This is a genomic window from Alkalibacterium psychrotolerans, assembly GCF_054784355.1.
The window spans coordinates 1-52,581 of the sequence record NZ_BAAGPH010000016.1; the positions used below are offsets into that span (position 1 = coordinate 1).

Here is a 52,581-nt window from a genome sequence, read left to right on the forward strand (position 1 = left end):
CCTCCTGGAGTACGTGTCTTAGTCGACAACCTAATTGTACCATATGGGGGGGTTCCTTTTTTCTATGTTTTAAAAAAGTTGATTTATCAGGTGTTAAACACGACAAATAATTATGAAATTGGCTCAAGTAGGCAAATTATAGCGACCCAAACACACAACTTTCACAAAAACGCCGTAATATACAGTAATATTTTAACAAGGACGGAGTATGCAGGTCAAACTATACGCTTAGTACGGCTTTTTTCATGAAAACTATTTGTTGTTTTCATAAATGTAAGAATTTCATGTTATAATTGACACGATTTCGTAACTTCTAATCTAATTCTTAGAAAGCTTTCTGTATAGGTTTCGTAAACGATAACATTTCACAACCTCTTTTGCTGTAAAGGTAAATTATTTTACACTATAACCTTTATTTGGTACATTTAAAGGGTGAAGAGATACAAATAACAACTGTTTTCAACCAGTCAAACATTAACATATTTTAATTAAGGAGGGGCTTTTATTGACTACAAAAGTAGAAATAAAAAATCTAACAAAGATTTTTGGTAAAAAAGAACGTCAGGCTTTAGAACTAGTTAAAGAAGGACAGTCTAAAGAAGAAATTCTTAAGAAAACCGACGCGACAGTCGGTGTCAACAAAGCAAGCTTTAAAGTGGAACAAGGCGAAATATTCGTAATAATGGGGCTTTCCGGAAGTGGTAAGTCCACATTGGTTCGTATGCTGAACCGTTTAATCGAACCGACTGAAGGTAACATCCTCATCGACGGTGAAGATATTTCAACCATGGATAAAGACGCACTGCGAAAAGTTAGACGAGAAAAAGTCTCAATGGTATTCCAGAATTTCGGACTGTTTCCTCACCGAACAATCTTAGAAAATACTGAATACGGTCTGGAAGTACAAGGCGTTGATAAGTCTGAACGCCAGAAAAAAGCCGAAAAGGCATTAGATAATGCCGGACTTCTTCCATATAAAGACCAATATCCAAATCAGCTGTCAGGTGGTATGCAGCAGCGTGTCGGTCTGGCACGAGCGCTCGCCAACGATCCTGAAATTCTTCTGATGGACGAAGCCTTTTCAGCTTTGGACCCATTAATTAGAAAAGACATGCAGGATGAATTGCTCGAAATGCAAGAAACGATGCATAAAACAATTATTTTCATTACTCACGACTTAAACGAATCTCTGCGTATTGGTGACCGTATCGCCATTATGAAAGACGGAGAAGTTGTTCAAGTCGGTACAGGAGAAGAAATACTGACAAATCCTGCCGATGATTATGTTGAGCGTTTCGTGGAAGATGTGGACCGTTCACGCGTTCTTACAGCGGAAAACATTATGGACAAACCTCAGACGCTTCGTCTGAAACAAAGCGGACCACGAGTGGCTATGCAACGCATGAAGGCTGAGAATTTGAGCAATATGCTGGTTATTGATAAAAATAACGTTTTACGAGGATATGTGACAGATGAAGATGTTCTTGAAGCTGTCAAAGCGGGTGCACAAGATCTTCAGTCTATTCTCAGAACGGACATTCCTAAAGTTTCAAGAGAAACTTTAGTCAACGAACTTTATCACATTATTCATGACAGTTCGACTCCAGTAGCTGTTGTCGATAAAGATGACAAACTGCTCGGTGTCGTTGTAAGAAGTCTGGTACTTGGTGCGCTAGTCAAGGATCAGGACCGAGAGGAGGAAATAGTTAATGAATAATAGTTTATTATTAGACCAGATACCTCAGCTGCCTGTTTCACAATGGATGGGCGATTTGATTGACTGGTTGACACAGAACTTATCTTGGCTCTTCGGAGCAATCCGGGATAGCGGATCGTGGTTAATGGACGGTTTAACTGATTTACTTCTAGTTATCCCGCCGGAACTCTTTATTATCTTGCTCGTTGCTCTTGCTTTCTTTGCTAACGGCAAGAAACTCGGTTTACCGGTATTCACACTGATTGGCTTGATTTATATCTACAACCAGGCTTTATGGGAGCCGTTAATGTACACCATTACACTTGTTCTCGTAGCCAGTCTCTTGTCCATTGTTATCGGTGTTCCGGTGGGAATCTGGATGGCTAAAAGTAAAACCGCCAACTGGATTATCACCCCTATACTCGATTTCATGCAGACTATGCCGGCTTTTGTTTACCTGATTCCAGCCGTTGCATTCTTCGGAATCGGTATGGTACCTGGTGTGTTCTCCGCTATTATATTCGCGCTTCCACCAACCGTTCGTTTCACTAACTTGGGTATTCGCCAGGTTAACGATGAAATGATTGAAGCTGCGGAAGCATTTGGTAGTACGGGCTCACAGCGTTTATTCAAAGTTGAACTGCCTTTGGCTAAACCAACAATTATGGCTGGAATTAACCAGACCGTGTTGCTTGCCCTATCAATGGTTGTTATAGCCTCAATGATTGGAGCACCAGGACTCGGAGAACGCGTAATCAATGCCTTACAGCGTGCTCAAGTTGGACCAGGGTTCGTAGCTGGATTCGCCTTAGTTGTACTGGCAATCATCTTGGACCGTGTCATGCAAGGGTTTAACAAAGCTAAAAACGAATAATTAGACAAATCAACTATATCTACACACACTTAAGGAGAGATTTATGATGAATACGACTTGGAAAAAATTAGGATTGACCGCAGCATCTGCTTCAGCACTATTTTTAGCAGCCTGTGAAGATAATGGTGATACAGCCGATAACGGTGAAGAAATCGAATCAGTTGTTGATGGAGACGAAATCACTTTAGCTTATGTCAGCTGGGATTCAGAAATTGCTTCAACCAACGTTGTTGGAACTGTTCTTGAAGATTTAGGTTATGACGTAACAATGACAGCACTAGATAACGCAATTGTTTGGGAATCTATTGCTACTGGTGATGCCGACGGAATGGTTTCCGCTTGGTTACCACAAACTCACGGTCCTCAACTTGAGCAACACGAAGACAACATTGTAAGCTTAGGGGTTAACCTTGAAGGTGCAGTTGTTGGATTAGTCGTTCCTGAATACATGGACGTTGATTCTATTGCTGACTTATCAGACGAAGCTGGTCAAACCATTACAGGTATTGAAGCCGGTGCTGGTGTTGTCGCTGGAGCTGAAGAAGCACTTGAAGTTTACGATAACCTTGAAGGCTGGAGCGTACAAACTTCTTCATCTGGAGCAATGGTGACTGAATTAAACTCTGCTTACCAGAACGAAGAAGAAATCATCGTAACAGGTTGGTCTCCACACTGGAAGTTTTCTTCATATGACTTGAAATACCTTGAAGATCCAGAAGGCGTATTCGGAGATGCAGAAGTTATTGAAACATTCGTCCGTCAAGGTCTAGAAGACGACATGCCGGAAGCATACCAAGTACTGGACAACTTCTACTGGGAAACAGAGGACATGGAAGAAGTTATGCTTGAGATTGAAGAAGGTGCCGATCCTGCAGATGCAGCACGTAACTGGGTTGACAACAACCAGGATATCGTTTCTGAATGGACAGAAGGTTTAGGCGAATAATCTTTGAATAGATTATCCTAATTTAATAAATTTAAAAAATCACCTAATGAGCGTTTACCGTTCATTAGGTGATTTTTTGTTAGTCTTTCAAATAGTCCAGCGCATAGCGGACATGCAGCTCGGTGGCATAAACCAGGCCTTCTTCCGCAATATCAAATTTCTCATGATGATGACCATACCATGTGTCTGAATCATCCAAATCACGGGTACCTACCCGTGCGTACACTCCCGGTGCTTTAGAAAGGAAATCGGCAAAATCATCTGCCCCCAGACTTTTGGGCTGACTTCTAATGACATTGTCTTCTCCAACGATTTCCTCGGCAATACGCGCTGCGCGGTTTGACGGTTCCTCTGCATTGATTAAAGGAGCTGCTGCATCGTAATTTTCAAACTCTACTGTCGCTCTGTGTGACTCGGCAACACTTTCTGCTACACGCTTTACAGCTGCCAGCACATGTTCTCTCGTCTCATGGCTGAAGGTTCGGACTGTTCCTTCCAGAACTGCCTGATTGGCCACGATATTATAGCGTGTGCCTGCATTCAACACACCAACGGCCACAACCACATTGTCCAGCGGGCTGACTTCCCTGCCAACTATACTTTGCAGTTCGACTGTAATCGCAGCAGCGGCCAGCAGGGCGTCGATTCCTTTATCCGGCTGAGCAGCATGAGCACTTTTGCCATGAACCTTAATTTTAAATATATCGCATGAGGCGTTGGTGGCTCCTGGGACGGAAACGATTTTGCCGACCGGTACACTTGAATCGAGATGAAGGCCAAAAACCTGATCCACTCCCTCAACAAAGCCTCCTTTTACAAATTGCCTTGCGCCGGCACCTATTTCCTCTGCCTGCTGAAAGGCCAGTTTAATTGTGCCGGTAAACTGGTCTTCCTGCCTCTTCAGTATTTTTGCAGCACCCAGCAGAGCCGCTGTGTGCCCATCATGTCCACATGCATGATGTAGACCCGGATTCCTTGATTTATAGGGTTTGTCTTTCGCGTCTTCCAGCTCCAGTGCATCGATATCTGCACGGAGTAGGACTGTTTTTCCCGGACCTTTTTTTCCTTTAATCGTACCGATTGCTCCTGTTTCCCCAACTGATTCATAGGGAATAGCTAGTTTATCCAGTTCTTGTTTGATGCGTTTGATTGTCTCGTATTCTTTCAGGCTAGCTTCAGGATACTGGTGAAAGTATCGTCTTAAGCCAATAACTTCTTCTGCCCCCTCAAGAACTTGGGCTTTTATTGATGAACCGGTTAGTGTTGTGCTCATTACACTCATTCCTTCCGCATACTAGTCGTTTAGTTTTGATAAGGTTTAGCTGTGTTATTAGTCCCAGGCGGGAATGGATGATCCGGCTGACGACTCTTCTATTACTTCTTTGGTATCTTCTGACTGATAGGCATCAACAATTGCCTGGTATACCTCATTTTCCGTATCGTCTTCTCTGGCAACAATAATATTGACGTAAGGTTCCGACTGATCGTTGACCGGTTCAAGAAAGATGGAATCTTCTGACGGTACGAATCCTGCATCCACAGCCATGCCTGAGTTGATTATGGAGACAGCCACATCCTGAAGTGCTCTGGCGGTTTGCGCCGCATCCAGTTCCTGAATATCCAGATTCAGTGGGTTGTCTGTGATATCATTTACTGTTGGTGTGACTCCTGCTTCTTCATCCACCGATAGCAAACCGGCTGTCTGCAGAAGTAAAAGGGCACGTCCGCCATTGGTGACGTCATTAGGAATGGCCACCGAGTCATTTTCTTCCAGTTCATCGATATCAGTCAGACTGTCCGAATAAATTCCCAGTGGAGCAATGACTGTATCGCCGATTGGCACGAGCTGTGTGCCGCTGTCTTCATTAAATGATTCAAGGAAGAGCTTGTGCTGAAAGGCGTTCAAATCAATGTCCCCCTGTGCTAATGCATTATTCGGCTGAGAATAATCAGTAAAGCGAACAAGTTCAACTTCAATGCCTTCTTCTCTTTCCAGCTTTTCTATCACAAAATCCCAGACATCATTATCTTCCCCTACAACACCGAGTGTCACTGTTTCATCACTTCCGGCTGCCGCACCGCACGCCGCTAATATCACTGTTAGTAAGCTTAATCCTAATGTCACTGCCCATTTTTTAATGTTTTTCATCTTTAATTTCCCCTTTTTGTTTTAATTTTAATGACTTGTTTTTCTTACTAGATAATTGCCGATAACCTGACTGATCATAACGATAATTAAAATAGCGATTGTGGCAACGAGTGTCACGTCATCCTGGAATCGATTGTAGCCTCTGGCAATCGCCAGGTTTCCCAGCCCACCTGCGCCGACTGCTCCTGCCATGGCGGTGAGTCCAATTAGATTAATAATGGTGACCGAAGATACGCGAATTATAGAGGGCAGGCCTTCTTTTAAGTAAACTCGAACTATAATTTCAAAAGGAGAAGATCCCATTGCCTCTGCCGCTTCGACCACTCCCTGATCCACTTCCAGCAGGGCATTTTGTACCTGCCTTGAATAAAAGGGAACCGTGCCCACCACTAAAGGTACAATTGCTGCTGTCGTACCGATAGATGTTCCAACAATCAGACGGGTGATTGGTGCAATCAAGGCCAGCATGATGATAAAGGGTACTGAACGAAAGGCGTTGACTCCTTTTTCAAGTAAATCATACAGCTTCTGATTTTCCAAAATGCCGTGTCTTTCGGTAACGACTAGTGTGATACCTAGGATAACACCCAAAATTCCAGCTATCACTGCTGTCACTCCTACCATATACAAGGTTTCCCAGATACTGTTGAGTATTTCCGGTTGAATACGTAACGCGTTTTCGAACGTTGTTTCAAACCAATTGACCATAGTAATTCCTCCTTACCCAATTTTCTTTCTGTTTAACGGTATGACTCTTTGTTCGTAGTCTAGCTGATTGACTTTAACGTGATTTGATTCAAGGAAAGCTATAGACTTTTCTCTCTGTTTCTTCTCACCGGACAATACGACAATCAGATTGCCCACAGGTGTCTGCTGCAGTATTTCCACATTTCCGTATAAGATATTCGTCGTGACCCCAAACTGGGCATACAGGCTGGCTATCAGCGGTGTACTCGTACTTTCGCCCACATAGGTGATACTGGCGAGCACGTCTTCCTCTGTCAGCTCAAGCAGCGTCGGGTGCTTCCTGATTTTTTCAAGAGCCTTGTCAATATGAGTCGCCGTATCAATAAATTCATGCGTCAAGGCTTCTTTCGGCTCCGTAAACAGTGACACCAAATCCCCTTTTTCAACGACTTTCCCATCGTCCATCACCGCTACTTTATTGCAGATTTCTTTTACTACCTGCATTTCGTGTGTGATGATGACAATGGTCAAAGACAATTTTTTATTGAGTTTCTTCAGCAGTTCCAGAATTGATGACGTCGTTTTAGGGTCCAGTGCGCTCGTTGCTTCGTCGCATAATAGGACTTCCGGATCATTGGCCAGTGCCCGAGCAATGGCCACACGCTGCTTCTGACCTCCTGACAACTGGGAGGGATAGGTGTGTTTTTTATCTGAAAGTCCCACCAGTTCAAGCAGTTCATCTATTTTTTTATCCATCTCTTTTTTAGACAAGCCCGAATGTTTCAGTGGGTAAGCAATATTTCCGGCGACTGTCCGGGCACGCATCAAGTTAAAGTGCTGGAATATCATACCAATCTTCTTACGTGCCGTCCGCAGTGACTTGGGTGGCAAAGCTGACAAGTCTTCTCCGTCTACGATTACCTGACCAGCCGTGGGCCTTTGAAGAAGGTTAATGGTGCGTACCAACGTACTCTTACCCGCTCCGCTGTAGCCCACAATGCCATAAATGTCTCCCTTATCTACTGAAAGCGTCACGTTTTGTACGGCATTGACTGTCTGCCTTTCATCTTCGAATGTTACATCTACCTTTTTCAATTCAATCATGTGAATCCCCCTATGACTCATTTCTTTTGTAAATAAAAAAGCCGTTCATCCTCTCAACCAGACCTGATCTGATTAAAAGGACGAACGACTAGTCCGTGTTACCACCTTTATTCGAACCGCCTAAGGCCGGTCCCTCAAAGAACACAGGAGTTGCCTCCTAAGTTCAGGCGCTGTAGTGGGCGCACCCATGATAATCTTATGCCAAAAGACACTCGGTATCCTGCTTCGAGCCCATTTTCCACTTACTCAAGCAAACCTGTTTTCACCAGTTCAGGCTCTCTGTCATTGCTGTCTTGTAAGTGTACTCTACTCTTCATAGCAGTGTGTACTATTCAAATTTATTCCAATAAAAAAACGTCCTTAAAAAATCTCCATCTTTCAGAAGATTTTCTAAGGACGACTTAACTGTATGTGTCGTGTTACCACCTTAATTTACAGCACCATCTCTAGTGCTGCCTCTGCCAGTGCACAGGATTGCTCCTGTAGACTGCGTCACTGTAACGGGTGAACCCGTAGTAGACTTAGCCTGAACGGTTTGCCTACTCCACTCCAAGATCATTTTCCATTTATTCACTCTTATCTGCTCTCACCTCACGCAGACTCTCTGAGAAGACTTCCTAAATGTACTTTTCTTTTCACATTGTTTTCACTGAATATTTTAATTTTTGAACTTGAGTATTACTATAAAGTCTCAGCAAGTATTTGTCAAACCTTTATTTAAACTTTTTTTGAAAAACATCTGGTTTAACAGGAAAACTATTTTTTAATGCTCCTAACTATCAGTTATTTCCAGGTTCTTAAAGATCGAGCTGGGTCAACAGTTTCGGCGCTGAAGCATAAATTGCAGCTGCTCCAAGCGGGGCTGTAACAATAATAGATAAGACGGCCAGCGCTAAAATCGTTGCACCCTGTTCTGCTCCCATTGCTAGAGGCATGGCTCCAATTGCTGCCTGAACCGTTGCTTTAGGTGTGTAGGCAATCATACAAAAGATTCTTTCTTTTGTATTTAAAGGTGTACCCATCGTCGCAATCCAGACGCCTAAACTTCTTCCCAGCAAACCGAGTATGATGATAAGAAGGCCAATTGACCCTGCTTCCAGTGCCACTTCGATGTTAACTTCTGCTCCGACCAATGCAAAGAGAAGAATCTGAAGAAAGACCCACAAGCCGGCTAAAGACTGATTGAAATGGTTGGTATGCTCGGGAATTTTTTCGAGCAGTAGAAAACCAATCGTCATCACACCAAGCAGGGCTGCTATCCCTACATGTTCGCCCCATTCGACAAAGAGGATGGAAACGGCAATCAGAAGCAGCAGCTTTTCTACGTATTTGTTTTTAATTTCCTTGAATACGAAAACGGCAGCATAAGCGATTGCCGCTCCACCCAGTACACCAACAATAATACTGAATGGAATAAAGGCCAGATCCAGTACAAGTGAGCTATCTCCTCCACTTGTTCCCAAGCCGAGGAAAAACGTAAACAACGTGATGGCAAAGACATCATCAATGGATGTCCCTGCCAGCAGAAGTGTGGGTACCTGTTTATCTTCACCAAAACGCTTTTCTTTCAAGTCGAGCATACTTGGTACCACGACAGCAGGGGATACGGCCGCAATAATAAACCCCAGCATCCCAGCTTCGGCAAAGGAGAAGTTCATCAAGTAATACGCCAGTGCTGTAATGGTCAAGCCTTCCAAAATACAGGGTAAGCTGCTGATTTTCAGCGCTATCGTTCCAACCTGTTTAATCTGATTTTTTTTAATGCCTAAGCCTGCCCTAAGTAAAATGATAATTAGAGCAAAGGTACGAATGCCTTGAGACACTAACAACAAATCGGCATCAAGCCAGTCGAGTACATAAGGGCCCAGCAGCACGCCTGCAAACAGCATACCGATTAAAGGGGGTAATTTCAGCCGGGAAACCAGCTTCCCTCCGATGTACCCCATTAGTAAAATTAAACCGATTCCCGTTAACATATTCCTGTGCTCCTTCTTTATGTAGACAGCTGGAGAAGCTCTTCTCCAGCTATTATATTTAGTGAATGGCGCCGCCTATTTCTTTAATGTCCTCTTTACCATGGTAAGCAACAATTGCTTCAATGCCAGCATGTAGACCCGTTTTAATATCTTCCAGATTCATTGACGGCTGATTCGGCTTGCTGACAACCTGTTCCGGAATAAAGGGAACATGGACAAAGCCGCCCGTTTTTCCCGGGAATTCATTTTCGATATGATAAAGCACCTGGTACATGATGTGGTTGCAGACAAAGGTTCCGGCCGAATTGGACACAGTTGAAGGAATCCCGGCGGACCGCATATTTTCTACCATCGCCTTGATGGGAAGCGAACTGAAGTATGCTTCTTTCCCATCTGCCTGAATTTTTTCGTCTATCGGCTGATTCTGTTCATTGTCCGGAATGCGGGCATCATCTATGTTGATGGCCACACGCTCGGGAGTCACACCAAACCGACCACCGGCCTGCCCGACACAGAGGATGACATCCGGATTGGTTTTTTCTATTTCTTTTTTAAGAACTGAAAAAGATATGTGAAACACGGTTGGTATTTCCAGTTTCACAATCTCAGCATCCGCTATCTTGTCACCCAAAAGCTTCACTGCTTCATAGGCCGGATTTACTTTTTCCCCGCCAAATGGATCAAAACCTGTAACTAAAATTTTCATTTCGTCTCATCCTTTCCTTTTTTTAAAATGCCCAAACGTACATTAAACCAATGTGGACAACAATCATAATTAGTGCATATGGAAGCTGTTCACGAATAACACCGTTTGGATTTTTCATTTCCAGCAGTGCAACTGGAAGGGCATTAAAGTTGGCTGCCATCGGAGTCATTAAGGTACCGCAATATCCCGCTGTCATGGCCAGTGCACCAGCAATAACAGGATCTGCTCCTTGAGCAATGACGAAAGGCACACCAATACCAGCTGTAATAACGGTAAACGCTGCAAAGGCATTTCCCATAATCATAGTAAACAGTACCATGCCAAGCACATATGCCACAACTCCGAGTAACTGATTGCCTTCAGGAACGACCGTTGAAATCATACCGGAAATGACTTCACCGACTCCGGCTGCTGTAAAGATAACCCCTAGTGCCGCAAGTAACTGAGGCAAAATACCGACAGTTCCAACTTGACGAACCATCCGGTCTCCTTCGTGAAGAGCCGTTTTGGATGACGACTTAGTTATCAGCATACCGATAATCAGCGAGAGTACAGCAGCCATACCAATACCGACTTGCCCTCCTAGAGGAGTGAACTGTGCTACCACAATAGCTATAAAAGCCAAGGAAACAACGGGAATGAATATTTTGTTTCCGATACGTTTGCTGCTAGCTTGAGCTTCTTCTTCAGTGGCCTCTTTTATCGGACCTATTTTCACTTTATTCATGAATGTCAACACACCCATGCCTACCACTATCAATCCGCTGATAAACGGCGGAATGAATCGTCCCAGAGAGAAAGTGATTGCCAGTAAAAACCAGAAGGCTGCTGTCGGTAACCGAGTGGGGTGCTGTTCGTCTGTAACGATTCTGAATCCAGTATACGCCATCAGCAGGCCTGTCAGTATGAAAAAGAACTCTAGCAAGTAATCTGAAATAAGCTCCATTATTTATCCTCTCCTTCCTTGCGTGTTGGCTCTTCACCTAAACGCTTATCAAATATAATATTAGATACAATGACTAGGATAAGAGCTATGAATGCTACCGGAAGTGATGCTTGGGCAATGCTTACTGCAGATACATCGTAACCTAAAGATTCCAATGTTCCTGCTATTAGAAGGACACCTGACGCAGCAATAAAAGTATTTTGGGCAAAGAAATTTCCCAAGTTTTCCATCGCTGCCGATTTTGCCTTAATTTTCTCCTGAGTCTTTTCATTATCCTTATCAAATTTCGTTTTAGCAGAAGCCTGAGCCATCGGTTCGATGAGCGGACGAACGAATTGAGTGTGTCCCTGTATACGAATAGAGAAGAAACCAGCCAATTCACGGATAGCCATGTATAGCGACAGGAAACGACCTGTTGTCAGCCCCTTTACTCCTTCTATCAGGCGTGTAGCCTGTTGCCTTAAACCAAATCGTTCTGTCAGCCCAATCATAGGTAATGTCAGAAAGAATAACGTTACAAGACGGTTAGATACAAATGCTTCTCCTAACAAGGTTAGAAACTCCATGATAGATAAACCCGATACTAGCGCAGTAGCCAGCCCAGCGACGATAACAACTGCTATTGTATCCACCTTCAAAATAAAACCTATAAGTATTATTAAAATACCTATTAAACGAATATATTCCATAAATTCTCCTCCTTATATCAGTCTAGTATAAAGTAAACTCTTCTATCCTTTCAATAGCCGTCAGTGACTATATAAGAACTCAAATTTTCCAGATTTAATCTTTACTTGTGAAAATCACAGACAATTTCTTGTACAAGTACTTTAATTTCAGCTGGAAATACTTGATAATTACTTTCTTCGGCAGACTCCGCAACAACATTTCACCGAGCATACCGAACTGGGCCTCACATCGGTCTGCTCGGCTTGTTTTTTTGCTCGAGTATACCGAAGTAGGCACCTCTTCGGCAATCTCGACTGATTTTTGATTTGGGTGTGCCAAAGTATTCTAAAGTTCGGCATGCTCAAAATTATTTTTTAAGCAGTTTACCCAGGCGACACTTTTTTCAGCATACTCAGCTCTGTCCTTACGCCCACTTTACCTAACCACCGGCAACTAGAGCATACTCCAGCTAGACAAGTGCTTGAGTCTGCCAAATAACTGCCTAGTTAGGTAAACTTATCAGAATCACCCCGCTGACTCTACCTAAGTCACACTCAATGCTGTTCAGACACGCTCTAAGGCGTGTCTGTTCCTTTATAAAAGCTTTTAAAATTACGAAAAAAGGAATGCGCCTGCAGGACGCATTCCTTTTTTCGTAATTTTTAGTGATTGTTTCGGGATAAAAGCTTAATAGCGTGTTCGGCGGTCCGGATCGATTCTCTTCCAGCGTATGGTGGTGTCCATATTTTCCAGCTTGACAATCTGGGTACACTGATAGGTTCGGTACCAGGATTTAATATTAGGGGTCATGCTGTTCACGACACGCTCAAGGCTTGCGCCTTTAGGTGTGTCCCATGAGTCCGGAAAGGACAGGTTAATAATAGCTTTTCCCTGCTGATAGACCACATTATATTTCCCGTGAAGTTTTCCCGCGTCTCCAGAAGGACGAATTTCAAAGTCCCCATACATAGGTTTGGCATCCATGACTTCCCGGTGATTTGGAAAGGCTGGTGAAAATTCTACTTCTATTGGATGAGTTTCATGATTAACTGTAATTTTTTTCAGCTTATATAAATCATTAGAGGATTCGTAAAGGTACGTATTGTCTTTACCTTCTGCGATTCCGTTCTCATCGATTTCAACCCGCTCCAGTTTATACCTGCCTGCTTCATTGAAGTTAGTCACAACCGTGTTTGTTGAAAACTCAACATAGTACCGCGCCTGGAAATCTTTCGGAAAGGCAAACGGATCTACGTCAATCATTTCTCCATCAATGGACAGGAAAATATCCGTATCTCTCTTGCGCGCAAAGTCGAAGTTATACAGGAAAAACAGCGGCATGGAATGTGGCTCTGACAAGTGATTCCCTACAGATGGGAGCCACGTCAATGGCGTGGAATCTTTATCGATGCGTTCATCCACGTACATAACCGTCCGGCGGCCCAGTTTGTCATTAAATACAAAGCCAGCATCCAACTGTCCATCTACATGTTCAAAATAAGCCTCGTCAAAGGGAACCACATGACGCTCCTTGAGACCTTTTCCTCCCACAGAAAAGATATCCTCTTCTTCCGACATGTTTAATGTATCCTGGACGTAGGAATCTCTATAACCATCCGTTCGCCAGGCCAGGACACGGAATCCTTCTCCGTAGGGTTCGCCGTTTATATAATGAAATTCGAACGCTTCGTACTCACTGTCCGGATTTTTATGGAAGTGGAACATGGCCATTTTTTTAATTGGCCTCAGCTTAAAACGAAAAGGGACATATGCTTTACCTTTTTTCATCATTTCACCTTCTTTATCAGTCTCGTCTATCTTCTTCATAGTCATCTTTAAATATTAAAAAGGTATAGTTTCTTTAATGATACACTATTTTTGAGTCAGTGTAATCAATTTTGATTGAATTAACTTCTTAACTCATTTGATGTTTCTATGTAAAAAGACCATTTCTGCAAGGAGAAATGGTCTTTTGTCAATCAGTTTAAGATTTAACAGATACGACAGTGTAACTTGTATCTTCGAGAGCCTGTCTGATTCTGTCTTCTGACAGTTCGGTTTGAGACGTCAATGTGGCTTCTTTTGCTTCCAGATTCACGTCGACTTCCTGTATGCCTTCCAGTTGCGTGAATGCTGCTTTAACTGACTTAGCACATCCCTGACAACTCATGCCTTCTACTGTTGCTGTGTAATTCATATGAACACTCTCCTTAGTTAATTTATATTAATTTGCTAATGCTTGAGCCGATGTTGGCTTAAATTTTTTCAATCGCAACGCGTTCAATAGAACGGATACTGAACTGAAACTCATCGCTACTGCTGCAAAAACCGGATTTAACAGTGGCCCACCTAATAAGAATAACAGACCCATCGCAATTGGTATACCAATAACATTATAGGCAAATGCCCAGAACAGGTTCTGCTTGATATTTTTCAAGGTATCTTCACTCAGTTCGATGGCTGTCAGAACTTCTTTGACATCACTTCTCATCAGAACGACATCGGCGGATTCTACCGCTACATCTGTTCCTGATCCGATAGCAATCCCGATATCGGACTGAGCGAGAGCCGGTGCATCGTTAATCCCGTCTCCGACCATGGCCACTTTTTTACCTTCAGACTGAAGTTTCTTCACTTCATTTGCCTTGTCTTCCGGCAGGACATCACTCAGCACACGGTCGATGCCGGCTTTTTGCGCGACGGCATTCGCTGTACGCGTATTGTCGCCCGTAATCATGGCTACTTCAATGCCGCGTTTTTTCAGCGCTTTAATGGTTTCCATACTATTTTCCTTGAGAGTGTCCGCAACGGCAATCAACCCTTCGACTTTTCCATCAATCGCCAGATACATCGGTGTTTTCCCTTCATCCGCCAATCGGTCCGCTGCATTTTCCAGTGCCTGATAGTCAAGCGACTGCTCCGTCATCAGCTTTTTATTTCCGAAGAAAATCGTCTTGCCTTCGACAACTGCTTTTAATCCCTGACCCGGTATCGCTTCAAAGTCTGAAGCATCCTGTGCAGCAATGCCTTTTTCTTCAGCCTCTTTAACGATGGCTTCTCCAAGGGGGTGTTCACTACCTTTTTCAGCAGAAGCCGCCATTCTCAGTAAACTTTCTTCCGTTACCGTCGCTTGTTTGGAAAGGACAGTATCTGTTACGACAGGTTTCCCTTCTGTCAGTGTGCCTGTCTTGTCAAATACAACTGTCTGAATATTGTGAATGCTTTCCAGCGCATCGCCACTCTTAATGAGTACGCCGTGTTCAGCCCCTTTACCTGTACCGACCATTATCGCTGTCGGTGTCGCCAAGCCTAAAGCACATGGGCAGGCGATAACGAGAACAGAAATCAGGATGGTCAGTGCAAAGATAAAGCTCTGTCCGGCAAGCAGCCAGACGATGCCTGAGATAAAGGCCAGTGCCATCACTATTGGTACAAAGTAACCGGTAATTATATCGGCAAGTTTCGCAATCGGTGCTTTAGATCCCTGGGCTTCTTCTACGAGCTGAATAATTTGAGAGAGCGTTGTATCTTTTCCTACTTTTGTTGCGCGGTAGTCAATCGAGCCGTTCTTGTTCATGCTCGCTCCAATGATGCTGTCGCCTTCCGCTTTTTCAACCGGCATACTTTCTCCAGTCAGCATCGCTTCATCGACTGCTGTTCGGCCTTTGATAATGACACCATCAACGGGCATTTTTTCACCCGGACGCACACGGACAATATCTCCGGGCGCCACTTCTTCAATCGCTACTTCTTCTTCATTTCCATTGTGCACAATACGGGCTGTTTTGGGTGCCAGATCCATCAGTTTCTGTATGGCTTCTGACATGCGTCCCTTGGAGCGTTCTTCAAGGTATTTCCCTAAGGTGTGGAAGGCCAGAATGACCGCTGCAGTTTCAAAGTACAGCATCATCGCCAGGTCAGCTCCGTTGAAAATAATGGCATAGGTCGCTCCAATACTGTAAATGAAAGCCGCTACCGTACCCAATGAAATAAGAGAGTTCATGTTAGGGTGCCCTTTTGACAAGGTTTTGAAGCCTTGTTTAAAGTACGGCCGGCCGTACCACATGACGGGTATAGTTAAAAATAGCTGGGCAAGTGAATAACGAATCGGATACATCATGTGATCGATAAAAGCCGGTATCGCAATACCCACCATCGGTGCCATAGATATATAGAATAGCGGGATGGTAAAGAGTGCAATCAGAATCGTCCGTCTCTTAATCAGCTCTTCTTTTGATTCTTCCTGTTCCTGAACGGCTTCTTCTCTTTCGTTGTCTTCTCCTCTTGGCACAGCTTTGTAGCCCGTCTGATTAATGGCATCTGAAATGTCTCTCACTGATAAGTTCAACGGATTGTATGTTACAGTCATTTTTTCAGCAGCCAGATTGACTGACGCTGTTTCCATACCGTTAAGTTTCCCCGCAGTCTTTTCCACGGTTGCTGAACAGGATGCACATGTCATGCCTTCAATATCAAAAGTTTTTGTCACCATCTGGGGCATCACTACCGTATAGCCTGTGGCATCGATTTGCTGTTCAAGCGTTTTTGGATTGAAACTGGCTTCATCGACTTCCAGTGTCAGTTTTTCAGAAGCAAGATTCACCGTCGCCTTTTTGACGCCTTCTATTTTACCTGCTGTTTTTTCCACAGTAGCCGAACAGGACGCACACGTCATGCCTTCCACTGGATATGATTTTGTACTCATTAATTTCCTCCTAATGTTTACAGTTACACTGTCCCGGGTTGCAGCCGCATGCTACTTCTTCGGGTGCTGTTTCCTTTTTTTGCTTGATTAGTTGTTCAAGTTCTGCCAAATCACTCTTACTCAATACGCTGTCTTCGATCATCATTTTTAATGTTTGACCTACTTTTTTTGTACAGACCTGACTAAGCAGTGAGTCCGCTGCCTCTTTTACGCTATTTTCTTCTGATACTGCCGGATAATAGTCAAACTGTCGGCCTCTGGACTCTGTTCTCAGCATCCCTTTCTTAACTAGCCGACCAACCAGTGTCTTTGTAGTCGCTAGCTTCCATTCCATTTTTTCTTCAAGAATTTCTCCTATCTCCTTGCTGGTAATGGGGTGCGTCGTCCAGACAACCCGCATGACTTCCCATTCTGCCGGTGAAATTTGCGTCTCCTGCATGTTCTCACTCCTTTTTCGTTTACGATTGTAGTCGTGATTGTTGTCTTAAGTTTACAACTGTAAACGATATAAGTCAAGCATTAATTTTTAATTTTAATAATGTAGTCTTAACATTTTTCACTTGGAGCACGTATTTTTCCATCCAGCGCAAAAAAGCAGCTAGTCTAACTGGACAAATAAGTTAGACTAACCGCTGATTTTTTTGTAATTATGCTTGTTCTGTTAAATAGATAAACGTTTCTTTATCCGATTCTACCGGCAGTGCAAATGTCTGCTTGTATTTTTCATGTCCTTTTCCTGTAACGAGAATGATGGTCGGTTCTTCCGCTTCAGTAAAGAGCTTGCTTATCGCTTTTGTCCGGTCCATGACAATTTCCGCCTCTCCAGCAGATAAAGACTGAATAAGTTCAGTATAAGCGGCGTGCATGTTTTCTTCTTTTACACCGTTTAGATCATCGACCGTCAAAATAGTCCGGTCACAGAACTTAGCAGAGATATTGACCATGTTCTGCCTTTTGGATTCATCACGCTTTCCTCTAAAGCCGAACACATGCGTCAGCTTGTATCCCGGATACTTTGAAGAAATAGTTGACAGGACTGCTTCCAGAGCCTCAGCTGTATGGGCATAATCCACGATTCCTTTGATTGTACTGGTAAGCTCATACACTTCAAACCGGCCAGGGATGGGTTCCAAATCAGCAATCATCTCTTCCAACTTGGACATATTTTTACCCAAATCATGCAGGACTGTTGTAGCCATTGATAAGTTCAATAGGTTATACTTCCCTGGGAGGGGAGCCTGCGCCTTGATGGCCTGGTGATTGATTTCAAGCTCGCTGTGGTTGCTTTCTTTGTATATATAGCGTGTATCTGCTTCTTCTGTCTCACCGACTGTGAGCACTTCTCTACCTTCTTCTTTCAGTAAATCAACCAGTTTGCCTCCCCACGGATTATCACGATTCACAATGGCTTTTCCTTTCGGCTTCAACAGAGAAAAAAGTTTTTTCTTAGCAAGGAAGTAGTCGTCAATCGTCTTATGGTAATCCAGGTGATCGTGCTGGAGGTTGGTAAAGAGACCATAGTCAAACGCCATCCCTTCCATCCGGTGCTGCTGGAGCCCTTGGGAAGATACTTCTATCACCACGACTTCATCGTCTGATTCGGACAGTGCTTTTTGAATCATCGACGCACTTGGAGTAGTCAGGGAACTGTCCAGTCTTTTACCGTTCATTTCATTAAAGACCGTTCCGAAAAACGAGACAGTATAGCCTGCTTTACGAAGTAAGTGCGTTGTCAGTAGGCCTGTGGTCGTTTTCCCGTTCGTTCCCGTAATACCGATTACCAGTTTATTTCTGCACGGGTGCCCATAAAAATTGGTAGCCAGCTGTCCCAGTATTTTTCTGGAATCAGATACTTGAATATACGGAACAGGAAGATTTTTTATGGCTTTCTGTCCGACTACAAGAGCTGCGCCTTGCTCAACTGCATGGTCAATATAGTCATGTCCATCTTTTTCGTAGCCTTCGATTGCTACAAAGACACTACCTTTTTCAATATCGGCTGAATTTTCATTTATTCCTTTAACATCAATTTGATTTAATTCCTCTTGTTCAGGAATATCGTTAACCTGTTCAATAACATTTATCCACTTCACTTTATAATCTCCTTGTACTGGAAGGTCTGTTTCTCGGATAATTAATACCGCCATTTTTTATAGCGACAAAGGGCTCTTTGTCAGCTTTTGAGCTGCAACGAGCATCGGATCAATAAACGGCACATCAATGTCTTCTGGCTTCAATGCCAATTCGACTTCTGTGCATCCACCGACAATTAATTCGCAGCCCGCCTCAATCAATTCATTGGCCGCTTCTTTTAACAGCTGTTTCGGATAATGACCGGTATTTCCTCTTTTGATGCCATTCTCTCCAAATATTGCTGTCATCACTTTGCTTTCCTGCGTGTTGTCGCCCGGAAAAAGTACTTCTTTATTCGTTACCCACTCCTGAAACAGACGGGTTTTCTTTGTTGCCGTTGTCGATAAAACACCTATTTTTTTGACCGCTGGATACGTCTCACTTAGAAATTCATTTAGACCTTTTAACACATGATAAAAAGGCAGCCTCATTTCCTTGTTTATATCGGTATAAAAATAATGGGCTGTGATACACGGCATAACCAGAACCGATGCTCCGGCTTGTGTCAAATTCTGACCCGTTTTAACCATTTCAGAAAGCGGAGAAGGACCTCCATGTAAAATTGCTCGAGTACGGTCGGGAATCTTGGGATTATTATCGATAATGATGCGATAATGATCCTGATCTTTTGTCACGGGTGTCTGTTCAAGCAGTTTTTTAAAGAAACTGGCCGTCGCATCCGGCCCCATGCCACCCATAACCCCGATTATCTGCTCTTTCTCCATTTACATCCCTCGTCTTGTCTAAAATTATACAACTGCTGGGTCTGCTGAATTCAGTATGATTGTTAGTTTACTTGCTGTTGTCGAGAAATGATTCGTCTATTCCTGCCACACGCTGATCCAACGGCTTTAACAGCTCGTCTTTCTGCAGGTCTGGTCGTTCTTCAGCAAGCTGATTTAAAATATATTTCGCACCAAAGTCCATTCCCTGGGCGCCGCCGATTAGAATGACATCGCCAGCTTCAACCTGTTTAAGGCTGGACTGCAGAGCTTCCGGCATTTCTTTGTGAAGCTCGACTTCCACATTTACTTTATCCATTTCTTCTTTAAACGCTTCGAGTTCTGATGGAAGCACCTCATCTTTTTTAACCACATGGGATTCACTCAGTGAAACAATCACTTTATCCAGGCCAAGTTTCGGAGCCCATTTCGCTATTGTTTCAGCATTTTCTCTGTTAGTGGTAACTCCTCTGTTGCCTCTAATGGCATAGACGATATGCAGTTTTTTGAAATCCATCTTTGTCAAAGTTTCAAGGGTCACTTCAATATTGCCAGCATTGGCAAAGTGATCATCGACAATCTTGAAGTCATTCTCGTAGATAAACTGAAAGCGTCTCTCTACCCCTTTAAAGCGTTCAATACCTGACTGGATTTTCTCTACTGGCACATCTGCAATCAAACCAATAGTAATGGCTGCCATCGCGTTATAGACAGAATGATAGCCTGCGACCGATAAGTTAATGTCGATTTCCATCGGCTCAATTGTGCGTCCGCTTCGTGTTTTAAATGGTTTCAGTACTTCTACGGTAAACAGGCCTCTTCCGGATGCCAAATCAAGATTCTTACAGTGAAGGTGTCCCGACGTGTTCTCAATTCCATATGTGACGACTGATGCCTTTGTTTGTTCCTGAAGTGAAGACGAATAATTATCATCCAGATTCAGTACAGCAAACTGGTCTTCTCTTGCCTCTCTAATGAGACTGGCTTTTGCATCATAATATTCTTCAAATGACCCGTGCAGATCGATATGTTCACGGCTAATGTTATTCAAGGCGACAATATCAAAAGAAACATTCCCCACGCGCTTCAGTTCCAGTGCTGATGAAGATACTTCCATAGTGACATGAGAAATAGCCTCATCTCTCATTTTTGCAAAATACCCGTGCAAGTCGAGAGATTCCGGTGTGGTTAGAATACTTGGTACCAGTGTTTTTCCATACTTCACCATTACTGTACCGATTAAACCGGTATTCAGATTGTTTTCCTCAAGAATGGAATTGGTCATGAATGAGGTTGACGTCTTTCCATTAGTAGCTGTGATGCCTATCAGTACCAGATCCTTTGAAGGGTGCTGATAATATGTGTCTCCCAGGGCCGCCAATGCTTCACGGCTGTTCTTGACACGATATTGCGGTACCGTTAAGTCAGGAAGAAAGTGTTCAACGATTAAGGCAACTGCTCCTTTATTGACAGCATCTTCTGCATAGTGGTGGCCATCCGTTTCATACCCTTTAATGCAGACAAAAAGAGCATTACGGTTTACTTCATCAGAATGATAAGCAACCGCATCAATCGTTTTTTCTTCTTCATTCAGTGATTCTTCTATATCAATCGCATTGAGCAACTCTGATAATTGCATGTGTTTTTCTCCTTTTGTTTGGACTATGTCGTAAGCAAATTAAACTCTTCTATTATTACGTTCTTTCTATTATATCACACTGAAGATACCGCAATATACAGACTCCGGCCACCTTTTTACGTAAATAACGCAACCGTCACATAATTTGCAGACTTTATTGATACCATCTGGCATTTTTGTATTTTTTCCCATATCTCATTTGTCTCACAAGAAGGTAGAACTTTCTGAGGAGCGACCGATCCTTTTTATAAAAAAGAGGATTTCCCCACTTGTCTTCTTTAATCAGTCGCCTGACTTCACTGTTCATCTCTTCATTTTTTACGTACTCTTTCAGAATATATTTCGGTACAATGCTAAAGAGCACTTCCTTGTAGGCAAAGGTGCAGTCCTTTGTCCGGTTGTAAATGATGTCATCAATCAAATAGCGGGCCAGGTTGTGTCCCATCTGTGTCGCGTAATAGCTGGATCGTCCCTGGCGAACATTTACTTCAAACAGCTTGAACTGCTCATCGCGCTCGTCGTATTTAAGGTCAATATTGGCAAAGCCCCGATAGTTGATGGACTCCAGAAAGTGTTTCAGTTTGTCCATCATCTCTTCATCATATCTGGATACAATGGCCGTGTAGTTGCCAATCGCGGTCGCTTCATGCTCCTGCAGCGCCACTTGACCGAATGTCACCAGCTCCGCTTTTCCTTTGGAATTGACATAGAGAACCGAATCCCATATCAGTGTATCATCCCCGGGAATGTAGTCCTGGATAATCACATCTCCCTGGTAGCCACTGTCTTCAACCTTTTTAATGACAGCTTTCACTTCATCCATCGTATTCAGGCGGTATACTTTCTCCTGCCCTGGAAATTTATGATTATAGTATTCGATTCCGTTCGACGGCTTCAATATAACCGGATAACGTTTGATAGGTATATCGACAACTTGCCCGACTTCATGAAAGAAGGTATCCGGTATCGGCAGGCCTTCTTTTTCTGCCAGCTGATAGAAGGCTTTTTTGTCCTGCAGGCTATTCATAAGCGGCTCATCCAAATAATTAAAGATGAATCGTTCTGCCAGAATCTCCCGATTTTCAACAATCAGACGCACGTAGTGATCGTTTGTGCCTATCAGTACGAGCTTTTTTTCTTTTGAATCTATTTCATCTGCATAAGCCATGACGGCTTTGACAAACTGTTCGGAATCATCCAGCTTGTCTGCTATTTTTACATTCTCAATAATTGAACTGTAGTGGGTAAACCCCATTTGAACCTTACCAATTACGTATGGTTTGATGCCGTACTCTTCATGAAAGCAAGCAGACATATAATACGCATTGATATCCGTTCCTACAATTACAGGAATAAATTCTTCTGTCATTTTTTAACCAACACCCTTATCTTTTTCATTATCTGCAGCATAATCTGACAATTGCTTCTGCATATATATCCATGGACTTATAAAATTCCTCTAGTAGTATGCCTTCGTTTTCCTGGTGCGCCAAGCTTTCACTCCCCGGGAAGTGCGCACCAAACGCTACCATATTCGGCATGGCGCGTGCATAAGTTGCCCCACCGGATGTTACCGGCACTGAGTCATCACCTGTTTTATCTTTATAGACAGTCCACAGTGTCTGAACCAGATCACTTTCAAGCGGAACATATAATGAAGGGAGATAGTCATATTCAAGATAATCCAAGCCGTACACTTCAGCGGCTTTCTTCAGTCTCTCGGCAATCGCCTCTTTTTCGTGCGAATGCGGGATGCGTAAGTCGAGGGTCATTTCCGAATAGGTGTCGGTAATAGACAGCTTCCCCACATTGAGTGTCAGTTCGCCTGTGATATCATCTTCGACATTTCCAAAAAGTGTTTCCCCATTCGTTTCCATTCCAATCTTTTCACCGATAAAAGAAATAGCCGGATGCGGCTGGAAACCAACAAGACCTTTAGCCAGCAGAGCGATGGCATTCTTCCCATCCTGTGCCTGACTAGCATGCACACTTCTTCCGATAACCGTTATTTTCTGATCTTCCACCTCATGCGGTATATCCATTTTGTCTAAAATTTCCGAAAGCTGCTCTGTGTTTTCACATTGATACTCAGCTATATCCGGAACAACATTAGGAGACGTTCCACATTCGATTGCCATTTTCTTCGCACCCGGTCCGGTCAGCTTCACTTGCAGCAAGGCTTTTTCAGCGTAGGTCAGCGGAAATGTGCCGTCCGGTACAAACCCTCTGTCGGGAAAGTCTTCGTGTGCTTCGTACATTTTCATACAGCGCCAAAGTGTTTCTTCGTCGGTACCGAAGATGAAACGAATTTTCTTGTTGAATACTTCTTCCGCAGCCATTACTGCCTTGAAGGCATACAGTGCAGCGACAGTCGGTCCTTTATCGTCTTGGGTTCCTCTACCGTAAAGCACACCCTCGCGCTCGACTGCTTCGTACGGGTCAGTGTCCCATTTGTCCAGGTCGCCTTCCGGTACCACATCCAGGTGACACAATACACCTATGGTCTCATCTCCATCACCATATTCTGCGAAGCCGTAAAAGCCTTCCGGATCATAGAACGTATCCATTCCCATTTTTTCACAGACAGACAAAGTCTGCTTTAATGCCTGGTCAATGCCTTTACCAAATGGCGGAAACGCCCGTTCATTTCCATTCGTCACATTCACAGATGGAATGGCTATGAGTTTTTTCAGTGTCCGCAAGCTTTCGGACTTAATTGAGTCTGTTATATAATCAGTCATAATTTCACCTTTTTACCCTTCGCTACTCTATTTTATCCGTTAAAAAGTCTCTCTCTTACGTTACTAAAATGCCAGTAAATGTCAAGTTACGAAGCTTTTACACGAACAGTTACCATCAGTATAGCAAAATCATGATGCTTAACCTATGATGACTGGACATTTTTTTCTCTTGACTGGTCAAAATTCGGGTTAATTTATTTTTTTCGTTACAAGTATTGTTTTCTCCTCTTTTAAGTCTATAATAACTGAGTACTCACAAATTTATGTATATGGAAAGAATAGAATTGATTGTGACACTTTGTCATGAAATGGTCAGTTTTGCATCAGGAGGAATGTATTATGAAAAAAGACATGACAGAAGGGAATCCGGTCAAACTCATTATTGGTTTCATGATTCCTTTATTAATAGGAAATTTATTTCAGCAATTTTATAACATGGCTGATGCGTTCATTGTCAGCCGAACAGTCGGCGTTACAGCTTTCTCAGCTATCGGATCCACACTTAGTCTGCAGTTTCTGATACTTGGTCTGGCTATTGGAATTACAGCTGGTCTGGCTGTTATCACTGCTCAGCGTTTCGGACGCAAAGATGAGGCCGGCCTCCGCCGTAACCTCGCAACCAGTTTGATTATCAGTGTAGTCGTAGCAGCGGTTTTAACTTTGGTCACGACTACCTTTACAGAAGAAATACTGACACTGATGCGCACACCTGAAGAGACTTATGCCTATGCATACGACTACCTGAATGTCCTTTTCCGTGGTATCGGTGCGGTTATTCTCTTCAATTACCTGGCCAACCTGCTTAGAGCTATCGGGGACAGCAAGACGCCTTTGTATTTTCTGATTATCACATCAGTTTTGAATATCGTACTGGATTACGTATTTATTCTCGGCTTTGACATGGGGATACAAGGAGCGGCTCTGGCAACGGTCACTTCTCAGATCACGTCCAGTGTCCTGTGTCTTCTATATATATGGAAAAAAGTGCCTATCTTGAGAATTTACAAGGACGACTGGACCTACAGCGCTTCTGAGTTTAAGGAACATTTGAGAATCGGTCTTCCATACGGCTTCCAGTATTCGATTATTGCAATAGGATCAGTAGCTATTACCGTTACATTGAACCAGCTAGGGGCAACCGCTGTGGCTTCTTACACCGCTGCCCAAAAAATCGACGCTGTGGCTGTGCTGCCACTGCAGTCCTTCGGTGTAACCATGTCGACTTATGCGGCTCAGAACTATGGTGCCCGAAAATTGAACCGGGTCTGGTATGGGGTCAATCAGGCTGTCAAGATGAGTATCGTTTACAGTATCGTCATTGGTCTCCTCCTGCTTTTATTTGGAAGAAACCTGGCCACCTTGTTTGTCGGGGCTGACGCGCCTGCGGAAGTTCTTCGTATGGTTCAGCTCTACTTCCTGACAAACGTATCCTTTTACAGTATTCTAGCTGTTCTCTTCATCTATAGACACACACTACAGGGCCTTGGGAATAGTTTGGCACCTACTGTTGCTGGAGTAGGCGAATTAGTCGCGCGTATAGGAGCTGCTTCTTTCCTCTCCATTCCTTTAGGATTTTTAGGCGCAACTATCTCCAACCCGCTAGCCTGGTTTGCGGCCTTTGTCCCACTGGTTCTAGCTTACCGCTCAACTAAACGGACATTATCCGGCAGAGCCGCAGTTATATTGGAAGAGGAAATGGCACAGGATGCCTGCCCTCAAGTGGCAACGGCAAAAGCAGATTAGTTTAAAATAGAATAGTTAATTGGAAAGCGACTGGCTCAAGCCAGTCGCTTCTTTATTTGCTTTTATACTGGAGATAATCATACTTCAGACATCTAAGTAGAACGGAGGGATGATTAAGTGGGCTTTAATCGTTCTTCACACAGTCGAAGATAATCGAACAACGATTATCTTCATTTAATCATCTTTCGATTTTTTTTAAAGCTTTAAAGTATGATTAATGTACCGTTAATCATGCTTCACAGCTCAAACGGTCTGCGAACAACAATTAAGTCCACTCTCTCATCAAATTCACACTTTTCACAATTCGTCTACACTTTCAAAAAAACACTGTCTTCAAAGGGAATGCTGCGGTTGAGCAAATGAAAACGGACGCAATTTCAGGTTGAATTTCCGTTCACTAATTTGTCAAAATTCAATGCTGTTTTTACTTGCTTATTAATTATAAGTAGCTATAATTGTACAAATACTCATTAGATGAAAACTAATGAAAACAAGCAGATAAAAGACCTTTAACCCTTAAGAACCGTTTCACAGGAGGAACACATTATGAACAAAGATATGACTAAAGGCAGTCCCTTGAGACTGATCCTACTTTTCACCCTTCCGTTAATTTTCGGAAATTTATTACAGCAATTATACCAAATGGCGGATACCTATATCGTCAGTCAGACAATTGGCGTTAATGCATTTGCAGCTGTCGGCTCAACACTCAGCATCAATATTTTAGTCCTCGGACTGGCTATCGGACTTACATCCGGTCTTGCTGTTCTCACTGCTCAGCGTTACGGCAAGAAAGATGAACAAGCGATTCGCGAGAACTTGGCAGCTAGCGTAATTATCGCCGGAAGCGTCAGTGTTCTACTGACTATCGTCTCTCTGACTTTCCGTCAGCAGATTCTGGAATTTATGAATACACCACAAGAACTCATCGGATACGCGAACGACTACTTGACGATGATGTTTGCAGGTCTGACAGGTGTTGTCCTGTTTAACCTTGTTTCAAATTTATTGCGCGCTATCGGGAATACAAAAGCTCCGCTCGTTTTTCTTGCAATCTCTTCTGTACTCAATGTAGTTTTAGACCTCGTCTTCATTCTGGTCTTTGACATGGGAGTAGCCGGAGCAGGTCTGGCTACCGTTATTTCACAGTTTGTATCCGGCGCAATCGGCGTCATCTACATCAAACAGAGCGTTCCGCTTTTCCGCATTCATAAAGAAGACTGGGCAGCCGGCTTCAAACAGTTGAAAGAGCATGCATCGATTGCTTTCCCAATGGGCTTTCAGACATCACTTATTGCCATTGGGATGATTGCCGTGTCAATGACACTTAACACCCTTGGACCTGAAGCCGTTGCCGCAACAACAGCCGCTCAGAAAATCGATTCCCTGGCTACTAAGCCTTTGATGGCTGTTGGAATTACTATGGCCACCTATACAGCACAGAACTATGGTGCCGGCAACCTGGACCGTGTCTGGGAAGGGGTTCAGAAAATACTCAAGGTAACTGTACTGTACAGTGTAGTCGTTGGGGCATTGCTTGTTATTTTCGGACGCTACATTGCGATGCTCTTTGTCGGACCGGAAAATACAGAAATTCTGGATATGGCTCGTCTATACTTCCTAACAAACTCTACTTTCTATATCTTACTGGCTTCTTTGATTGTTCACCGTTATACTCTTCAGGGACTCGGTAAAAGTACGGCACCAACCATAGCCGGCCTGTTTGAACTCTTTGCCCGCGTCGGCGCGGCTTTGATTTTATCTCAATCACTCGGCTTTGTGGGTATCGGCCTGTCCAACCCTCTCGCCTGGGTAGCAGCACTGTTCCCACTGATGGGATCTTACTACGCCCTCAAGCGTCAGCTGACCGGAAGCAAAGCTGCACGTCCGGCCGGTCGACTGGCCCGCTTAACTAAATAAATGAGACGACATCTCAACTGCTGAAGTGACACCGTTCAAAGCAGTTGAGATGTTTTTGCATTTAGCTATTGACTAATCAACTGTATTATCTATATAATACAGTCTATCGGGTGACTGGCTTTTTTTTAGAGTGAGTGTATTAAGCCTTTCATACATTTTTTTACACCTGCTGTACTAACCACTTAATACAGTAGAATTAAACAAGAGGAGTGTTTCATTTGCATGTTGTCTTCAATAAGCGAGACCCCATATACCTTCAGGTCATTAGCCATCTGAAAAAACTGATAGTTTCCGGTCAGTTGAAGCCGGGCGTAGAGATGCCCTCAAGGCGTCAGCTGGCTACTCAGCTAAAGATTAATCCTAATACCGTCCAGCGGGCGTATAGTGAAATGGAGGAACAGCTATTGCTATTTACCGAACCCAATAGACCCAGTCGTGTGACGGAAGATGCGTCCGTACTGACGCAGTTGAAGAAAGAGTGGCTCAATCAAGCTATTGACCAGTTTGTCTCGGCCATAGACCCCATCGATATGTCGCTGGATGATCTGCTTCCTATGATTGAAGACGAACTCGCTAACAGAAAGAAGGAGAATAAATGATTGCATTAACAGATGTCCAAAAGAACTTTGGACGAAAAAAAGTATTAAACGGTGTATCCTTTACCGTTGAGAAAGGCGAAATCAGCTGCCTGGTCGGTGTGAATGGCGTGGGTAAAACGACTATCCTGAATGCCATCATGAATCTGACGCCCATCAAAAAAGGCAGCATTACGATTGACGGCGAACCCATGACACACTCCCTTTACAATAAAGTCGCCTTTATCCCGGATGCGGCTATTTCTCTGCCTCACCTGACCATTCAGGAAAGCATGACTTTCATGAATGATTACTATGACACCTGGAACCCAAAGCGTGCCAAGGAAATAGTCAAGTTCTTCCGACTGAACCCGACTGATAAACTGCGTGATTTGTCAAAAGGAAATCAGGCGAAAGTGAATCTGCTGATGGGTCTGGCACTGGATGTAGACTACATACTTATGGACGAGCCCTTTTCCGGAATCGATGTTTTTACCCGTGAACAGATCACCGAAGTTTTCAGCAGCTACCTAGTCGAAGACCGGGGCGTGCTCATTACGACCCATGAAATTAACGACATCGAGCACCTCCTGGATAAGGTGATTCTGCTTGATGAGGGCACGATTTACAAGGAATTCAATGCGGAAGAAATGCGCGAGACAGAAGGCAAGTCTGTCATCGATGTCATGAGGGAGGTTTATAACGGATGAAAAAGAATATAAAAGCACTGCTCGATTTGACGGCTTTTGAACTCGACCGTCTGTCGAAGTTTCTCTATACCTTACTGGGCGTGACCCTACTGGCTAATCTGATTGGTTATGTTCGCACACCTATGCAGTACATCAGTCGAATGAACGAGTTTATGAGTACACAGTCAGCAACCAGCCAGCAGGCGCTTGATCAATACGGCCTCTTTTCCTTTTATCATGCTATCGACACCATGTGGATTGCCGGCCCCATCGCTTTAGGTATCAGCGGCTTTCTCTTTTATTCGGTCTTTATCTGGTACCGTGAGTGGTTCGGCAAAAATACTTTTGCTTACCGCCTGTTGATGCTGCCTGTTCCACGAATGACGCTATTCTTCTCAAAGCTTATAGTTATATACATTGGAATTTTTAGCCTAATTGCCACTCAGATTATCTCATTCTTTGTCGGCTTTCAGCTTGTCTCAGCCATCATGCCGAGTGAGTGGCTAGCCGGAACGACTGCACTGGAAGCTATTCAAATGAACCCTCTGTTCATGTACATTATTCCGGTCGACACGTTGTATTTCATGGTCATCAATGGGATTGGTCTGGTATTCATTATCGTTTTGTTCACGCTTATTCTGATGGAACGCAGTTTTGCACTGAAAGGCATTGTTTTGGGAATCATCTACGCAGGAACTGCTCTCGCTCTGGCCGTTTCGCCATTTTTTATCGATAGTATACTGCAGAATTACTATATGCTCTATGCTTCAGAAACATTGCTCATTATAATCGGCATCATGACGCTAATTTCCGTGACTTCACTGCTCGTCAGCCGTCACTTACTGTCTAAAAAAATCACGATATAGAAGGGAGCTTTCATATGACAAAATATGCCAAATTAATCAGTTTAATTGCATTCGGTGTACTGACCCTGTCAGGCTACACGCTCTACCAGAATAACGCCCAGGCAGAAAAGCTTTCGGTTGAACTAGTCACCGAAGAAGGCCAGGCTGATGTACTAGATAACCTCCATTTTATAGGCCAAACCGTTAACATGGGTGCCCATTTTAACAGAGGTCAGACGTTTGAATATAATGGAGGAAACTTAGCTTTTATTAATGATCTTCCGATATTGGAACGATTTGATTATCAGTTTACTCCTAATATGAACCGCTACATTGAGGATTACCGTTCCTTTATGCGTGGAAAGTCCAGAAATCGCAGCAATTTTGCGGAAACGGATAATCACCTCATATACACAGGTATGAAGTCCGATGTGAACTGGCGTGTTTTTAACGATAATCAGTTAACGGTTTCTGTATTAGACAAGGAAACTGAAGAGGAACAGAACTATGAGGTGACCCTAAGCGGTGGATCGAATCAAATTGTTACAGCAACCTATGTGGATTACCCATCACTCACTATTGTGACCCAGGTTTTGGATGACAATCTTTTGAATAATTGGTTTATTTACGAGTTTAATTTTGATCATCCTCAAGAGGAATTGTCCCCTGCCGTCAATTTTGGTTCAGAATTTAATTCCGAGCATATTTCCTTTGCGACTAATCAGGACAAAACTGTCCGCTTTATTCCTTTCCGCACGATGGATGTATCTTCTACCGATGAATACGGTCAGGCAAACCTTGCTCCAGGCGACTATTATGCCTTCGATACCCGCAGTGGTGAAATAAAAGCTGTTCCGGAAACAGGTGACGAGGAAAATGACTATATCGTTTTGAGTGAAGAAGAAACCCTCCTCATCGGAAGTGACAGGGGCGAAACTATTGAATGGAATAGATGGAACTTTGATGATGAGACACTCAGTGAACTGGGTCAATCAGAAATGGTGACGCCGACAATCGGGCGTGGACGTATCTATTACTATGACTCTTTATTTAATCAGGGGCTCCAGCTTATTGATGGCCAGCTTTACGCTTTTGAAGAAGGGTATTCTGACGATGTGAACCAGGCAATGGGTGACGAAGAATCCCAGAATATTGATGATATCTATCAAGAAAGGATGAGTCGTCCTCAGTTCCAGGTCATTGATATGGACACCATGGAAACTACTTTTTTCGGTTATTTTGCGACAGAACAAGATGATGAGTCGTCCAGCATCATGCTGTCTCTATTCAATTACGGTTATTCTCAATTTGCTAATTAATTTATATTAGATGAAAAGACTGATCTGCCGGCCTGCCGACAGGACAGTCTTTTTCTATCAAGGTGGCTTTTGATGATCTAAGTTTCAAATGGAGTTCAGTCACTGTAAAAAGGTCTATACTTCACCACTTCTGTATTTACTTTAGTTCATAGACGCTAAACTTCTCTAAACTTAACTTTTTTAGAATAGAGTGAAGTTCACACTAGTATTGCATCACCGAACTTCACCAACTGAGGCTCACCTTTCAGTTCCATACCAGTAAAGCTTAAACCAGCGATACCATATAGCTTTTCTAGACATAACTTGTTATACTATTGAGAAGTAAAGTCACTTGTAATAATATAGTAAATACTTATGCAATAGATTGGATGGAAATCATGTCAGAATCAATGAGAGAAAAGATAAAAAACAGCAAACGAATTGTCATTAAAGTCGGGACAAGCACAATTATGTATCCTAATGGATCCATCAACCTTCAGCAAATGGAAAAACTGTCCTTTGTTCTGAGTGATCTGAAGAATCAGGGAAAAGAAATTATCCTTGTGTCTTCCGGGGCTATCGGTGTAGGACTGGCACGCATGAACTTGACGGAACGGCCCGTAACCATTCCTGAACAGCAGGCCATTGCTTCAATCGGTCAGACGGAACTCATGAGTCTTTACAGCAAGTTCTTCTATCATTACGGCCACCAGGTTGGACAGGTTCTCTTGACTAAAGACGTAACTGACTTTCCGGTCAGCCGCGAGAACACAGTCAATACCTTTGAACAGCTGCTGATTAAACACGTGGTGCCAATCGTAAATGAAAACGATACGGTATCCGTGGAAGAACTGGATCACCTGACTCGCTTTGGCGACAATGACACCTTGTCTGCGATTGTTCTGGAACTGACGGATGCGGACTTACTTGTTATGCTGTCAGATATCGATGGTTTTTACGACAAGAACCCAACAAAATACGTCGACGCCAAACGCTTTGATACCATTTCTGATATCACTGAAGATATTCTGGCCCTAGCTCAGGACTCCAGTTCACGCTTTGGAACCGGTGGGATGATTACCAAGCTGAACGCCGCACAAATTGTCATGGCAGCGAAGAAGCAGATGGTTCTGGCAAGCGGATACGACTTATCTATTTTATTTAATATACTTTCCGGAGAACATGTCGGGACACTTTTTACAACTCAAGACGATTAAACCTAGAAAGGTCTGAATAGAATGCATACATTAATTGAACTCGGAAAAAGTGCCAAGCAGGCGGAACGTCAACTCGCTCAGGCAACCACCCCTCAAAAAAACGAAGCACTTGAATTAATGGCCGAGGGACTGCTGGCTTCATCAGAGGACATTATTTCAGAAAATCAAAAAGATACGGAGGCAGCAAAACAAAACGGTATCAGCGATTCTCTGCTTGATCGTCTGACACTCACTCCTGAGCGCATTGAAGCCATGGCACAAGGCTTGAAAGATATTGCCAAACTACCGGACCCTGTCGGCTTGGTTGACAGCATGTGGACGAATGAAGCCGGCCTGAAAATCGGCCGCCAGTCGGTTCCCCTTGGTGTGATTGGGATTATTTATGAAGCCCGACCAAACGTAACGTCCGATGCAGCGGGTCTGTGTTTCAAATCAGGAAATGTCGTCATTTTAAGAGGCGGAAAAGAAGCTTTCCACTCCAATAAGGCCATTGTGACAAGTCTACGCTCAGCTCTTGAAAAAAGTACGCTGCCGACAGATGCCATTCAGCTGCTTAAAGACACGTCTAGAGAAACGGCTCGAGAAATGATGCAGCTGAGCCGCTACTTGGATGTGCTGATTCCTCGAGGTGGTGCAAATCTGATTAAAGCTGTAGTGGAAAATGCTACCGTACCGGTGATTGAAACAGGTACGGGCAACTGTCACGTTTATGTTGATCAGTCAGCCCAGCTGGATATGGCCAGAGACATCGTGGTCAATGCCAAAACGGACCGCCCGTCTGTCTGCAATGCAGCTGAGACCTTGCTTGTTCACGAAGATAAAGCTGAAGAATTTCTGCCAGTTCTGGAAGAAGCGCTCGCTCCATGGAAAGTTGAACTGCGTGCAGACGACAAAGCGGCCGGCATTTTGAAGCAGTCTACACCAGCAATAGAATCGGACTGGGAAACAGAATTTCTCGATTATATTCTGGCTGTCAAAGTCGTTTCGTCGCTCGATGAAGCACTGGACCATATCAACCGCTACAGTACCGGCCATTCGGAAGCCATTGTCACCAATGACTACTTCGCCGGCCAGCGTTTCCACCGCGAAGTGGATTCCGCAGCCGTTTATGTGAATGCGTCCACCCGCTTTACCGACGGCTTCGAATTTGGCTTTGGAGCAGAAATCGGCATCAGCACACAGAAACTGCATGCCCGCGGTCCAATGGGCTTGCCTGAGTTGACCTCTTCCAAGTATATTGTCTTTGGAGACGGCCAAATTCGCTAATTTAAAATTCTATAGAATTATTAACCGGACGAGGATAATCTCGTCCGGTTTTTTCATATCTCGTTCTTTGCTCACATCCGAACATTGTGATTAGTTAGAATATCTACCAACTGTAATGTAAGCGTTATTTTTAAATAAACCTATATTTGTCAGAATTTACATAGGTAAAACATTAACATTATGGTAGACTGTTTAATTGTGAGGTTTGTGAATAACAAACTATAGAAAAAGGAGAGATAACTGTGCAACATTTAGATAAAAAAAGCAAGACCTTCAGCCCAATGCAGCTGATAAAAGATAACAGGAAACTTTTGAAAGATGACTTTCTGTCCGGATTGACCGTCGCCTTGGCTCTAATTCCTGAGTCCATCGCTTTCGCCTTCGTGGCTGGAGTCAGCCCGATTTTGAGTCTTCAGACTGCCGTCATGATTGGGTTTGTAGCTGCTATCTTTTCAGGACGCCCTGGGATGATCAGCTCATCTACCGCAGCGATTTCAGTTGTGTTTGCTTCACTGATTGCGACGCACGGTTTGGAATACCTCTTTGCCACTGTTGTACTGATGGGACTAATCCAAATCAGCATCGGCCTGCTCAAGTTAGGCAAGTATGCCCGAATCATTCCCTACCCGGTTATGCTTGGATTTTTAAATGGCTTGTCCATTTTGATTTTCTTGTCTCAGTGGGATTTATTCAAAACCAATTCAGTTACCACAGTTAACGGAACAGAAGTTATGCAGTCAACCTGGCTGCCTGGTCCACAGATAGCTCTGATGCTGTTTTTCGTGGCCTTCACTATGCTGATTATTCATTTCGTACCTAAGCTGACGAAAGCTGTTCCGTCCAGTTTGATTGCCATTATAGTCATGACGATTATCGCTTTAGGTTTAGGTCGTTTCGGTATTCACCTGCAGAATGTACAGGATTTTGCCGGCATGGAAATCAGCGGCGGCTTGCCCCGTTTCCATATCCCGATGGTTCCTATTAATATTGAGACCTTGCAGATTATCTTCCCTTATGCTTTAATCGGTGGATTAGTTGGTCTGTCCGAAGCTGTTTTAACCCTTCAAGTACTTGACGAAATGACAAACACACGCGGGCGCACGAACAAGGAAATCATTGCTCAAGGAGCTGCCAATCTAGTCAATGGCTTCTTTGGTGGAATGGGTGGAGACGCGATGATTGGTCAATCCATCATCAACATCAAATCAGGTGGCCGTAGCCGTATTTCAGGTCTCGTTGCCGCTTCAGCTTTAATGTTTTTCATCATGTTCGGTTCAGCCTTCATCAATGCGATTCCACTAGCCGGTTTGGTTGGGGTTATGTTTATGGTTGTTGTGAGTACCTTTAAATGGGAAAGCCTGCGTTACAGAGGCAAAGTACCTGCTCAGGACATCCTCGTCATTTTAATTGTATCGGTCATTACTATCTTTGCTGATCTGGCAACGGCTGTAATTGTCGGTGTCATTGTATCTGCTCTCATCTTTGCCTGGGAAAAAGGAAAAGTCATCTATGCCAACGTGGAAGAATCAGAAGATGAAGGAAAAACGTACAAAATCAATGGAACAATTTTCTTCGGTTCTGTCTTAAACTTCAAGGATATCTTTGATGTCACAACGGACCCAGAAGAAGTCGTTCTGGACTTGAAATACGCTAAAGTATCCGACTACTCAGCGGTTGAAGCCATCAGTTCTCTAACCAAACGTTACGAAGAAGCAGGCAAGAACTTCAAGATTGTCCGTTTAAGCGAAGACTGTAAACGCATGTTCCATAACGCCAATGCCTTTACGTCAATCACAATTGAAGAATCGGAAGAAGAACTGATTCAGTACCCTTACGTTTAATAAGGCAGGAAGTCATCATTGTTTTAAATCGACTTTTAAAATGCTGACACTGTGTCTGAACTACACAATTTTCTAAAATAATGGAGTTCAGGAATCTGAACTCCACTATTTGAAGGATTTTTCCGGTTTGAGTGCAGTTCAGGACTTTTTAAAATGAGTGAACTGCACCATAGCTGCAGTTCAGCTGTTTAAAATCAGTTAAACTGCATTATTTTCCCGAAAAGTTTAATTCAGCTCTCAACAAAAAAAGACAAGCATTATCCGCTCTCTATAAGAGTGGGTAGTGCTTGTCTTTTTTGCTTACTAACCGTCTTGTTCACGCATCAATCGTTCCTGCGTTTCTTTCGTAATCCCCATCAGGGAACGGTAAAAATCAGCTATTTCTTTTTTAAATGCCGGATTGTTCAGCCGTTCTGTATTTTTCTGGATAACCGCCTCTTCCCGGCTGGCATCCAAGATAGGCAGCTGATGCTTTTTCTTGTACTCGCCTACTTTTAGAACAGCTTCCAACCGCTTCTCAAACAAGGCTGTCAGCTCCTGATCAATCTGGTCTATTTCCTTACGGTACTGGTCCAGTTCGTTCATTCTCCAGCCCCCAGCATCAAATCAGTCAGTCCGATGGCTGTAACAGCTTCAAGGACAGGGAGGACACGCGGGACGATACATGGATCGTGACGGCCCTCAACGCTTAGTTCAGCTGATTTTCCTTCTTTGACGTTGATGGTTTCCTGTTTCTTCTTGATGGATGCGGGTGGTTTGACAGCTGTACGGAAAACGATAGGCATGCCGTAAGTAATGCCGCCGATAATTCCACCGTTGTTATTCGAACGAGTTTTCACTTGTCCATCTTCATCGTAGTAGTATTCGTCATTAGCTTCAGACCCTTTGAGCTTGGTAATGTCAAAGCCAATGCCGAACTCAATACCCTTTGTAGCCGGCACAGAAAACACAAGGTGGGCCAGCGTCGACTCGACAGAGTCAAAGAAAGGATTGCCGTAACCAGCCGGTATGCCCAGCACAAAGGTTTCGACGACACCGCCGACCGAATCGCCTTCTTCTTTGGCATCTAGAATCAGCTGACGAATCTCTTCTTTCCTGCTTGGATTGAACATCGGCAGTTCTTCCTGACTGAAGGCTTCTACTTGCTCTGGCGTGACTGTTTTCTGGTCCGCAAAACGTTCATCTTCAATGTTTCCTATGGACTGGACATGTGAGCCGATTGTGACACCCTTTTGCTCAAGCAGCTGTTTACAGATTGCTCCAGCAAATACGATAGGCGCAGTAATCCGTCCGGAAAAATGCCCGCTTCCTCTATAGTCGTGATGCCCCTTGTATCTCATCAGCCCCGGATAATCCGCATGCCCTGGACGCATAACATCCTTCAGCAAACTGTAATCCTTGGAGCGAGTGTTTGTGTTACGAATAATAGCTGTCAGTGGTGCCCCCGTTGCCTTGCCGTCCAAAAACCCGCTCAAGATTTCAGGCACATCTTTTTCTTTTCTAGGCGTAGCTAAATCACTACGACCTGGTGCCCGACGACTCATTTCTAACTGGACTTTTTCTAAATCAATTTCAAGTCCTGGTGGCAGTCCGTTAATCGTAATGCCAATGGCGTCACCATGCGATTCTCCAAATAGTGACAATTCCAGATTTTTACCCCAAATGCCGCTCATGTATGTGTCCTCCTAGTGTTTTAAATACGTCCCAGAAATCCGGGTATGACTTTGCAACACATTCTCTGTCTTTAATAACGATGGGTTCTTCACAACGGGTCGATGCGATACCAAGCATCATAGCCATCCGGTGATCCTTATGACTCCAGACGGTCACGCCACCTTTCAAATAGCCTACTCCCTTAATGACTAGTGCGTCTCCATCAATATGGATGTCTGCTCCTAACGCTTCCAGCTCTGATTGAGTGGCCATCAGCCGATCGCTTTCTTTTATGCGCAGACGTTCCAGATTTTCAAAACGTGTCCGGCCTTTTGAGAGAGCTGCTGCCAGAGCCGCTACGGGAATAATATCCGGAAACTGAGAGCCGTCAATGACACGGTCCGTTTTCTTTTCCAGTTTATCCAGAATCTCCACTATAGCTTTGTCGCCTTGAAGAGACTCTTCGTTTAAGCCTTTAAGCTGAAGATTATTGCCCAGTTGGTTGGCAGTCAGGAAAAAGGCCGCTTGAGAATAATCCCCTTCCACAGTGTAATCAGCTGCCTGTATTGACTGACCTCCAGAAATAATAAAGGTTTGACCGTCATCTTCAACCTGGATGTCTAAGCCGAAATCTTTAAAAACGGCTAAAGTTAAATCGATGTAACCCTCGGACTCCAGAGGTGTTGTCACATTAATGCGGGAGTCTCCTTTTAAAAACGGTAAAGTCATTAACAGACCCGTAATGAACTGGGAGCTAATGTCCCCTCTCATGTTTACCGTGTCCGATGATAAATCACCTTTAACGAGTAAGTCCAGTTTTTCAGTATCCAGCACTTCATAGTCGAGGCCCTGAGTGTGGAACAGTTCCTCATACGGTGTAAGTGGCCGTTTGCCGAGCTTTCCACGACCAATAAAGCGTGTTTTCCCTTTAAATAAGGTCGCAACCGGTACAAGAAAACGAAGAGTCGACCCTGATTCGTTACAGTCAATCAAACGAACTTTGTCATTTTCTGTGCCGTCCGCTACTTGACTATTTAAACGGCTGGCATTAAGCCCTACACCTTGAATCGTCAAGACATCTTCTCTTTCCGTGATCTCTGCTCCAAAGGCGCGCATGCCGTCGATGGTCGCCCGGATATCATCAGAAAACTGTATGTTTCTGACCGTGCTTTGTCCTTCTGCTAAAGCCGCACAGATGATGGCACGATGAGCCAGGCTTTTAGATGGGGGAACAGTTACGCTCCCTTTTAATCGATTGGGTCTGATTTCTAAGTCTGTCACAGTGTCTGTCCTCCTCGTTTCAATGCATCAAAGAAGTGACTGTCTGTCTGATAGGTCACTGCTTTTCCTGCTTGTTCAAGCAATACTACATTCAACTGATTGTTCAGCTGCTTCTTGTCTTTTTTTACATACGGTAAAATGGCATCATAAGCAGTCACGTCAGGCAAGGTTGTCGGCAACTTGTGTGTCTCAAGCACTCCAATAAGCTCATCTGCTGTTCCTGCCTCGGTCAAGCCCTTCTGCTCTGAAATGTGTGTCAAGGTCACCATCCCAATGGCTACAGCGTGTCCGTGGGTAATCGACTCATAATGATAAAAGGCTTCGATGGCATGCCCCAGCGTATGCCCAAAATTCAAAAGCATACGCACGCCTTTGTCTTTTTCATCCTGTTCAACCATTTCTCTTTTTATATCACAGCTTCTGGAAACAATGGTCTCAATTTCTGCCATCACTGCTTCTCTTGAATTAAGCTTGGCCAGTTTTCTTAAAAATGATACATCATGAATGCAACCGTACTTAATCACTTCAGCCATACCGTCCGCGAAGTAATGGGCCGTCAGTGTTTCAAGCACCAGCGGATCGATAATCACCTTGGTGGGATGATAAAAGGCGCCGACCAGGTTTTTTCCTTCCGGCAAATCCACGCCTACTTTACCACCGACACTGCTGTCGACCTGCGCCAGTAAAGATGTAGGAATTTGAACGAAATCGACACCTCTCAGGTAAGAAGCAGCCGCAAAGCCAGTAATATCACCAACCACACCGCCTCCCAGAGCCACAATGACGTCACTTCGGGTCAGACCCGCTTCTATCAGCCGAGAGTAGATGCTAGGCATTGTTTCAAACGTCTTTGTCTGCTCACCAGGTTCAAGTATGATCATACAGACGTCGAAACCCTCATCGGCTAACTGGCCTTGGACCTGTTCGCCATAATGCCGTGCAACGTTTTTATCTGTAATGACCGCGACCCGTCGACTAGTCGTCATCTCTGCGATTTCTTTTCCAACCTGGTCCAGCAGGCCTTTTTTAATTTTGATTTGATAAGACACTGCCGACTGCGGCAGTATCACTTTAATTTCACTCATGCTAACAGACTCCTTATTTTACTGCAGCCTGTTCAGTTAAAGGAACAGTACGCCCTTCAACTGATGCTAGTTTCTCTGCTTTTTCCATCAGAATACCGAATTCGTCAGGTGTCAGGCACTGCTCACCGTCACTCCATGCATTTTCCGGATCATTGTGCACTTCAATCATCAGACCATCTGCTCCGGCAACAATACCCGATTTCGCACCCGCTTCAACGAGGTAAGACATACCTCCTGCGTGACTCGGATCAACTATAATAGGCAGGTGAGAGAGTTTCTTGATGACCGGTACAGCTTGAATGTCCAATGTGTTACGTGTTTCCGGCTCAAAGGTTCTGACACCACGTTCACATAAGATGACATTGTCGTTTCCTTCAGACATGATGTATTCAGCAGACATCAACCATTCTTTGTATGTCGCAGATAACCCTCGTTTTAAAAGAACTGGTTTATTGGTTTTTCCGACTTCTTTCAGCAAATCAAAGTTCTGCATATTTCGTGCACCGATTTGAATCATATCCACTGAATCGACAAACTCATCAATCCATTTGGTCGACATCAGTTCCGTGACAATCGGCAGGCCGGTTTCTGCTTTGGCTGCTTGAAGCATGCGCAGGCCTTCGAGTTCCAGTCCCTGGAAGCTGTATGGCGATGTACGCGGCTTGAAGGCTCCGCCGCGGAGGAAGTTAGCCCCTGCTTTTTTAATCTGCTTGGCTACGCGGACAATTTGTTCTTCACTTTCGACAGAACACGGCCCGGCAATGATGCCCAGTTTTTCTCCACCGATTGTTTCCTGCCCGACTTGAACTTCAGAATTTTCCGGGTGGAACTTGCGGTTGGCACGCTTGTAAGGTTCTTCAACGCGAACAATCTGTTCAACTTCCGGACGGGCCTGCAGGCGGTGCGTCTCAATGGCGCTCGTGTCGCCAATCACACCTAGAAAGTCGCGTTTAATATCTGAAAAATGACTGACAGAAACGCCTTCTGCTTCGACTTTCTCTGTAATTTCCTTAATTGCTTTAGCAGTAGTCCCCTGTTTTAATACAATAATCATTTGATAATCTCCTCTTCTTGTTTGATTTTATAAAGACACCAGACCATTTCCGGTTCATAGCGCTCAATTAACTGATAGTCGTCTGTTCGTTCATTTTCAAAAACATCTTCACTTATAATGGTGTACTTCAGACTCTTTTTTTGAAAGGCGGTCCAGGCCTTTATCTTGCTGTCAGTGTAAGTGATTGGAATGGATTCATTCATCCTGTCCAGGTATTTTTCCAGAAAGATAGCAGTCGCCGGGTGAATCATGGCACTGTCTTCTTTTCGCAATTTATTTTCAACTAAAACCATCGGCTTCGTCTTTTTTGAAAAGACACTCAGTAGCTCGATTCTGTCCCAGTAGTCATAATTGAATTCCTTCCAGCCATATGGCTTTCTGGCACTCTGAAAGGCTACGGGAAGCAGAACGCACTCCCCCTTGAAATGGTCAAGCTGATGCAGGATGGTGTCAAAAGATGGATAGCCAACGATATCGTCCTCCTCTGCACTCACCAAGGATTGCGCTGCGGCATAACTGTCTGTCCCTTCCGGACCTAAGGTGTGAATAATCATCATAATCTCCTCCACTGATAGTAACTCTTTCGTTATAGCTTCTCCTAACCAAATGCTCTGTGAGACCTTAATTGTTCAAGAATTGAAAATCCCTACAAATCTTATAATGAGACTGAGGTCGCATATGCTCCCTCACTGTTTTGTGCGTAGGGAATGAAATTCCTGACGCACTCACGAAGGATACTCAGGTCGCTTTGCTCCCTGACTATTTTGCCCGTAAGGATTGAAAATCCAACGGGCAAAATAAAAACGCTGCACCGGTTATCTGTTTTTTAGAAAACAAGATAATCGAATGCAGCGTTGGTTGAAATCACATTTATAAATAATTGATTCATTTATAGGTGTGCGCCCATTCGATTTCCTGTGAAATCTATGGGGGCACTGTTTGTTAACAGCTTAAAATGCTCTAGCCTCCATAGATTTTCCTAAAGAAGCTAAAGTAATAACGATTCAATTGTGGGGTCATTAGATTGTTTAATTCGGTATTCATTAATAACACTCCTCAACTGATTTCAGCTATCAACTAACTGTGCTCACAATATTAGCTAGAGTAAAAACAGATGTCAAGGATTAAATTAAAAATAATTGTTGTTTTTATCATTTTCCTCTCATGTTACACTTTAGAAAAGCGTTTTTAATTAGGATTAAACCCTGCACAGTTGCAATTTTCTTATCCACATGGTTATACTTTAAAAAAAAACAGGAGGTCACTCGATGAAATTTTACGGACTGATTGGGGAAAAGCTGACACACAGTCTGTCACCCAATCTGCATAAAACCATTTATCAAAGAACAGGTATCGATGCTGCCTATAAAAATTTTCCGTGTCCTAAAGAGTCCGTTCCTCAAGTCATTGAGAGTCTCAAACACCTTTCTATCAGTGGGTCGAATGTCACCATCCCTTATAAAGAGACCGTTATGCCTTTGCTGGATGAAATTAGTCCCACAGCAAAAAAATTGGGTATCGTCAACACGATACTCAATGATAACGGCTACCTTAAAGGCTTCAACACCGACTACGAAGGGTTTGGACTGCTCTTTGAGCGTCGAGACTGGGATCTGGCGGGCAAGTCGGTGACTGTTTTAGGTACCGGAGGTTCTTCAAAAATGGTGGTTCAGTACCTTAAAGATCATGGGGCATCTTCTATCACACTCGTTTCACGAACATCTAAAGAAAAGAACCCGGACAGTTTGGTAACGTATGCCACTTATGACCAGCTGTCTGAATTAAGCGGCGACTATTTAATCAATACTACACCCGTTGGCATGTACCCAAATGGCGGGGTCTCGCCGATAACAGATGAAACAGCTCAGCATTTTGATGCCTTTATCGACTTGATATATAATCCGCTGGAAACTGTCTTTTTGAAACAAGCCCGTGTTTTAAACAAACCTGCCGTCAATGGTCTAGAAATGCTGGTTGGTCAGGCTATCAAGTCCATTGAAATATGGGAAGACCGCACTTTGCCAGTTTACTTGATGGATGAGCTGATTCAAGACTTTAATCAGTGGAAGGAGATGTAGCCTGATGGTAAATATTGTATTAATTGGCATGACAGGCAGCGGGAAATCAACGATTGGCAAAGAACTAGCCAAGCGGTTGAACCTTTCTTTCATTGACATGGATACCTACATTGAAGAAAAAGCTGAAAAATCTATTCCAGAAATTTTTGAAGAAGGCGAAGCGGTTTTTCGGTCATTGGAAACTGAAGCTTGCAGAGAACTGGCAGAAGTTACTCATTCCGTCATTTCCACAGGCGGAGGAGCGGTTGTCAAAACTGAGAATCACAAGTGGCTGAAGCAAGCCGGGACAGTCGTCTGGATTGACCGGCCGATTGATTTAATTGCATCAGATATAGAAACTGCTCACCGGCCTCTTTTGAAAAAAGGCACGGATAAACTTTATCAGTTGCACGATGAAAGACAGCACTTGTATGCTGGACTGGCTGATATAACTATTAAAAATGACCAGCCGCTTGAACAAACCATCGAATCACTGATTGAACAGTTAAAAACTATGGATAAAAAGGAGAGCCTTCATGAAAATTTGGATAATTAACGGACCGAATTTAAATCTACTGGGAACAAGAGAACCCGATATTTATGGGCACGAGACTCTAGATACCATCAACCGTCGTATGCAGAGCTACCTTATCGATAAAGGTCATATATATGATTTCTATCAGAGCAATTCCGAAGGGGCACTGATTGACAAGATTCAAGAGGCGCGTGAAGAAAATGTGGATGGTATTGTCTTTAACCCGGCTGCCTACACGCATTACAGCTACGCCTTGCATGATGCAGTCAAGGCTGTGTCGATTCCGACAGTCGAAGTCCACCTAAGCGCTATCCATTCACGTGAGTCCTTCCGAAAAGAATCGGTCATCGCTCCCGCCTGCATTGGACAAGTGTCCGGCTTCGGCCCTAACGGTTACCTTCTAGGTATTCAGGCTTTAGAATACCACTTGTCAGAGGAGAACCAGACATGACCTTAGCGATTGTAGGACTCGGTGCCATTGGCGGATCCTTTGCCATGAGCCTAATGAAAAACAGTTCTGAGCACATCATCGGTATTGATATCGATGAACAGACGATTGCCTATGCACTTGAACAAAAGATGATTCATGAAGGGACAACGCAGGCAGAAGACGCGCTAAGTCAGGCGGACGTTATCATGCTGACCCTTTACCCCAGCCAGTTGGCTCCCTTTGTCAAAAGGTATAAGTCTCATTTTAAAAAGGGCGTCGTCTTCACTGATGTAACTGGCATTAAGGCGTCTATCATCAAAGAAGTGACACCAGTCCTCCCAGACCAGGCTGACTTTGTCTTTGCCCACCCCATGCGTGGCAGCGAGAAAAAAGGCATTAGCGGAGCATCAATTGATAAATTCGAAGGCGCAAATGCGTTGATCACGCCTGTACCTTTAAATCAGACAGAAAACATTGATAAAATTGAAGCTCTATACCGTAAAGCGGGTTTCACGACAATCACCCGTGTCACCCCTGAAAAACACGATGAGCAGATTGCCTATGTCAGTCAGCTGATGCATGCTTTATCCGTATCAGTGGTCAACAGCAAGCAGGCTTCCGATGATACACTGCTGTTTGCCGGCAACAGCTTCAAAGAGCTGACCCGCATTGCCGATATCAATGTCGATTTGTGGAGCGAGCTGTTTTTATACAACCGACAGGCCTTGCTCGAATCGATTGACTGCTTTGAACAGGAACTGTCTACATTAAAAAAAGCACTGCAGTCCTGGGATGAAGAAAAAGCGGACAGCAATGCGGATTTGAAGACCTTTCTCACCCGCTCGCGTGACCAGCGGAGAGAGTGGTACTGAATAATGTCTATACAATTTTCACCTTCTCGGCAACTTAATTAGAACAAGAGATAAAGGAAGGGTATCATGAAGAAAAATCAGCAAGAAAAACTTATCGATGCAATGAGCGTCGCCTACTCTGATCCGGAAGTAAAAAAAGACGGGCATATGCACCAATTACTATTTGACTCTGCCAAGCAATTAACCAAGGGACAAGATCACCGCGTTATTTGTGTGCGTCTCAGTAAAGAAATTGCACGATTTTCAATTAGAAATAACTTGAAGACCCCTCAATCTTTAAATGATTTATATGAACTGGTAAGAGGTGTTCATATGTCTCATAGAGGATCGATCGCTGCTACAACACTGTGGTGGCGGGGCGGAAGATAGCTAAAAAAGTTGTATCGAATCTAAACTAGGGTATTTTTTATTTTATAAGTGCAAACACAGTGCCGGGAATGGTTCTAAAAGAAAAAACGGACTTTAAAAGGGCATCTTCAGTCAACTGGACTGAAGATTTCAAATCAGCATGCCCAAGTTCGTCAACCTTCGGCATACTCCATGACAACACCAATCCGAGCAGACCGAACTAAGCATCACTTCGGTCTGCTCGGATTATTAATTATCTGAGTTTACCCTAGTCCTCTAAACTTCGGTAAACTCAGTTATCTTTTAAAATGAGTTTGCCAAATCTTCCATTTATTCAGCACACTCACTTCCTTTCCTTGGTACACTTTGCCGAACCCCACGCTCCTTCGGCAGGCTCCAGGCAGGTAACTCCTCCACATTACCAAAGTATAAGAAGGTTCGGTAACGTCGTCAGACATCATCCTCCCAGTCTGCTTAAGTACCTTCCCAATACTGTTCAGATGCTCCTAAAAGCGCATCTGTTCCCTCTTTAAAGCTCTTAAAAGACGAAAAAAGGAATGCGCCTGCGGGCCGCATTCCTTCCTCCTATCAATTCTATGCTTTCCATTTACCAACTAAAACATTCTCGCCTTCAACCGTGCCTTCTTTAGTGAAGCCAAATGATTCGTAAAGCTTAGTCGCCCACTCATTATCGGGTTCTACACCTATACGAATCTCTTTGACAGACTTATCCGGCTTGTAGTCTCTTAAAAAGTGCGTCAGTGCTTTTTTCCCAATACCTTTGCCTTGATGTTCTTTATCAATCATCAGGCGCTCAAGCCACCAGGAATCAATCGGGTAGGCATCATCCGCTGGATAGTAGCTGCACATCAAAAAGCCGACGACCGTTCCCTCCTGATAAATGGCAAAAGGGTAGCGCTCTTCTTCGTAACTCGCTTCCAGCAGAGACAACCAGTTGGGGGCCACAAAGTTCTCCTGATGGGGATGCACTTTTAAATCCACCACTGTCATATAATTATGTTTGGTTACTGGTTTCAGTTCAATCATAGTCATCACTTCTTTACGAGAGTTTGGCTTTATTACAAAATGATAGGTATACCTCAATCTGTTATTTGAAATAATTAATCCCCATGGCGTCTTTCACTTCATCAAGAGTCTGTGCTGCGACTGCTTCTGCTTTTAGGCTGCCTTCTCTTAAAATTTCCATAACGGCCTCTTTGTCTTCAGCAAACGCTTCGCGGCGTTCGCGGATCGGCTTCAGTTTAGCCTGCAGGACGTCGTTCAAGTAACGCTTGATCTTTACGTCCCCTAAGCCACCGGCGCGGTACTGGTCTTTCAGTTCCTGAACTTTTTCCTTATCGTCATCAAAGACATCCAGGTAAGTGAAGACCACATTGCCTTCTACCTGACCCGGATCTTCTACACGGATATGATTCGGATCAGTATACATGCTCATAACTTTTTTCTGAATAACTTCGGCACTGTCTGACAGGTATATACCATTATTCAGCGACTTGCTCATCTTGCCTTTTCCGTCAATCCCGACCAGACGACCTTGACCTTGAGGCGGCAGGATAATGTCCGGTTCCACTAGTACGTCACGTTTATAGGTACGGTTGAAGTCTCTAGCCACTTCACGTGTCTGTTCAACCATAGGCTTCTGATCTTCACCAACTGGGACATGGGTCGCCTTGAAAGCTGTAATATCTGCGGCCTGGCTGACCGGATACATAAAGAAGCCGGCAGGAATACTTTCATTGAAGCCTTTTTCCTGGATTTCAGATTTAACCGTCGGATTGCGCTGCAGACGCGCAACGGTCACCAAGTTCAAGTAGTATAAAGTCAATTCTGGTAACTGCGGAATTTGCGACTGAATGAAAATAGTCGTTTTCTTCGGGTCCAGACCGACAGCCAAATAGTCCAGAGCCACTTCAATCAAGCTTTGCTGGACTTTTTCGGGATTGTCCGCATTGTCCGTCAATGCCTGCTGATCGGCAATCATGACGAATACGTTTGTGTTGTCTTCTTCTTGTAGTTTTAATCTGTTTTGAAGAGAGCCGACATAGTGTCCCAAATGAAGTTTGCCTGTCGGACGGTCTCCTGTTAAAATAATGCGTTCCATAATTTATTATCTCCTTGTGAATCGTAATCTCATTGTTCTCATTGTATCTTACTTGCTTTGTAAAAAAAAGATAAACCCGCCTTATTTTGCCTTGATTTTACCCTCTTTGCTTTCAAAGCCGCTGCGCATCCACCAGATGTTCAAGCCCGTCAGTAAAAAGAGCAGACCCCACTCAGCAAATGGTATGAACAGCTGACTGGTTATCATGACAATTGACACTAGAATAACCGGGATGAGGAAAATAACCGTCCCCATACAACCGAGGTTTGCATCGGATGCGGAATACTTTCGAGTAAAAGGCATGGCTTTGACCGAGCGCTTTGTCTCAAAATATAAAATGAGACTAACTAGCAGCAGGCCGTTAACCATTTGAAGGCTGTAGGATAAATCTGTAAAGAAGAGGACCATAATAGCCAACACGCCATACATCGGAAGCAGAATTTTGACCAGCATGGCTTTCGTCACAGCTCTTAAAAAAGGCGCTCTAGACTGACCGGGTGTGATCGAGAATACCCAACTGCCTTTGTAATGATTTGAAAACTGAATGGAAACGGCTAACACCGGAACAAGGAACAGCGTGAAGTAGGGCAAATAGAGAAACTGGACCGGACTTGTTTCCATCCCTGGTTGGCCTCCGGTGAGATTGTTAAATGTCATGACCAAGGGAAATACTAGTGCACTGGCGATCGATGGATACAGACGTGTCTTGAATTCTCTTTCCGTTTTGGTCAGCTGCCAGCCAAAGTGATAATAGGCTGATTCCAGCGGCGTAAAGCACAGTAAGCGGGCCGACGCACGTTCAATATACCCGCGTCTGCCCTGCTGAACAGATGATGCATCCATCTTCTGCAAATTGCTTTCAATTCTGTCTGAATTCCAATTGTAAATAAGAGCAAGAAAAACGGTCCCTGCGATTAACAGAAGACTATATAACCCATATGTTGTTGACCAGCCTTCCTGCAGCATTCCAAATGGCGCCACAAACCAGAGCGGAAAGAGGAGCACATGTCCTATCGACAGGTTGATTTCGACCAGAAGGTTTTCCGGGTCGATAATCTGAAAAATCTGACCGACCAAGTAGTAACCGATGACCATGAAAATTGACAAGCTGATCTGACTGTAGGCGATAATATTTTTCAGCCGTTCACCGTCAAACCGTTTCAAAATTGTGGCGTAGACAAACTGGGTCAATATCAGGCACCAAAGTGACGCCAGAAAAGACAGAAACAGAACAAGCAGACCGGCTACAATCCCATTAAAGTAAAAGGTAAAGAGAATCACCGGCAAGCCGATGGCGAGTGTAAAAGCCACCAGATAAATGCCCACATGCGTCGACTTGGCTGCTCCGAGAGTCTTCCGATCAACAGGCTTGGTGCCTATCAAAGTCGCATCTTTTGTGTCCAGTAAAATACCTGAAAAATTAGCAATTAAAGTCGAGAAGGTCATAATAAACAAGAAACTGAAGTAAAGCGTGTACTGAAACACCCAGTTGTCATAGGCAAACAGCACCAGTAAGAAGACACTAATCAGCGTATAGACCCATAAACTGGAGAAGAAATGATTCTTTTCTTCGTCCGACCGCTTGCCTGTCTCCATTCCCGGCAGCGGCGCATCTTTCCGGCCGTCTACGGTCATTTTCATTGAAAGGATGGACCGCATCTGCGGGTAATTGATGCCCAGTCGTATATAGATAAAGGAAAACACATCAATGATTCTTAAATAAATGGGATTTTTATCACTCTTTTTCAATCCTATAACATCACGCATCATCGGCTGCTTCTCCTTTCATAGCAAGAAGAAACTGATCAGCCAATGCACCGTGCTGATCAAAACCGGTCAGGGTATTAAAAAGCTGTTCCAGCGTGCCATCCGCTTCTTCCTTCAGTTCTTCAAAAGGTCCGTCAGCTACCACTTCTCCTTCATTTAGTATCAGGATACGGTCACTCAGTTTTTCGACCGTGTCCATAACATGCGATGAATAAAATATTGTCTTGCCATCTTGTTTCAATTTCCACAAGAGTTCCTTGATGACCTGAACACTGTTGGCATCGAGTCCACTTAATGGTTCATCCCAGAACAGGATATCCGGATTGTGCATCAGGCTGGAAATAATCAGAACTTTCTGGCGCATGCCTTTTGAAAAAGAAGACAGACGGCTGTCGAGCGATTCTTTAATGCCTAATGCATCCATCATCTGTTCAGATTTTGTAAGAATAGTCTCTTCTTTCATGCCGTACAGTTCACCGATAAACAATAAGTATTCTCTAGCGGTTAAGGTTTCATACAAATCTGCATTTTCCGGCACATAGCCAATCCGCGACTTGTAAGAGACATCTTTACTTTCAATGGGTTCACCGAAGATTTTGATTGAGCCTCCGTCTTTTTCAAGCATGCCGAGAATAATTTTCACTGTTGTACTTTTCCCGGCGCCATTTGGTCCAATATATCCGATGATTTCCCCTGGGCTGACTGAAAAAGTTACTTCTTTCAAGACTGGTTTCCCGTCAAATTGTTTCACTAATTGATTGATTTCTAAAATGGATTCCATAATTGCCTCCGTGAGTCATTTTGTATCAGTTTATCATAAATTTATTTCCATAAAGGTATTATTACCATTTTTACTGAAGCTGTGCTAGGATTTAATTATTAGTACAAAGAGAGAAGGGATTGAGATGACCGAGTACGAAACAACATTCGAAAAGGCCTCTATCTGGGCTGTGGTCTGGCGTTTTCTGCTGGCTGCACTCGGTATCGTCGTCATTGTTGGTGTCTTTCTTCTCATTGCATTCATGGGCGAACAGCTGACACTGGTCAGTCTGGTTACCGATGGCCTTCTTTACTTTTCCTTGTACAAACTGACACTCAGCCTTATGAAAAAACAATCCTTAGCTGTCAAAGCTCTTTCCCGCCCCGTTTCCTACTCGGCTCGGGATGTCCTTAATCTGTTTGGCATAGCAGGATTAACCGCTGTCGTCGCCACATCCTTTATCTATTTTATCGTTAGCTTTCTCACTTTTTTCCCCGCCTTATTCGACAGAGTGATGCCTTATTTCATCAGTATTACACTAGTGGATGATATATCTTTTGTATATTTAGTTTTTGTAGCCGTCATCGCTGCACCTATTGTTGAGGAACTTTTTTTTCGAGGCTATATCCTGAATAAATGGGCAGATAAATACGGTGTCAAGAAAGGTGTGATATTCAGTTCATTAGCCTTTATGATCATTCATCTGCGCTCAGTTTTTATCCCCCAACTACTAGTTGGGCTAATTTGCGGGCTACTTTATGTGAAGTACAGTAATCTGCTGTATGCTATTTTCTTTCATGCCATATATAACCTTTTTGTCATCCTGCCTTCTTTATTTATTCAGACCGAATCCCTCGAGGACATACAAGCGGCTTTTCTAGCGGTAAGAAATCAGCTGCCTTTAGAATTCAGCCTCGTTTCACTACTGTTTCTAATCAGCTTTGCATTTTTACTCTATAGTATGAAAAAGTCATTCCGAAAACTTCGAACCCGGCACAGCCCCTATGCATTAAACGTGCAAAAGATAGAAGAATACTAGCAAAGACCTCCTTTTCGGGAGGTTTTTTACTTTTCCCCTTCATCTCTTTAGTATTATGTGTATAATATTAGAATAACTTTACAAACTTTAATCTATTTCTAACAAAGGGGATTACACACTATGACCGACTGGAAAACACTCTACCAAACCTGCGAAACAGCATTGAACGGAAAAAAGGAAGAACACTTGCAGTCTCTCTTTACCCTGCTTCGCCAGCCGAGTATCAGCACCTTGGACATTGGCATCCGTGAATGTGCAGACCTGCTGCTGAATTTAATGGACGACTGCGGCATCGATGCCCGCTTGATGGAAACTGACGGAAACCCCGTGGTCTACGGGGAATACACGCGACCAGAAAACACCCGGACCATTCTTTTTTATGGCCATTACGATGTTCAGCCCGCCGATCCTCTGGAACTGTGGCACTCGGACCCCTTCACCCCAACTATTCGCGACGGTAGAATTTATGGTCGCGGAACCGGAGATAATAAAGGCCAACTTATTGCCCATGTTCTGGCAGTGAAAACCCTGCTTGAACAAAACGGGTCGCTTCCTGTCAATGTCAAGTTTTTATATGAAGGAGAAGAAGAAAAAGGCAGTGTCAATCTGGCTTCCTTTGTTGAAAATAACAAGGAGCTCTTGAAGGCTGATATTGCTTATACGGCAGACGGACCGATGGAAGCGGATGGACAGCCGACTGTGACTCTGGGCAACCGCGGTCTTTTATATGTTGAAATTAAAGCCCAAGGTGCCGACCGAGACAATCACTCGGGAAACAAAGGTAATATTGCGCCCGATCCAGCTATGGCTCTGATGAATCTGATCCGGACAATGGTGGACGAAGACGGCAAGGTGTTAGTCGACGGTTTTTACGACGGCCTTGTGCCTCCAACTGAAGAAGAGCTGGACTACTTACGCAGCATCCCCTTCAGTCCCGAGAAGACGGCAGAAGTTATTGGACTGAACTCTTTACACATGACCAATGAAGAGTACTACACGAATTTATGCTTTAGACCCACCTTTACCATTGCCGGTTTCGAAAGTGGCTATACAGGTGAAGGAACCAAAACTATCATACCCGGGAAGGCCAAACTGAAACTCGATATGCGTCTCGCCCCAAGCCAGGACCCGGATGTCTTATTTGACGCAATCAAAAAACACGTCGAGGCCTTCGATTCTCGCTGTGATATTTCGGTTGAAAAATTGAGCGGAGTGAAACCGTCCAAGACCCCACTGAGTCATCCGTTGGTTCAGCAAATAATTGATTCGGTCGAAGTTGCATACGACAAGGCTCCGATTGTCCTGCCGGCTCTAGGCGGAACAGGACCGATGTTTGTCTTTACTGATATTCTAAACATTCCTTCTGTTACTGTGCCCTATGCGAATGTTGACGAAGATAATCACTCGCCGAACGAAAACATGGGCTTAAAGGAATTCTACTGGGGCATTCAGGCTTCCTGCAGTACCATTTTAAATCTCGGCTTGTCTGAACAACTGGAATCAGAAGAAAGAAGCGGTGCAGCTTCTTTTTCATCCAAATAATAATAGCCTTGGCTGAACTACAGTCAATAACGAAAAACATACAGTTCCGGATTCTTAACTGCATCCTGAGCTGTATGTTTTTGTGTTGAGTAAAGTTCAGCTTCAAGTCTTGCCCCGAACTCTTTACCCTTCCCACTCTTCAAAGAACTGCATTAGGTAATCTTCCATAAAGGCATGGCGTTCTGCCGCCATTTCCTTGGCTGTTTCAGTATTCATTAAATCTTTCAGTTTCAACAGCTTTTCATAAAAATGATGAATAGCGCTCGATTGGCCTTCCCGGTACTCTTTTTCAGTCATTTCTTCTCTGACAGAGAGTTCCGGGTTGAAGAGTAAGTCCCCCTTGCTGCCGGCATAGGCAAAACAGCGGGCAATCCCAATCGCACCTATGGCATCCAGACGATCAGCATCCTGAACTATCTGAGCTTCTAAAGATGTGAGCTTTCGGCCGTTCCCCCCCTTGAAGGATATAGATTGGATAATATCCATAATACGGTCAGCATCAGAGGTCGACACGCCAGCTCCTTCCAGCCAGTATTCCACTTCCTGAAGCGCCTGCCCCTTGTCCTTAACCAGTTTGTCATCAATCAAATCGTGCAGCAAGGCAGACAGTTCGACAATAAAACTGTTCGCCTGCTCTTTTTCAGCCAACTTCGAAGCCATTTTCCAGACCCGTTCGATATGGTACCAGTCGTGGCCTGTGCCTTCGTTTTTTAATTTATCTTTCACCATCTGTTTCGTATCCGCTACAATAGCCTGTTTATTCATCCAAGGTCTCCTCTGCTTTTTTCTAACTTTACCATAATTAAGAAAAAGTGCCCACATCAATAAAAAAAGCTTCGGCTACGCCTTCGCCCTTTTTGGGATAGTGCGTAGCCTTTACTTTTTGAGTTCTGAATAATCATAGATAATACCGTGAACACTCTTATAATAAACAGGTACCATTTCATTT

At 43.8% G+C, this 52,581-nt stretch carries 45 protein-coding genes, 1 pseudogene and 1 other annotated feature; of the genes and pseudogenes, 18 read left to right on the plus strand and 28 right to left on the minus strand.

Annotated elements, in window-relative coordinates; translation table 11 throughout:
• Nucleotides 1-505 precede the first annotated feature (505 nt).
• Together ACYVLS_RS02630 and ACYVLS_RS02635 are read left to right on the plus strand one after the other, a co-directional pair.
• Nucleotides 506-1,717, plus strand: a complete 1,212-nt coding sequence (locus ACYVLS_RS02630) for a quaternary amine ABC transporter ATP-binding protein (RefSeq protein WP_460320904.1) — start codon at nt 506-508, stop codon at nt 1,715-1,717.
• Nucleotides 1,710-3,516: pseudogene (locus ACYVLS_RS02635) on the plus strand (ABC transporter permease/substrate binding protein). The gene ACYVLS_RS02630 and the pseudogene ACYVLS_RS02635 overlap by 8 nt, the downstream one beginning before the upstream one ends.
• A gap of 79 nt (nt 3,517-3,595) precedes the next feature.
• Here the strand turns inward: ACYVLS_RS02635 and ACYVLS_RS02640 are convergent.
• The 17 genes from ACYVLS_RS02640 to ACYVLS_RS02720 all read right to left on the minus strand — a co-directional run bounded on the left by ACYVLS_RS02640 (nt 3,596) and on the right by ACYVLS_RS02720 (nt 23,693).
• Entirely contained in the window at nt 3,596-4,789 is a 1,194-nt protein-coding gene (locus ACYVLS_RS02640; RefSeq protein ID WP_460320907.1) for an amidohydrolase, read from the minus strand.
• Nucleotides 4,790-4,846: 57 nt separating this feature from the next.
• On the minus strand, nt 4,847-5,665 hold the full coding sequence (locus ACYVLS_RS02645) for a MetQ/NlpA family ABC transporter substrate-binding protein (RefSeq protein WP_460320910.1): 819 nt from the start codon (nt 5,663-5,665) through the stop codon (nt 4,847-4,849).
• A gap of 27 nt (nt 5,666-5,692) precedes the next feature.
• Nucleotides 5,693-6,373, minus strand: a complete 681-nt coding sequence (locus ACYVLS_RS02650) for a methionine ABC transporter permease (RefSeq protein WP_460320912.1) — start codon at nt 6,371-6,373, stop codon at nt 5,693-5,695.
• Nucleotides 6,374-6,385: 12 nt separating this feature from the next.
• A complete protein-coding gene (locus tag ACYVLS_RS02655) occupies nt 6,386-7,456 on the minus strand; it encodes a methionine ABC transporter ATP-binding protein (protein WP_460320914.1) in 1,071 nt (356 codons plus the stop codon).
• 389 nt (nt 7,457-7,845) lie between these two features.
• Nucleotides 7,846-8,106 (minus strand) — a binding site (T-box leader).
• A 147-nt stretch (nt 8,107-8,253) separates the two neighbouring features.
• Nucleotides 8,254-9,432 (minus strand): cation:proton antiporter, encoded by a 1,179-nt coding sequence (locus ACYVLS_RS02660; protein WP_460320916.1) that lies wholly within the window; start codon nt 9,430-9,432, stop codon nt 8,254-8,256.
• A 58-nt stretch (nt 9,433-9,490) separates the two neighbouring features.
• A complete protein-coding gene (gene pcp, locus ACYVLS_RS02665) occupies nt 9,491-10,138 on the minus strand; it encodes a pyroglutamyl-peptidase I (protein WP_460320919.1) in 648 nt (215 codons plus the stop codon).
• A 22-nt stretch (nt 10,139-10,160) separates the two neighbouring features.
• Entirely contained in the window at nt 10,161-11,084 is a 924-nt protein-coding gene (locus ACYVLS_RS02670) for a DUF979 domain-containing protein (protein ID WP_460320921.1), read from the minus strand.
• Nucleotides 11,084-11,773 (minus strand): DUF969 domain-containing protein, encoded by a 690-nt coding sequence (locus ACYVLS_RS02675; protein WP_460320924.1) that lies wholly within the window; start codon nt 11,771-11,773, stop codon nt 11,084-11,086. The genes ACYVLS_RS02670 and ACYVLS_RS02675 overlap by 1 nt, the downstream gene beginning before the upstream one ends.
• A 667-nt stretch (nt 11,774-12,440) precedes the next feature.
• Nucleotides 12,441-13,541 carry a hypothetical protein gene (locus tag ACYVLS_RS02680; protein ID WP_460320926.1) on the minus strand — a complete coding sequence of 367 codons (1,101 nt, stop codon included), beginning with the start codon at nt 13,539-13,541 and terminating at the stop codon, nt 12,441-12,443.
• Between the two features lie 196 nt (nt 13,542-13,737).
• A complete protein-coding gene (locus tag ACYVLS_RS02685; protein ID WP_460320928.1) occupies nt 13,738-13,950 on the minus strand; it encodes a heavy-metal-associated domain-containing protein in 213 nt (70 codons plus the stop codon).
• A gap of 27 nt (nt 13,951-13,977) precedes the next feature.
• Nucleotides 13,978-16,458 (minus strand): heavy metal translocating P-type ATPase, encoded by a 2,481-nt coding sequence (locus tag ACYVLS_RS02690; RefSeq protein ID WP_460320931.1) that lies wholly within the window; start codon nt 16,456-16,458, stop codon nt 13,978-13,980.
• A gap of 10 nt (nt 16,459-16,468) precedes the next feature.
• Nucleotides 16,469-16,897, minus strand: a complete 429-nt coding sequence (locus ACYVLS_RS02695) for a CopY/TcrY family copper transport repressor (protein ID WP_460320933.1) — start codon at nt 16,895-16,897, stop codon at nt 16,469-16,471.
• Between the two features lie 208 nt (nt 16,898-17,105).
• A complete protein-coding gene (locus tag ACYVLS_RS02700; protein ID WP_460320935.1) occupies nt 17,106-18,551 on the minus strand; it encodes a UDP-N-acetylmuramoyl-L-alanyl-D-glutamate--2,6-diaminopimelate ligase in 1,446 nt (481 codons plus the stop codon).
• Nucleotides 18,552-18,608: 57 nt separating this feature from the next.
• Nucleotides 18,609-19,316, minus strand: a complete 708-nt coding sequence (cuyB, locus tag ACYVLS_RS02705) for a cysteate racemase (RefSeq protein ID WP_460320937.1) — start codon at nt 19,314-19,316, stop codon at nt 18,609-18,611.
• Nucleotides 19,317-19,383: 67 nt separating this feature from the next.
• Complete coding sequence (locus ACYVLS_RS02710) at nt 19,384-20,952, minus strand: Mur ligase family protein (protein ID WP_460320939.1); 1,569 nt, start codon at nt 20,950-20,952, stop codon at nt 19,384-19,386.
• A 154-nt stretch (nt 20,953-21,106) separates the two neighbouring features.
• Nucleotides 21,107-22,321, minus strand: coding sequence for a carboxylate--amine ligase (locus tag ACYVLS_RS02715; RefSeq protein WP_460320941.1), 1,215 nt, complete (start codon nt 22,319-22,321; stop codon nt 21,107-21,109).
• Nucleotides 22,322-22,349: 28 nt separating this feature from the next.
• Nucleotides 22,350-23,693: a Sapep family Mn(2+)-dependent dipeptidase gene (locus ACYVLS_RS02720; RefSeq protein ID WP_460320943.1), complete on the minus strand. Its 1,344-nt coding sequence runs from the start codon at nt 23,691-23,693 to the stop codon at nt 22,350-22,352.
• A gap of 339 nt (nt 23,694-24,032) precedes the next feature.
• On the opposite strand from ACYVLS_RS02720, the gene ACYVLS_RS02725 reads away from it, so the two are divergent.
• The 9 genes from ACYVLS_RS02725 to ACYVLS_RS02765 all read left to right on the plus strand — a co-directional run bounded on the left by ACYVLS_RS02725 (nt 24,033) and on the right by ACYVLS_RS02765 (nt 35,087).
• On the plus strand, nt 24,033-25,436 hold the full coding sequence (locus tag ACYVLS_RS02725) for an MATE family efflux transporter (RefSeq protein WP_460320945.1): 1,404 nt from the start codon (nt 24,033-24,035) through the stop codon (nt 25,434-25,436).
• Nucleotides 25,437-25,982: 546 nt separating this feature from the next.
• Nucleotides 25,983-27,356 (plus strand): MATE family efflux transporter, encoded by a 1,374-nt coding sequence (locus tag ACYVLS_RS02730; protein WP_460320947.1) that lies wholly within the window; start codon nt 25,983-25,985, stop codon nt 27,354-27,356.
• Between the two features lie 218 nt (nt 27,357-27,574).
• Nucleotides 27,575-27,955 carry a GntR family transcriptional regulator gene (locus ACYVLS_RS02735; RefSeq protein WP_460320949.1) on the plus strand — a complete coding sequence of 127 codons (381 nt, stop codon included), beginning with the start codon at nt 27,575-27,577 and terminating at the stop codon, nt 27,953-27,955.
• Complete coding sequence (locus tag ACYVLS_RS02740) at nt 27,952-28,641, plus strand: ATP-binding cassette domain-containing protein (RefSeq protein ID WP_460320951.1); 690 nt, start codon at nt 27,952-27,954, stop codon at nt 28,639-28,641. The genes ACYVLS_RS02735 and ACYVLS_RS02740 overlap by 4 nt, the downstream gene beginning before the upstream one ends.
• A complete protein-coding gene (locus tag ACYVLS_RS02745) occupies nt 28,638-29,486 on the plus strand; it encodes a hypothetical protein (protein ID WP_460320953.1) in 849 nt (282 codons plus the stop codon). Before ACYVLS_RS02740 ends, ACYVLS_RS02745 begins: the two co-directional genes overlap by 4 nt.
• A gap of 14 nt (nt 29,487-29,500) precedes the next feature.
• Nucleotides 29,501-30,784: a hypothetical protein gene (locus ACYVLS_RS02750; RefSeq protein ID WP_460320955.1), complete on the plus strand. Its 1,284-nt coding sequence runs from the start codon at nt 29,501-29,503 to the stop codon at nt 30,782-30,784.
• A 389-nt stretch (nt 30,785-31,173) separates the two neighbouring features.
• Nucleotides 31,174-31,980 (plus strand): glutamate 5-kinase, encoded by an 807-nt coding sequence (gene proB / locus ACYVLS_RS02755; RefSeq protein ID WP_460320999.1) that lies wholly within the window; start codon nt 31,174-31,176, stop codon nt 31,978-31,980.
• A gap of 21 nt (nt 31,981-32,001) precedes the next feature.
• Nucleotides 32,002-33,246 carry a glutamate-5-semialdehyde dehydrogenase gene (locus tag ACYVLS_RS02760; protein WP_460320957.1) on the plus strand — a complete coding sequence of 415 codons (1,245 nt, stop codon included), beginning with the start codon at nt 32,002-32,004 and terminating at the stop codon, nt 33,244-33,246.
• Nucleotides 33,247-33,488: 242 nt separating this feature from the next.
• A complete protein-coding gene (locus ACYVLS_RS02765; protein WP_460320959.1) occupies nt 33,489-35,087 on the plus strand; it encodes a SulP family inorganic anion transporter in 1,599 nt (532 codons plus the stop codon).
• 303 nt (nt 35,088-35,390) lie between these two features.
• Here the strand turns inward: ACYVLS_RS02765 and ACYVLS_RS02770 are convergent, their stop codons facing one another.
• From ACYVLS_RS02770 to ACYVLS_RS02795, 6 genes are read right to left on the minus strand one after another with little or no spacing between them, the layout of a single operon-like run.
• Nucleotides 35,391-35,672 carry a chorismate mutase gene (locus tag ACYVLS_RS02770; RefSeq protein WP_460320962.1) on the minus strand — a complete coding sequence of 94 codons (282 nt, stop codon included), beginning with the start codon at nt 35,670-35,672 and terminating at the stop codon, nt 35,391-35,393.
• Nucleotides 35,669-36,760, minus strand: coding sequence for a chorismate synthase (gene aroC / locus ACYVLS_RS02775; protein WP_460320965.1), 1,092 nt, complete (start codon nt 36,758-36,760; stop codon nt 35,669-35,671). Before aroC ends, ACYVLS_RS02770 begins: the two co-directional genes overlap by 4 nt.
• Nucleotides 36,741-38,021, minus strand: coding sequence for a 3-phosphoshikimate 1-carboxyvinyltransferase (gene aroA / locus ACYVLS_RS02780; protein WP_460320967.1), 1,281 nt, complete (start codon nt 38,019-38,021; stop codon nt 36,741-36,743). Before aroA ends, aroC begins: the two co-directional genes overlap by 20 nt.
• Nucleotides 38,018-39,106: a 3-dehydroquinate synthase gene (aroB, locus tag ACYVLS_RS02785; protein WP_460320969.1), complete on the minus strand. Its 1,089-nt coding sequence runs from the start codon at nt 39,104-39,106 to the stop codon at nt 38,018-38,020. Before aroB ends, aroA begins: the two co-directional genes overlap by 4 nt.
• A gap of 13 nt (nt 39,107-39,119) precedes the next feature.
• Nucleotides 39,120-40,160: a 3-deoxy-7-phosphoheptulonate synthase gene (gene aroF, locus ACYVLS_RS02790; protein ID WP_460320971.1), complete on the minus strand. Its 1,041-nt coding sequence runs from the start codon at nt 40,158-40,160 to the stop codon at nt 39,120-39,122.
• On the minus strand, nt 40,157-40,717 hold the full coding sequence (locus ACYVLS_RS02795; RefSeq protein WP_460320973.1) for a hypothetical protein: 561 nt from the start codon (nt 40,715-40,717) through the stop codon (nt 40,157-40,159). The genes aroF and ACYVLS_RS02795 overlap by 4 nt, the downstream gene beginning before the upstream one ends.
• A 711-nt stretch (nt 40,718-41,428) precedes the next feature.
• Between ACYVLS_RS02795 and ACYVLS_RS02800 the strand changes: the two genes are divergently transcribed.
• The 5 genes from ACYVLS_RS02800 (at nt 41,429) to ACYVLS_RS02820 (ending at nt 44,423) form a co-directional block, all read left to right on the plus strand.
• A complete protein-coding gene (locus ACYVLS_RS02800) occupies nt 41,429-42,238 on the plus strand; it encodes a shikimate dehydrogenase family protein (RefSeq protein ID WP_460320975.1) in 810 nt (269 codons plus the stop codon).
• A gap of 4 nt (nt 42,239-42,242) precedes the next feature.
• On the plus strand, nt 42,243-42,773 hold the full coding sequence (locus ACYVLS_RS02805) for a shikimate kinase (RefSeq protein ID WP_460320978.1): 531 nt from the start codon (nt 42,243-42,245) through the stop codon (nt 42,771-42,773).
• Nucleotides 42,754-43,203 carry a type II 3-dehydroquinate dehydratase gene (gene aroQ / locus ACYVLS_RS02810; protein WP_460320980.1) on the plus strand — a complete coding sequence of 150 codons (450 nt, stop codon included), beginning with the start codon at nt 42,754-42,756 and terminating at the stop codon, nt 43,201-43,203. The genes ACYVLS_RS02805 and aroQ overlap by 20 nt, the downstream gene beginning before the upstream one ends.
• Complete coding sequence (locus ACYVLS_RS02815) at nt 43,200-44,054, plus strand: prephenate dehydrogenase (RefSeq protein ID WP_460320982.1); 855 nt, start codon at nt 43,200-43,202, stop codon at nt 44,052-44,054. Before aroQ ends, ACYVLS_RS02815 begins: the two co-directional genes overlap by 4 nt.
• Before the next feature lie 66 nt (nt 44,055-44,120).
• Complete coding sequence (locus ACYVLS_RS02820; protein WP_460320984.1) at nt 44,121-44,423, plus strand: bacteriocin immunity protein; 303 nt, start codon at nt 44,121-44,123, stop codon at nt 44,421-44,423.
• A 573-nt stretch (nt 44,424-44,996) separates the two neighbouring features.
• On the opposite strand, the gene ACYVLS_RS02825 is transcribed toward ACYVLS_RS02820, so the two are convergent.
• The 4 genes from ACYVLS_RS02825 to ACYVLS_RS02840 form a co-directional block, all read right to left on the minus strand.
• Complete coding sequence (locus ACYVLS_RS02825; RefSeq protein WP_460320986.1) at nt 44,997-45,449, minus strand: GNAT family N-acetyltransferase; 453 nt, start codon at nt 45,447-45,449, stop codon at nt 44,997-44,999.
• A gap of 61 nt (nt 45,450-45,510) precedes the next feature.
• Nucleotides 45,511-46,524, minus strand: coding sequence for a tryptophan--tRNA ligase (trpS, locus tag ACYVLS_RS02830; RefSeq protein WP_460320988.1), 1,014 nt, complete (start codon nt 46,522-46,524; stop codon nt 45,511-45,513).
• A gap of 81 nt (nt 46,525-46,605) precedes the next feature.
• Nucleotides 46,606-48,294, minus strand: a complete 1,689-nt coding sequence (locus tag ACYVLS_RS02835; RefSeq protein ID WP_460320991.1) for a hypothetical protein — start codon at nt 48,292-48,294, stop codon at nt 46,606-46,608.
• Nucleotides 48,284-49,075, minus strand: a complete 792-nt coding sequence (locus tag ACYVLS_RS02840) for an ABC transporter ATP-binding protein (RefSeq protein ID WP_460321002.1) — start codon at nt 49,073-49,075, stop codon at nt 48,284-48,286. Before ACYVLS_RS02840 ends, ACYVLS_RS02835 begins: the two co-directional genes overlap by 11 nt.
• A 121-nt stretch (nt 49,076-49,196) precedes the next feature.
• Here ACYVLS_RS02840 and ACYVLS_RS02845 point away from each other — a divergent pair, with 121 nt between their 5' ends.
• A complete protein-coding gene (locus ACYVLS_RS02845) occupies nt 49,197-50,090 on the plus strand; it encodes a lysostaphin resistance A-like protein (protein WP_460320993.1) in 894 nt (297 codons plus the stop codon).
• Between the two features lie 120 nt (nt 50,091-50,210).
• Nucleotides 50,211-51,632: a M20/M25/M40 family metallo-hydrolase gene (locus tag ACYVLS_RS02850; protein ID WP_460320995.1), complete on the plus strand. Its 1,422-nt coding sequence runs from the start codon at nt 50,211-50,213 to the stop codon at nt 51,630-51,632.
• Between the two features lie 123 nt (nt 51,633-51,755).
• Here the strand turns inward: ACYVLS_RS02850 and ACYVLS_RS02855 are convergent, their stop codons facing one another.
• Nucleotides 51,756-52,397 carry an HD domain-containing protein gene (locus ACYVLS_RS02855; RefSeq protein ID WP_460320997.1) on the minus strand — a complete coding sequence of 214 codons (642 nt, stop codon included), beginning with the start codon at nt 52,395-52,397 and terminating at the stop codon, nt 51,756-51,758.
• Between the last annotated feature and the right edge of the window lie 184 nt (nt 52,398-52,581).

Coding starts and splice junctions, on each gene's coding strand:
- ACYVLS_RS02640 (WP_460320907.1), bottom strand. CDS start 4,789: ATGAGCACAACACTAACCGGTTCATCAATAAAAGCCCAAGTTCTTGAG.
- ACYVLS_RS02645 (WP_460320910.1), bottom strand. CDS start 5,665: ATGAAAAACATTAAAAAATGGGCAGTGACATTAGGATTAAGCTTACTA.
- ACYVLS_RS02650 (WP_460320912.1), bottom strand. CDS start 6,373: ATGGTCAATTGGTTTGAAACAACGTTCGAAAACGCGTTACGTATTCAA.
- ACYVLS_RS02655 (WP_460320914.1), bottom strand. CDS start 7,456: ATGATTGAATTGAAAAAGGTAGATGTAACATTCGAAGATGAAAGGCAG.
- ACYVLS_RS02660 (WP_460320916.1), bottom strand. CDS start 9,432: ATGTTAACGGGAATCGGTTTAATTTTACTAATGGGGTACATCGGAGGG.
- pcp (WP_460320919.1), bottom strand. CDS start 10,138: ATGAAAATTTTAGTTACAGGTTTTGATCCATTTGGCGGGGAAAAAGTA.
- ACYVLS_RS02670 (WP_460320921.1), bottom strand. CDS start 11,084: ATGGAGCTTATTTCAGATTACTTGCTAGAGTTCTTTTTCATACTGACA.
- ACYVLS_RS02675 (WP_460320924.1), bottom strand. CDS start 11,773: ATGGAATATATTCGTTTAATAGGTATTTTAATAATACTTATAGGTTTT.
- ACYVLS_RS02680 (WP_460320926.1), bottom strand. CDS start 13,541: ATGAAAAAAGGTAAAGCATATGTCCCTTTTCGTTTTAAGCTGAGGCCA.
- ACYVLS_RS02685 (WP_460320928.1), bottom strand. CDS start 13,950: ATGAATTACACAGCAACAGTAGAAGGCATGAGTTGTCAGGGATGTGCT.
- ACYVLS_RS02690 (WP_460320931.1), bottom strand. CDS start 16,458: ATGAGTACAAAATCATATCCAGTGGAAGGCATGACGTGTGCGTCCTGT.
- ACYVLS_RS02695 (WP_460320933.1), bottom strand. CDS start 16,897: ATGCAGGAGACGCAAATTTCACCGGCAGAATGGGAAGTCATGCGGGTT.
- cuyB (WP_460320937.1), bottom strand. CDS start 19,316: ATGGAGAAAGAGCAGATAATCGGGGTTATGGGTGGCATGGGGCCGGAT.
- ACYVLS_RS02710 (WP_460320939.1), bottom strand. CDS start 20,952: ATGCAATTATCAGAGTTGCTCAATGCGATTGATATAGAAGAATCACTG.
- ACYVLS_RS02715 (WP_460320941.1), bottom strand. CDS start 22,321: ATGACAGAAGAATTTATTCCTGTAATTGTAGGAACGGATATCAATGCG.
- ACYVLS_RS02720 (WP_460320943.1), bottom strand. CDS start 23,693: ATGACTGATTATATAACAGACTCAATTAAGTCCGAAAGCTTGCGGACA.
- ACYVLS_RS02725 (WP_460320945.1), top strand. CDS start 24,033: ATGAAAAAAGACATGACAGAAGGGAATCCGGTCAAACTCATTATTGGT.
- ACYVLS_RS02730 (WP_460320947.1), top strand. CDS start 25,983: ATGAACAAAGATATGACTAAAGGCAGTCCCTTGAGACTGATCCTACTT.
- ACYVLS_RS02740 (WP_460320951.1), top strand. CDS start 27,952: ATGATTGCATTAACAGATGTCCAAAAGAACTTTGGACGAAAAAAAGTA.
- ACYVLS_RS02745 (WP_460320953.1), top strand. CDS start 28,638: ATGAAAAAGAATATAAAAGCACTGCTCGATTTGACGGCTTTTGAACTC.
- ACYVLS_RS02750 (WP_460320955.1), top strand. CDS start 29,501: ATGACAAAATATGCCAAATTAATCAGTTTAATTGCATTCGGTGTACTG.
- proB (WP_460320999.1), top strand. CDS start 31,174: ATGAGAGAAAAGATAAAAAACAGCAAACGAATTGTCATTAAAGTCGGG.
- ACYVLS_RS02760 (WP_460320957.1), top strand. CDS start 32,002: ATGCATACATTAATTGAACTCGGAAAAAGTGCCAAGCAGGCGGAACGT.
- ACYVLS_RS02770 (WP_460320962.1), bottom strand. CDS start 35,672: ATGAACGAACTGGACCAGTACCGTAAGGAAATAGACCAGATTGATCAG.
- aroC (WP_460320965.1), bottom strand. CDS start 36,760: ATGAGCGGCATTTGGGGTAAAAATCTGGAATTGTCACTATTTGGAGAA.
- aroB (WP_460320969.1), bottom strand. CDS start 39,106: ATGAGTGAAATTAAAGTGATACTGCCGCAGTCGGCAGTGTCTTATCAA.
- aroF (WP_460320971.1), bottom strand. CDS start 40,160: ATGATTATTGTATTAAAACAGGGGACTACTGCTAAAGCAATTAAGGAA.
- ACYVLS_RS02795 (WP_460320973.1), bottom strand. CDS start 40,717: ATGATGATTATTCACACCTTAGGTCCGGAAGGGACAGACAGTTATGCC.
- ACYVLS_RS02800 (WP_460320975.1), top strand. CDS start 41,429: ATGAAATTTTACGGACTGATTGGGGAAAAGCTGACACACAGTCTGTCA.
- ACYVLS_RS02805 (WP_460320978.1), top strand. CDS start 42,243: ATGGTAAATATTGTATTAATTGGCATGACAGGCAGCGGGAAATCAACG.
- aroQ (WP_460320980.1), top strand. CDS start 42,754: ATGAAAATTTGGATAATTAACGGACCGAATTTAAATCTACTGGGAACA.
- ACYVLS_RS02815 (WP_460320982.1), top strand. CDS start 43,200: ATGACCTTAGCGATTGTAGGACTCGGTGCCATTGGCGGATCCTTTGCC.
- ACYVLS_RS02820 (WP_460320984.1), top strand. CDS start 44,121: ATGAAGAAAAATCAGCAAGAAAAACTTATCGATGCAATGAGCGTCGCC.
- ACYVLS_RS02825 (WP_460320986.1), bottom strand. CDS start 45,449: ATGATTGAACTGAAACCAGTAACCAAACATAATTATATGACAGTGGTG.
- trpS (WP_460320988.1), bottom strand. CDS start 46,524: ATGGAACGCATTATTTTAACAGGAGACCGTCCGACAGGCAAACTTCAT.
- ACYVLS_RS02835 (WP_460320991.1), bottom strand. CDS start 48,294: ATGATGCGTGATGTTATAGGATTGAAAAAGAGTGATAAAAATCCCATT.
- ACYVLS_RS02845 (WP_460320993.1), top strand. CDS start 49,197: ATGACCGAGTACGAAACAACATTCGAAAAGGCCTCTATCTGGGCTGTG.
- ACYVLS_RS02850 (WP_460320995.1), top strand. CDS start 50,211: ATGACCGACTGGAAAACACTCTACCAAACCTGCGAAACAGCATTGAAC.
- ACYVLS_RS02855 (WP_460320997.1), bottom strand. CDS start 52,397: ATGAATAAACAGGCTATTGTAGCGGATACGAAACAGATGGTGAAAGAT.